At 62.9% G+C, this 55589-nt stretch carries 54 protein-coding genes and 1 pseudogene (1 of these 55 only partly in view); 33 read left to right on the top strand and 22 right to left on the bottom strand.

What is annotated here, in order from left to right; translation table 11 throughout:
* Positions 1-43: 43 nt before the first annotated feature.
* A complete protein-coding gene (locus ACSQ3E_RS25435) occupies positions 44-355 on the top strand; it encodes a hypothetical protein (RefSeq protein WP_436124787.1) in 312 nt (103 codons plus the stop codon).
* A gap of 35 nt (positions 356-390) precedes the next feature.
* Here the strand turns inward: ACSQ3E_RS25435 and ACSQ3E_RS25430 are convergent, their stop codons facing one another.
* Positions 391-1233 (bottom strand): LysR family transcriptional regulator, encoded by an 843-nt coding sequence (locus tag ACSQ3E_RS25430; RefSeq protein ID WP_436124786.1) that lies wholly within the window; start codon positions 1231-1233, stop codon positions 391-393.
* 184 nt (positions 1234-1417) lie between these two features.
* Between ACSQ3E_RS25430 and ACSQ3E_RS25425 the strand changes: the two genes are divergently transcribed.
* Both ACSQ3E_RS25425 and ACSQ3E_RS25420 read left to right on the top strand, forming a co-directional pair.
* Positions 1418-2020, top strand: coding sequence for a 5-formyltetrahydrofolate cyclo-ligase (locus ACSQ3E_RS25425; RefSeq protein ID WP_436124785.1), 603 nt, complete (start codon positions 1418-1420; stop codon positions 2018-2020).
* 130 nt (positions 2021-2150) lie between these two features.
* On the top strand, positions 2151-2558 hold the full coding sequence (locus tag ACSQ3E_RS25420; protein WP_436124784.1) for a group II truncated hemoglobin: 408 nt from the start codon (positions 2151-2153) through the stop codon (positions 2556-2558).
* 55 nt (positions 2559-2613) lie between these two features.
* Here the strand turns inward: ACSQ3E_RS25420 and ftsZ are convergent, their stop codons facing one another.
* Positions 2614-3648 (bottom strand): cell division protein FtsZ, encoded by a 1035-nt coding sequence (gene ftsZ / locus ACSQ3E_RS25415; RefSeq protein WP_310323766.1) that lies wholly within the window; start codon positions 3646-3648, stop codon positions 2614-2616.
* Between the two features lie 201 nt (positions 3649-3849).
* Positions 3850-4539, bottom strand: coding sequence for an alpha/beta hydrolase (locus ACSQ3E_RS25410; protein ID WP_310323763.1), 690 nt, complete (start codon positions 4537-4539; stop codon positions 3850-3852).
* Between the two features lie 346 nt (positions 4540-4885).
* On the opposite strand from ACSQ3E_RS25410, the gene ACSQ3E_RS25405 reads away from it, so the two are divergent.
* Positions 4886-6274, top strand: coding sequence for a PLP-dependent aminotransferase family protein (locus ACSQ3E_RS25405; RefSeq protein ID WP_436124783.1), 1389 nt, complete (start codon positions 4886-4888; stop codon positions 6272-6274).
* Position 6275: 1 nt separating this feature from the next.
* Here ACSQ3E_RS25405 and ACSQ3E_RS25400 read toward each other — a convergent pair whose 3' ends face one another.
* From ACSQ3E_RS25400 to ACSQ3E_RS25385, 4 genes are read right to left on the bottom strand one after another with little or no spacing between them, the layout of a single operon-like run.
* Positions 6276-7199 carry a hypothetical protein gene (locus ACSQ3E_RS25400; RefSeq protein ID WP_436124782.1) on the bottom strand — a complete coding sequence of 308 codons (924 nt, stop codon included), beginning with the start codon at positions 7197-7199 and terminating at the stop codon, positions 6276-6278.
* A 16-nt stretch (positions 7200-7215) separates the two neighbouring features.
* Positions 7216-7359, bottom strand: a complete 144-nt coding sequence (locus ACSQ3E_RS25395) for a DUF2474 domain-containing protein (protein ID WP_436124781.1) — start codon at positions 7357-7359, stop codon at positions 7216-7218.
* Positions 7359-8366: a cytochrome d ubiquinol oxidase subunit II gene (gene cydB, locus ACSQ3E_RS25390; RefSeq protein ID WP_436124780.1), complete on the bottom strand. Its 1008-nt coding sequence runs from the start codon at positions 8364-8366 to the stop codon at positions 7359-7361. The genes ACSQ3E_RS25395 and cydB overlap by 1 nt, the downstream gene beginning before the upstream one ends.
* Before the next feature lie 4 nt (positions 8367-8370).
* On the bottom strand, positions 8371-9801 hold the full coding sequence (locus ACSQ3E_RS25385) for a cytochrome ubiquinol oxidase subunit I (RefSeq protein ID WP_436124779.1): 1431 nt from the start codon (positions 9799-9801) through the stop codon (positions 8371-8373).
* A gap of 348 nt (positions 9802-10149) precedes the next feature.
* Here ACSQ3E_RS25385 and ACSQ3E_RS25380 point away from each other — a divergent pair, with 348 nt between their 5' ends.
* Entirely contained in the window at positions 10150-10596 is a 447-nt protein-coding gene (locus ACSQ3E_RS25380; RefSeq protein ID WP_310323746.1) for a DUF983 domain-containing protein, read from the top strand.
* A gap of 126 nt (positions 10597-10722) precedes the next feature.
* Here ACSQ3E_RS25380 and ACSQ3E_RS25375 read toward each other — a convergent pair whose 3' ends face one another.
* The 5 genes and pseudogenes from ACSQ3E_RS25375 to ACSQ3E_RS25355 form a co-directional block, all read right to left on the bottom strand.
* Positions 10723-10959, bottom strand: a complete 237-nt coding sequence (locus tag ACSQ3E_RS25375) for a DUF1344 domain-containing protein (RefSeq protein ID WP_436124778.1) — start codon at positions 10957-10959, stop codon at positions 10723-10725.
* Positions 10960-11425: 466 nt separating this feature from the next.
* On the bottom strand, positions 11426-12319 hold the full coding sequence (locus ACSQ3E_RS25370) for an alpha/beta fold hydrolase (protein ID WP_436124777.1): 894 nt from the start codon (positions 12317-12319) through the stop codon (positions 11426-11428).
* 31 nt (positions 12320-12350) lie between these two features.
* Positions 12351-12539: pseudogene (locus ACSQ3E_RS25365) on the bottom strand (DUF1127 domain-containing protein); the annotation flags it as partial.
* Positions 12540-12653: 114 nt separating this feature from the next.
* On the bottom strand, positions 12654-13001 hold the full coding sequence (locus tag ACSQ3E_RS25360) for a hypothetical protein (protein ID WP_436124776.1): 348 nt from the start codon (positions 12999-13001) through the stop codon (positions 12654-12656).
* Between the two features lie 392 nt (positions 13002-13393).
* Positions 13394-13726 (bottom strand): hypothetical protein, encoded by a 333-nt coding sequence (locus tag ACSQ3E_RS25355; protein ID WP_436124775.1) that lies wholly within the window; start codon positions 13724-13726, stop codon positions 13394-13396.
* On the opposite strand from ACSQ3E_RS25355, the gene ACSQ3E_RS25350 reads away from it, so the two are divergent.
* From ACSQ3E_RS25350 to secD, 4 genes are all read left to right on the top strand, one after another.
* The gene (locus ACSQ3E_RS25350; protein WP_436124774.1) at positions 13703-16306 is read left to right on the top strand and encodes an ATP-binding protein; all 2604 of its coding nucleotides are present in this window, start codon (positions 13703-13705) and stop codon (positions 16304-16306) included. The genes ACSQ3E_RS25355 and ACSQ3E_RS25350 overlap by 24 nt on opposite strands.
* 61 nt (positions 16307-16367) lie before the next feature.
* Positions 16368-17072: a response regulator gene (locus ACSQ3E_RS25345; RefSeq protein WP_436124773.1), complete on the top strand. Its 705-nt coding sequence runs from the start codon at positions 16368-16370 to the stop codon at positions 17070-17072.
* A 139-nt stretch (positions 17073-17211) separates the two neighbouring features.
* On the top strand, positions 17212-17601 hold the full coding sequence (locus ACSQ3E_RS25340) for a hypothetical protein (protein ID WP_436124772.1): 390 nt from the start codon (positions 17212-17214) through the stop codon (positions 17599-17601).
* 99 nt (positions 17602-17700) lie between these two features.
* Complete coding sequence (secD, locus tag ACSQ3E_RS25335; RefSeq protein WP_436124771.1) at positions 17701-20235, top strand: protein translocase subunit SecD; 2535 nt, start codon at positions 17701-17703, stop codon at positions 20233-20235.
* A 57-nt stretch (positions 20236-20292) separates the two neighbouring features.
* On the opposite strand, the gene ACSQ3E_RS25330 is transcribed toward secD, so the two are convergent.
* Together ACSQ3E_RS25330 and ACSQ3E_RS25325 are read right to left on the bottom strand one after the other, a co-directional pair.
* Complete coding sequence (locus tag ACSQ3E_RS25330) at positions 20293-20556, bottom strand: DUF1488 domain-containing protein (RefSeq protein ID WP_310323729.1); 264 nt, start codon at positions 20554-20556, stop codon at positions 20293-20295.
* A 186-nt stretch (positions 20557-20742) separates the two neighbouring features.
* Complete coding sequence (locus tag ACSQ3E_RS25325; protein WP_436124770.1) at positions 20743-20922, bottom strand: hypothetical protein; 180 nt, start codon at positions 20920-20922, stop codon at positions 20743-20745.
* Between the two features lie 638 nt (positions 20923-21560).
* Between ACSQ3E_RS25325 and ACSQ3E_RS25320 the strand changes: the two genes are divergently transcribed.
* From ACSQ3E_RS25320 to ACSQ3E_RS25310, 3 genes are all read left to right on the top strand, one after another.
* Positions 21561-21938 (top strand): COG4315 family predicted lipoprotein, encoded by a 378-nt coding sequence (locus ACSQ3E_RS25320; RefSeq protein WP_436124769.1) that lies wholly within the window; start codon positions 21561-21563, stop codon positions 21936-21938.
* Positions 21939-22013: 75 nt separating this feature from the next.
* Complete coding sequence (locus tag ACSQ3E_RS25315) at positions 22014-22475, top strand: pyridoxamine 5'-phosphate oxidase family protein (protein ID WP_436124768.1); 462 nt, start codon at positions 22014-22016, stop codon at positions 22473-22475.
* Between the two features lie 49 nt (positions 22476-22524).
* Complete coding sequence (locus tag ACSQ3E_RS25310; RefSeq protein ID WP_436124767.1) at positions 22525-23883, top strand: glucoamylase family protein; 1359 nt, start codon at positions 22525-22527, stop codon at positions 23881-23883.
* On the opposite strand, the gene ACSQ3E_RS25305 is transcribed toward ACSQ3E_RS25310, so the two are convergent.
* The 3 genes from ACSQ3E_RS25305 to ACSQ3E_RS25295 are packed head-to-tail and all read right to left on the bottom strand — an operon-like array spanning position 23880 to position 26551.
* Positions 23880-24977 carry a pyridoxal phosphate-dependent aminotransferase gene (locus tag ACSQ3E_RS25305; RefSeq protein ID WP_436124766.1) on the bottom strand — a complete coding sequence of 366 codons (1098 nt, stop codon included), beginning with the start codon at positions 24975-24977 and terminating at the stop codon, positions 23880-23882. The two genes, ACSQ3E_RS25310 and ACSQ3E_RS25305, sit on opposite strands and share 4 nt — an antisense overlap.
* Before the next feature lie 24 nt (positions 24978-25001).
* Positions 25002-25598 (bottom strand): TetR/AcrR family transcriptional regulator, encoded by a 597-nt coding sequence (locus ACSQ3E_RS25300; RefSeq protein WP_436124765.1) that lies wholly within the window; start codon positions 25596-25598, stop codon positions 25002-25004.
* Positions 25599-25609: 11 nt separating this feature from the next.
* The gene (locus ACSQ3E_RS25295) at positions 25610-26551 is read right to left on the bottom strand and encodes a nucleoside hydrolase (RefSeq protein WP_436124764.1); all 942 of its coding nucleotides are present in this window, start codon (positions 26549-26551) and stop codon (positions 25610-25612) included.
* A 133-nt stretch (positions 26552-26684) separates the two neighbouring features.
* Between ACSQ3E_RS25295 and ACSQ3E_RS25290 the strand changes: the two genes are divergently transcribed.
* Positions 26685-28010 carry an NAD(P)/FAD-dependent oxidoreductase gene (locus tag ACSQ3E_RS25290; protein WP_436124763.1) on the top strand — a complete coding sequence of 442 codons (1326 nt, stop codon included), beginning with the start codon at positions 26685-26687 and terminating at the stop codon, positions 28008-28010.
* Between the two features lie 6 nt (positions 28011-28016).
* Here the strand turns inward: ACSQ3E_RS25290 and ACSQ3E_RS25285 are convergent, their stop codons facing one another.
* Complete coding sequence (locus tag ACSQ3E_RS25285) at positions 28017-29267, bottom strand: S41 family peptidase (protein WP_436124762.1); 1251 nt, start codon at positions 29265-29267, stop codon at positions 28017-28019.
* A 284-nt stretch (positions 29268-29551) separates the two neighbouring features.
* Here ACSQ3E_RS25285 and ACSQ3E_RS25280 point away from each other — a divergent pair, with 284 nt between their 5' ends.
* The 7 genes from ACSQ3E_RS25280 (at position 29552) to ACSQ3E_RS25250 (ending at position 37163) form a co-directional block, all read left to right on the top strand.
* The gene (locus tag ACSQ3E_RS25280; RefSeq protein WP_436124761.1) at positions 29552-30742 is read left to right on the top strand and encodes an aminotransferase class V-fold PLP-dependent enzyme; all 1191 of its coding nucleotides are present in this window, start codon (positions 29552-29554) and stop codon (positions 30740-30742) included.
* Positions 30743-30753: 11 nt separating this feature from the next.
* Positions 30754-31719, top strand: coding sequence for an HpcH/HpaI aldolase/citrate lyase family protein (locus tag ACSQ3E_RS25275; RefSeq protein ID WP_184770562.1), 966 nt, complete (start codon positions 30754-30756; stop codon positions 31717-31719).
* A gap of 13 nt (positions 31720-31732) precedes the next feature.
* Positions 31733-32917 carry a malate--CoA ligase subunit beta gene (locus ACSQ3E_RS25270; RefSeq protein ID WP_310323700.1) on the top strand — a complete coding sequence of 395 codons (1185 nt, stop codon included), beginning with the start codon at positions 31733-31735 and terminating at the stop codon, positions 32915-32917.
* Positions 32918-32928: 11 nt separating this feature from the next.
* Complete coding sequence (gene sucD, locus ACSQ3E_RS25265) at positions 32929-33828, top strand: succinate--CoA ligase subunit alpha (RefSeq protein WP_067967870.1); 900 nt, start codon at positions 32929-32931, stop codon at positions 33826-33828.
* A gap of 158 nt (positions 33829-33986) precedes the next feature.
* The gene (locus ACSQ3E_RS25260) at positions 33987-34961 is read left to right on the top strand and encodes a 2-hydroxyacid dehydrogenase (RefSeq protein WP_436124760.1); all 975 of its coding nucleotides are present in this window, start codon (positions 33987-33989) and stop codon (positions 34959-34961) included.
* Positions 34961-36262, top strand: coding sequence for a glycerate kinase type-2 family protein (locus ACSQ3E_RS25255; protein WP_436124759.1), 1302 nt, complete (start codon positions 34961-34963; stop codon positions 36260-36262). Before ACSQ3E_RS25260 ends, ACSQ3E_RS25255 begins: the two co-directional genes overlap by 1 nt.
* A gap of 160 nt (positions 36263-36422) precedes the next feature.
* Positions 36423-37163 (top strand): helix-turn-helix domain-containing protein, encoded by a 741-nt coding sequence (locus ACSQ3E_RS25250; protein ID WP_436124758.1) that lies wholly within the window; start codon positions 36423-36425, stop codon positions 37161-37163.
* 475 nt (positions 37164-37638) lie between these two features.
* Here ACSQ3E_RS25250 and trpA read toward each other — a convergent pair whose 3' ends face one another.
* Positions 37639-38469, bottom strand: a complete 831-nt coding sequence (gene trpA / locus ACSQ3E_RS25245) for a tryptophan synthase subunit alpha (protein ID WP_436124757.1) — start codon at positions 38467-38469, stop codon at positions 37639-37641.
* 2 nt (positions 38470-38471) lie between these two features.
* Positions 38472-39692, bottom strand: coding sequence for a tryptophan synthase subunit beta (gene trpB, locus ACSQ3E_RS25240; RefSeq protein ID WP_310325546.1), 1221 nt, complete (start codon positions 39690-39692; stop codon positions 38472-38474).
* A 128-nt stretch (positions 39693-39820) separates the two neighbouring features.
* Here trpB and ACSQ3E_RS25235 point away from each other — a divergent pair, with 128 nt between their 5' ends.
* The 6 genes from ACSQ3E_RS25235 to ACSQ3E_RS25210 all read left to right on the top strand — a co-directional run bounded on the left by ACSQ3E_RS25235 (position 39821) and on the right by ACSQ3E_RS25210 (position 46558).
* Entirely contained in the window at positions 39821-40876 is a 1056-nt protein-coding gene (locus ACSQ3E_RS25235) for an AraC family transcriptional regulator (RefSeq protein WP_436124756.1), read from the top strand.
* A 119-nt stretch (positions 40877-40995) separates the two neighbouring features.
* Complete coding sequence (locus tag ACSQ3E_RS25230; protein WP_436124755.1) at positions 40996-42441, top strand: xylulokinase; 1446 nt, start codon at positions 40996-40998, stop codon at positions 42439-42441.
* Between the two features lie 43 nt (positions 42442-42484).
* Entirely contained in the window at positions 42485-43396 is a 912-nt protein-coding gene (locus ACSQ3E_RS25225; RefSeq protein ID WP_436124754.1) for a sugar ABC transporter substrate-binding protein, read from the top strand.
* 29 nt (positions 43397-43425) lie between these two features.
* Complete coding sequence (locus ACSQ3E_RS25220; RefSeq protein WP_436124753.1) at positions 43426-44937, top strand: sugar ABC transporter ATP-binding protein; 1512 nt, start codon at positions 43426-43428, stop codon at positions 44935-44937.
* Positions 44934-45863, top strand: a complete 930-nt coding sequence (locus tag ACSQ3E_RS25215) for an ABC transporter permease (RefSeq protein WP_436124752.1) — start codon at positions 44934-44936, stop codon at positions 45861-45863. The genes ACSQ3E_RS25220 and ACSQ3E_RS25215 overlap by 4 nt, the downstream gene beginning before the upstream one ends.
* Positions 45860-46558, top strand: a complete 699-nt coding sequence (locus ACSQ3E_RS25210) for a GntR family transcriptional regulator (RefSeq protein ID WP_436124751.1) — start codon at positions 45860-45862, stop codon at positions 46556-46558. Before ACSQ3E_RS25215 ends, ACSQ3E_RS25210 begins: the two co-directional genes overlap by 4 nt.
* Positions 46559-46609: 51 nt before the next feature.
* On the opposite strand, the gene ACSQ3E_RS25205 is transcribed toward ACSQ3E_RS25210, so the two are convergent.
* Positions 46610-46867, bottom strand: a complete 258-nt coding sequence (locus tag ACSQ3E_RS25205; RefSeq protein WP_436124750.1) for a hypothetical protein — start codon at positions 46865-46867, stop codon at positions 46610-46612.
* A gap of 31 nt (positions 46868-46898) precedes the next feature.
* On the bottom strand, positions 46899-47081 hold the full coding sequence (locus ACSQ3E_RS25200) for a hypothetical protein (protein ID WP_436124749.1): 183 nt from the start codon (positions 47079-47081) through the stop codon (positions 46899-46901).
* A gap of 116 nt (positions 47082-47197) precedes the next feature.
* Here ACSQ3E_RS25200 and ACSQ3E_RS25195 point away from each other — a divergent pair, with 116 nt between their 5' ends.
* From ACSQ3E_RS25195 to ACSQ3E_RS25165, 7 genes are all read left to right on the top strand, one after another.
* Positions 47198-48094, top strand: coding sequence for a class II glutamine amidotransferase (locus ACSQ3E_RS25195; RefSeq protein ID WP_436124748.1), 897 nt, complete (start codon positions 47198-47200; stop codon positions 48092-48094).
* Between the two features lie 4 nt (positions 48095-48098).
* The gene (locus tag ACSQ3E_RS25190) at positions 48099-48836 is read left to right on the top strand and encodes a GXGXG domain-containing protein (RefSeq protein ID WP_115734725.1); all 738 of its coding nucleotides are present in this window, start codon (positions 48099-48101) and stop codon (positions 48834-48836) included.
* Positions 48837-48844: 8 nt separating this feature from the next.
* The gene (locus tag ACSQ3E_RS25185; RefSeq protein ID WP_115734726.1) at positions 48845-50173 is read left to right on the top strand and encodes an FMN-binding glutamate synthase family protein; all 1329 of its coding nucleotides are present in this window, start codon (positions 48845-48847) and stop codon (positions 50171-50173) included.
* Positions 50174-50200: 27 nt separating this feature from the next.
* The gene (gene glnT, locus ACSQ3E_RS25180; protein ID WP_115734727.1) at positions 50201-51544 is read left to right on the top strand and encodes a type III glutamate--ammonia ligase; all 1344 of its coding nucleotides are present in this window, start codon (positions 50201-50203) and stop codon (positions 51542-51544) included.
* A gap of 82 nt (positions 51545-51626) precedes the next feature.
* Positions 51627-52880, top strand: coding sequence for a sarcosine oxidase subunit beta family protein (locus ACSQ3E_RS25175; RefSeq protein WP_192320275.1), 1254 nt, complete (start codon positions 51627-51629; stop codon positions 52878-52880).
* A gap of 16 nt (positions 52881-52896) precedes the next feature.
* Entirely contained in the window at positions 52897-53205 is a 309-nt protein-coding gene (locus ACSQ3E_RS25170; RefSeq protein WP_067967931.1) for a sarcosine oxidase subunit delta, read from the top strand.
* A 2-nt stretch (positions 53206-53207) separates the two neighbouring features.
* Positions 53208-55589, top strand: the 5' portion of a protein-coding gene (locus tag ACSQ3E_RS25165) for a sarcosine oxidase subunit alpha family protein (protein ID WP_436124747.1). 681 nt of this gene lie beyond the right edge of the window; the window shows 2382 of its 3063 coding nt (coding positions 1-2382); its start codon is at positions 53208-53210; its stop codon lies beyond the right edge, outside the window.

The raw sequence follows: 55589 nt of genomic DNA, 5'->3' as shown, positions 1-55589 counted from the left end.
GCCCAGGGAAAACACATCAGCTGGAGACTATCGAGTGACAAAGATGGCCGAGATCGAGCGCCGCAGCGAAGAGGCGTCGGCGCATATCCGCGCAACGATCATGAACGAGTTCTGCGAAGTCATGCACAAGACGGGACTGTCGCCGATTGCGGTGATGCGCCTTGCCGCACAGGCGGTCGGGTCGATCTACCGCGAAGTGGCCGACGTTCACGCTTGCCCCGATGGTTGCCCCTGCGGTTGGCGCCCACATGAAGCGTCCGACATCGAGGTGCTTGGTGCTGCACTTGCTGCTGCGTGCCGGCAACAACGCCGCAGCCAAGATCTGCGCTTGATGCGGGTCATCGGCAGCGCCTGAGCGCGTTGCGGGTGCTCCTGCGTTGGCGTTGTGCCTTACCGGACCGTCTGTCTCAAGCCTGCCAACGCCTCCTGCACGTCGGCCCGCGCTTCGCTGGCTTCGGGCCAGACGGCGTAGACCGGATAGGTAAACTCCGGCGCCCCTTCGACGGTTTCCAACTCGCCCGCGGCGATCAAGGGTGCAACCACGCCCTTGCGGAAGTAGCCCATGCCGCCGGCGCGCAGGATGTAGCTCAGGCCGAGCGGGCCGAGGCCGACGACGAGGCCGGGCTCACCGAACGCCGTCGAACTGGCATCGTGCTGGGCGGCAAACAGTGGTCCCCAATCGACATAGACATAGGTGTCGGCCTCCGGCCTGCCGTTTCCGGGCAAGGTCCTGACCAGCACGAGCTGCTCTTCCTGGAGGATCTCGACCTTGAAGCCGGGCAGCAATTTCGGCGCATAGAGCACGGCAATATCGAGCACGCCGTTCCTGAGCTGATCGAGCAACTGGTCCGGCACGCCGACATGGGCGTGAACGGCGATCTCCGACCTGGTCTTCTTCATCCACACCAGCCAGTCGAGCAGTAGTGGGTTCCACAAGCTGAGCTCGCCGCCCAGCGCAACTACGCTTGTCCGCCCGGAGGGAATGGCCAGCTGGTAGCGGGCGCGTTCCCAGATCTGGACGAAGGACTGGGCGAAGCGCTCGAATTCGCGGCCGGCCGGGGTCAGTTGCGCCCCGTTGCGGTTGCGCACGAACAGCTGACGGCCCAGTTCATCCTCGAGCGTGCGGATGCGGGCACTGACGGTCGTCTGGGTAACATGGAGCCGATCGGCCGCCCTGAGGAAGCTGCCGCAATGAATGATCTCGAGAAACGTGCGGGCGCGGTCGATGTCCATCGGCTCATTAGTGCAAAATAATTGCATCAATGCAGCATTTAATTCCGTTTGCCTTACAGATTAATGGGGCGCACCTTTTCTCTGCCGACGATCTGTTTCGCCGCCAAAACGGGACACGAAGATGATGTCTGACGAAAAAGGCGCTCCTCCCGAAATTCGTGAATACGCTTCGCCACCTTGCTTCATGCATGAGCTTGAGCCGGGCTACCGGGCCGAAACTGCCAGCCTTGATGCATGGGCCGATGTCGCGCGATGGCGCAAGGCGGAGCGGGCGCGCCTGATCGACGAGCGGTTGCTTGCCGATCCCGAGAAGCGCAAGGCTCGATCCGAGCGTATCGCCGCCGAACTCGACCTGGCAATCGGCAAGGTCAGCGGCCGGATCGTCAGTGTCTATTGGCCTTTCCGCGGCGAGCCGGATCTTCGCAACTGGGCTGTGCGTGTGATCGGACGCGGCGGCCGGATCGCCTTGCCTGTCGTCATCAAGAAGGCCTGGCCACTTGAATTCCGCGCCTGGTCACCGGGCGATCCGCTGGAGCGGGGCGTCTGGAACATTCTGGTCCCTGCCAACGGGCCGGCGATCCTGCCCGACATCGTCATCGCGCCCGTCGTCGGCTTCGACGATACAAACTACCGGTTGGGTTATGGTGGCGGCTTTTTCGACCGCACACTCGCCGCCATGCCCAAGCGCCCACTCGTTATCGGCGTCGGCTATGCAGGCAGCCGGATCGCCACGATCTACCCGCAGCCGCACGACATCCCGATGGACATCATCGTCACCGACGAATGAGTGATGGCTAATAGGTCGCAGCATGCCGGCCTTGTCGTGAGAGGCTCCGCTGCTAGGCTTTGACCATGCGATGCCGGATGTCCGGACAGTCAGTGCGACACGCATCGCAACTGGGAGGAGGTCGCCTGTCGTGAATGAAGCTGTGCAGCCAAAGGGGCGTTCGCTCTATCTCGAGCTTGGAGGCGAAGAAGCCGTCCGCCGGCTGGTCGAAATCTTCTATGACATCGTCGAGCAGGACGAGGCTGCCGCCGAGCTGCACCTGTTGCACCGCCGGGGGCATGGCGTCGCCCATTCGCGCGAGGAACAGTTCAATTATCTCTCAGGCTTCTTCGGCGGCCCGAGCTACTATGTGCAGAAGCATGGGCATTCGCGGCTGAAGGAAATCCACGAGCACGTTGCGATCGGCCCGGAACTGCGCGATCTCTGGCTGAGATGCATGCGCCAGGCGGTGGAGAAGGCCGGCCTGCCAGAGCACCTGCAGGCATTGGTGATGCGCCACTTTACCTTTGCCGCCGAGATGACGAGAAACAGGGATTGAGCAAGCCCAGCTGGTCACCCAGCCGCAATAGCGGCTGGGTCCCGGCGCTTCGGCCTCAGTGGTAGGGCTGCATCGAGCCCGGCGCGGGTTCGCCGCGCATGTTGACGACCGGCTCGCCTTGCGAGGTCGGCGCCGCAAGTCCAGTGGCCACAACGGACACCTTGAACTGGCCCTGGAGCGAGTTGTCGAAGATCGCGCCGACGATGATGTCGGCTTCGTCGCCGACCTCCTCGCGGATACGGGTGGCGGCTTCATCGACCTCGAACAGCGTCATGTCCATGCCGCCGGAGATCGAGATCAGCACGCCCCTGGCGCCCTTGATCGAATTTTCGTCGATGAGCGGATTGGCGATCGAGGCTTCGGCCGCCTTGCTGGCGCGGTTTTCGCCGCTGCCGACGCCGGTGCCCATCATGGCGCGGCCCATGTCGCGCATCACCGTCTTCACGTCGGCGAAGTCGAGATTGATCAGGCCCTCCTTGACGATCAGGTTGGTGATGCAGCTGACGCCGGAATAAAGCACCTTGTCGGCGATGCCGAACGCATCCTCGAAGGTCGTCTTGGCGTTGGCGATGCGAAACAGGTTCTGGTTCGGAATGACGATGACCGTGTCGGCAGCCTGACGCAAAAGCTCGATGCCTTGTTCGGCCATCTGCATGCGCCGCTTGCCCTCGAAGGTGAAGGGCTTGGTAACGATGGCGACGGTCAGGATGCCTGCCGCCCGCGCTGCCCGTGCGATGACTGGCGCAGCGCCCGTTCCGGTGCCGCCGCCCATGCCAGCCGTCACGAAGCACATATGCGTGCCGGAAAGCTGGTCCATGATTTCGTGGATCGATTCTTCGGCCGCCGCCTGGCCGACCTCAGGCAGGGAACCGGCACCGAGGCCTTCGGTTACCACAGCGCCGAGCTGAACCAGCTTCGTGGCCTTCGACATGGTCAGCGCCTGGGCGTCGGTGTTGGCAACGATGAACTCAGTGCCCTCGAGACCTTCGGCAATCATGTTGTTGACGGCGTTGCCGCCGCCGCCGCCGACACCGATAACGGTGAGCTTCGGCCTCATTTCCGAGATCTCAGGTTTCTTGGAAGTGTTCATGGTTCCGTTTCCTGCGCAGCGCCCCTGCCCGAATCGGACCGGCTCAGGGAATCAGATTGATCGGGAAGCTGCAAGGAATAGCCTGTCGATTGCGGTTTTAAACCGGCAGATCCAGCCTTTTGCACGTGTAAGTGACGGGGTGGGCGTTCGATCTGACGCCCGGCCGCTGCTGGCGCGACCGGGCGAAAGCGGCTGTCTTGGTCAGAACGATTTTGCCGCCTCTTCGATCAGCGCCACAATCTCATTGGGGTGCGACGCCAGTGAGGCGTGGCTGGCATCGAGCGTGATGGTCTTGCGCGTCTTGATGCGGTCGGCCATCCACTGCTCGGTCTCGGGCGGGATCATGTTGTCGCGGCTCGAGACCTGATACCAGCTCGGCTTGGTGTGCCAGGCTGCCGGGCCGGCTTTGTCCTCGAAACAACGCGCAGCGATCGGCTTTTGCGTCACCGCCATCACCAGTGCTTCGGTTTCATCCAGATCCTGGCTGAAGCTCTGGCGGAACGTATCCTGCGCGAGCCAGAGGAAGCCTTCCTTGTCGGGGCGGATGCTGGCGGCGCCGGAAGGCGGTTCACGACGGGCAAAGATGCTGCCGAGGCTGTCGCCTTCGTCGGGCGCGAAGGCCGCGATGTAGACAAGTCCGACGACATTCGCGGCATGGCCGGCGCCTGATATGACCGCGCCGCCATAGGAGTGGCCGACGAGCAGAGTGGGACCATCCTGTGCCGCGGCAAGTTTCGACGTCCGGTCGATGTCGTCGGCAAGCGAAGTCAGCGGGTTTTGCACCGCAGCTACCTTGTAGCCCTTGGCATGGAGCGGTGGAATGACATGTCGCCAATGCGAGGCATCGCCCCAGGCGCCGTGGACAAGAACGATATTCTTTACCGATGGCATAACCAGTCTCCTTCTGTTGAATTCGAGCCGTTTGCGCGCGGTGCAGGTCGCTTTGAAGAAATGGCCGGGCGGTCTCCACCGGTCGCAAGGTCCGGCGGATTGCGGCTTCAGGGTCTGCAGCAACGGGCAGTCTGCTGTTGCCTTGTGACGACTATGCGACGGGCAGCTTATTCCCGCGCGATCCCGGCGTCGATTCACTGTTGGGTCCGGCACGGCAAACAAAACCGTGATGCGGCTTGCCGCACGTGCTGCTCGCGCGACCCAGGGGGCAGTACTTCACAGGCATTGATGGTGGCATGAGCATACATTATGCCTATATATGGAAAACGGTGATGGAACCTGCGTCATGACAGTCAACATCTGGTCTCCCTCGATCTCGAAGGCCGACGGGCCGCTGTATCTGGCGATTGCCGATGCCCTGTCGGTCGACATTGCGTCGGGCCGGCTGCCGGGTGGCTTTCGGCTGCCGCCGCAGCGGACGCTTGCCGACCAGCTTGGCATCGACTTCACCACTGTGAGCCGTGCCTATGCCGAGGCGCGCAAGCGCGGGCTGGTCGAAGGCCGCGTCGGGCAGGGCACCTATGTCAGGATCCGTCGTCCGGCCGGTTCGTCGACCACGGTGACCGGCGTCGTCGACATGAGCATGAACCTGCCGCCACGCTTCGACGATCCGGAACTGGCCGCGAGGATGTGGGACGGCATCGCCGAACTACAGGCCGGCGACGGTCTCGGCCTGTTGATGCGCTACCAGGAAGCAGGAGGCACGTTGCGCGACCGCACTGCTGGAGCCATGTGGCTGGCACCCCGGCTTGGCGATATCGGCCCCGGCCGGCTGATGGTCTGTCCCGGTGCGCAAGGAGCGTTGCTGGCGCTGCTGGGAGCGTTGGCTGCGCCCGGTGAGACGATCTGCGCCGAGGCGCTGACCTATCCCGGCCTGCTTGCCGTTACCGAGCATCTGCGTATCGGCGTCACTGGCGTCGCGATGGATGCGGAAGGACTGATCCCCGAAGCGTTCGAGGAAGCCTGCCGCAAGCGCGCGCCGAAGCTGCTCTACTGCACGCCGACGCTGCACAACCCGACAACGACAACGCTGTCGCAGGCAAGGCGCGAGCGGATCGTGGCGATCGCGCACCAGCGCAATGTGCTGATCATCGAAGATGATGCCTATGGCGCCTTGCCGGTCAATCCGGTGGCCACCTTTGCGGCACTCGCGCCTGAAATCACTTACCACATTGCCGGCCTGGCCAAATGCGTGGCACCGGCCCTTCGCGTGGCCTATGTGGTAGTTCCGCAGGAGCGCACGGTCGCCCATCTGGCAGGTGCCATCCGCGCGACCGCCGGCATGGCCTCGCCGTTGACGGCCTCGCTTGCCACGCGCTGGATCGAGACTGGGGTTGCCCAATCCGTGCTGGCGGCAATCCGTACCGAAACCAAGCAGCGGCAAGCGATTGCCTCTCAGCTGCTGCCGCCCAACCTTGCGCAGGCAAATGCCGAAGGTTTCCACGTCTGGCTGAAGCTTCCCGAGGATTGGAACCGGAGCGACTTTGCCGCACGCCTGCGTTCGGTCGGCATTGGCGTCGTCACCAGCGACGCGTTCTCGGTTTCCGGCCCTGCTCCAGAGGCGGTGCGCCTCGGTCTGGGTGCCGCGTCCAATCAGGCTTCGCTTGCCGCGAGCCTCGAGACGGTCGCCGACCTGCTTGTCCAGCAGTCGTCGATGTCGTCGATGGTTGTGTAGCCTAGAGCGCGGAGACCGGGTTGGCCGGCATTCGGCCGGCGAAGTGCTCGATCCGGTTCATGCCAAGGATTTCATGTAGCGCGGTCTCATCGCTCACCCGGCGGAACATGCCGGGCGACATCCAGCGCGCAAAGCCGTCGACATTGGGTGCGCCGCGACCCGAGCGAACATCGTCGATCCACAGCGTGCGCGTTTCGAGTGAGATGCGGGTCAGGCCGGTCGAGTTCGGCACCCCGGCATGGGCATGAGCGCTGGAAAAGGCGATGATTTCGCCCGGTGCTATGACCACCGGCGTTGCGTCGGCGACCTCAAGCTCCTCGGTCAGGTGAGGTATCGCCGCGTCGGCATCGACAGCATTGCGCCCACCGGCCTTCGATCGCTCCAGCAGCGCGGCAAGGTCGAAGTCGGCGCTGGTGTTCGCGACCGGCCGGTCCCAGAGCGAGGGGTAGATCGCAAAGGTACGCCCCGCATCGATGTCATAGACCGGCGCCCACCAGTTGGTCTGGGCATAGAGGTTTGAGCCCCAGGTGTCGCGGTGGAAGGCGATTGTTGCGGTGGTGCGGGCACGCGGCACGACGGCACCAGGGTCCTGGTGCGGCTGGAACCTGAGATAGAGTGCGTCGCGGGCCAACCCTTGGGCATTCAGGCCGCAGGCTTCGAAGACATCGCGCCATAGCTGCCTGACCTCCGGCGACCGAGCGAAATCGCGTTGGCGCTGGGCGAAGCTCTCCGTCTGCGCGTCATGCGACAGGTGGCGATGAATCTCCACCGGCGCGAAGGGCGCGAAGGCATCTTCCAGGAATGCCTGGGTGAAGCTTACGAGCTCTCGCATCGGCGCAAGTGCCTCGAAACGAAGGACATCGCCGGCGTAAATCCGGTCATGAAGCACACGCGGGCCGAGCGCCTGGGTGACGTCGCTGTACATCAGATTGTTCCTCAGTTCACACGGTGAGGCCCGCAAAATTCATCATCAAGCGGAAGAGGTAAGCCACGGCACCGAGCCCCAGGACGCTGGCTGCCCAGATGAGGACCAGCCAGCCGATCCGCTTCGGCCACGATACCGGTGCCTGGGAGGGAGCCGCCATCAGTGGTAACCCTCGCCGGCCTTCACCTTGCCGCGGAACACGTAATAGGACCATGCGGTGTAGCCGAGGATGAACGGGATGATGAACAGCGCGCCGACCAGCGCGAAGCCCATGCTCTGCGGCGGAGAGGCGGCCTCGCGGATGGTGATGTCAGGCGGGATGATGTTCGGCCACAGGCTGATGCCGAGCCCGCTGTAGCCAAGGAACAGTACGAACAGCGCCAGGATGAACGGCCCAGCGTGCGGTGCGCCCTGCAGGCTGCGCAGGATCAGCCAGGTGGCGACGAGCACGAGGATGGGCACCGGCGAGAAGAAGACGATGTTGGGGAAGCTGAACCAGCGTTCGGCGATGTCGGGATGGGCGAACGGTGTCCACAGGCTGACGATGCCAATGACCGCCAGCAATGCAAGCGTTATCGGGCGCGCCAGTGCGACCATGCGGTCATACAGCACGTCTTCGGTCTTGATGATCAGCCAGGTGCTGCCGAGCAGCGCATAAGCGACGATCAGCCCGAATCCGGTGAACAGGCTGAAGGGCGTGATCCAGTCTAGCGCACCCCCGACATAGGCGTTGTTTTCGACCTTGAAGCCGTCGAGGAAGGCACCGAGTGACACGCCCTGGAAGAAGGTGGCGACATAGGAGCCGCCGGCAAAGGCCTTGTCCCAGAAGGCCCGGTGATGCTGGTCGGCCTTGAAGCGGAACTCGAAGGCAACCCCGCGCCAGATCAGCCCGAGCAGCATCAGCACCAGCGGCAAATAGAGCGCGCTGAGGATGACGGCATAGGCAAGCGGGAACGCTGCCATCAGGGCAGCCCCTCCGAGCACCAGCCAGGTCTCGTTGCCGTCCCAGACCGGGGCGACGGTGTTGACCATGGTGTCGCGCTGCTCGCGATCGCGAACGAAGGGGAACAGGATGCCGATGCCGAGATCGAACCCGTCCATGATGACATACATCATCAGGCCAAAAGCGATGATGACGGCCCAGACTACTGGAAGATCGATGCCCATCGGTTCAGCCTTTCCTGTCGGCGTGGGTCGGCGCGAACATGTCGATTTGTTCGTGGGCGGCGGATAGCGGACGCGCCGGCCGGCCGCTCATGTCGTCCTCGCCCGGATCGTGCTCGTCCACTTCGGGGCCCTTGCCGACCAGCTTGAGCATGTAGCTCGTGCCGATGCCGAAGACGATGAAATAGACGACGATGAAGACAATGAGGGTGGTGCTCATCGCCAGCACGGAATGGTTCGACACGGCGTCCTTGGTGCGCATAACACCGTAGACGATCCATGGCTGGCGGCCGATCTCGGTGGTGTACCAGCCGGCGAGGATGGCGATCAGGCCCGCCGGGCCCATCCATGTGGCGAAGCGCAGGAACAGCTTCTTTTCATAGAGTTGCTTGCGCCAGCGCAGCCAAAGCCCCCAGGCGCCGAGCAGCAGCATCAGCATGCCGAGCCCGACCATGACCCGGAAGCTCCAGAACACCACGGTCGAGTTCGGACGGTCCTCCTTGGCGTATTCCTTGAGGCCGGGGAACTGGCCCTCCCAGGTGTGGGTCAGGATCAGGCTGCCCAGGTTCGGGACCTTGATCGCGTAGAGCGTCTCTTCCTTCTCCATGTCGGGCCAGCCGAATAGGGTCAGCGGCACGGCTTCGCCGGGCTTGTTTTCCCAATGGCCTTCGAGTGCCGCGATCTTGGCGGGCTGGTGCTTCAGCGTGTTGAGGCCGTGCAGGTCGCCGATCAGGATCTGCACCGGCGCGGAAATCAGCACCATCCACATCGCCATCGACATCATGGTGCGGACGTGGCGGTTGTCGTTGCCGCGCAGCAGATGCCAGGCGCCCGACGCACCAACGAACAGGGCGGTCGCCAGATAGGCGGCAACCGTCATGTGCGCCAGCCGGTAGGGGAATGACGGGTTGAAGATGATCTCGAACCAGTTCACCGGGATGACGATGCCGTTGACGATTTCGAAGCCTTGCGGGGTCTGCATCCAGCTGTTGGAGGCGAGGATCCAGGTCGCCGAAATCAGCGTGCCGACCGCAACCATGATGGTCGAGAAGAAGTGCAGGCCAGGACCGACGCGATTCCAGCCGAACAGCATGACGCCGAGGAAGCCGGCCTCGAGAAAGAAGGCGGTGAGCACTTCATAGGCGAGCAACGGCCCGGTGACCGAGCCCGCGAAGGAGGAGAAATAACTCCAGTTGGTGCCGAACTGATAAGCCATGACAAGGCCGGAGACGACGCCCATGGCGAAGTTGACGGCGAAGATCTTCGACCAGAAATGATAGAGGTCGCGATAGACCGTATCGCGCTTCCACAGCCACAGGCCTTCCAGCACTGCGAGGTAACTTGCGAGACCGATGGTGATGGCGGGAAAGATGATGTGGAAGGAGATGGTAAAGCCGAACTGTATGCGGGCCAGTTCGAGTGCGGTTAGGCCGAACATCAAGGACCTCTCTTGCATGTACAATCGGCCTGCGCGCGATTGCTGGTCGAAGCGGAATACTCGTCGAGTGTCGTCAGGTATTGCTCACGCCTTGCAATAGACCCCCATCTTGATCTGCGCAGCGCGGAAAGTCGACGCACCCCGGGGGACATTTTGCCCCATGTGGCGGACGCGCACAGGTCTCGTTCGGCGTGGCTACTTTCCATACATTCGTAGATTGATCGGAATGTATGTGAATTATATGCATATTGACCCTTGCCGACAAGTGGGAAGCGCCCTATGTGTTGGGACGTAGGGGCGCGCAGTGGCGTTGCCCGCGTGTTTGCGACCCGCAAAGAGGAGACGCACATGTCTCGGTCCAGGTATTCAGCGGAGGGGTTCACCCCCACCGACAACCCGATGAAGACAGGCATCAAGGGGCTCTGCCCGCGCTGCCAGATGGGGCATCTGTTTCAGGGCTTCCTGAAGCTTGCGCCGCGCTGCGAGGTCTGCGGGCTCGACTATTCCTTTGCCGATCCCGCCGATGGCCCCGCCTTCTTCGCCATGACCATCGCGGCGGTGCCGGCACTGGCCTTCGGCGCCTGGTTCCAGACGGCCTTCGGCCTGCCGCTGTGGGTGCACCTGTTCATCACTTTGCCACTGACCGTCCTGAGCTGCATGGCGCTGTTGCGGCCGCTCAAGGGCTGGCTGGTGTGTTCGCAGTTCTTCCACAAGGCGGAAGAGGGCTCGATTGATTTCGATTGGCATGCCAAGGCCAAGGGACAGCAGAAGAACGGCCAGACGCCCGCCGCCTGAACAGGCGCGGTTATTGCACGCGGCCTAGTCCGCGCATGCCGGCAAACGGCAAAAAGCCATGGGCAGGGGCGGCCCATGGCTTTGCGGCAGCCGTCAAGCTGCTCTGTGGCGGTGCGGAGGCGTCGATCAGCGCAGGACGCTGGTAACCTTGTCTCCTTCATCGTTGAGCTGGATCGAGACCTTTTCGCCGATCTGGAAAGCTGGAAGGGCGACGTCACGCGGCACGGTGAAGCTGTGGCCGTTCTCGAGGGTGATGACGCGAGATGCCGGGCTGAACTTCATGACCACGCCGTTGTTCGACGATGCCAGGGTGGCGCCCGACATGAAGGCGAGGGATGCGGCAGCCAGGATGATCTTCTTCATTTGGTAGTTCCTTTCTTGGGAGGTGACGCCAACATCGGCGACGTCCCATTTCTAGTCGCGCCCCGTTTCGAGCTGTTTTCAGAAGCTGGCGATAAGTGTTTCGTTTGTTTCAGCCGCGGGCAGGAAGCGAAACGTTGCGATGCTTTCCGGCCGGAAAGGGCAGGCTCCGTGTGCTGCTGGAGTAGCCGCGGTGCCGTTGCAGCCACCTAGGCGCGATGGTTTGTGACCAGGCACAGGCGCGCAAGACGATTAGGCTTAGCGTGGGTTGATTGGGTGCGGTGACAGTCGTGATGGCTGCAGCCAAGCGCGAGGGGGCAATCTTGGCTCTGTCGAACCAGCTGCAACGCGACGGGATGGGGAAGTGCGGGCGAGAGCGGAAAGATCTGCTCGTATCCCGCAAGCGCGGGATAGACCCGCCGAATGGCTGGGCAAACGCGAACGCACCGACCGGCAAAGTGCCGGTCGGTCAAAACGAATGGGAGAATGCCGTCGTTGGACGCCGCGACTTGCGGGCCGTGCGCGCTCCGTCGGTAGCGCGCAAATGCGCTGCGATCATCGGGTTGACGATGTGGGGGTCGGTGAGAAGCGCCATGTGTCCGGCTTCGGGAACCATGGCAAGCCTTGCGCCTGGAATAGCCTCGGCCACCATTTCGGTGACGCGCAAGCTGGCGATCGGGCTGTCGAGTGCCATCACCACAAGCGTCGGGCAGCTGAGTTCGCGACAACGGCTCGCCGGCCAGGTCGCGGCAAGTGCAGCGGCGAGATCGCTGCCCACTTGCTCCTCGTGGCGCGTGAGCTCTTGCCGGAGGCCTTCGCTTGTCCGGCGCCAGGCTCCCGCGCCATGCCAGAAGTCGACATAGGTGCGCATGCCGGCGGTTGGGCTGACGGCACTTGCTGCTGTCGCCAGTTTCTCGGCCATGCTGGCAAGCTCGGCGAACAAGGCGAGATCGGACTGAGCCCCGTCGCGCAGCAGATGGAACAATGCGGGCTCGATCAGCGTCAGGCTTTTGGCCAGTTCCGGCCACAACAGTGCAATTTCCAATGCCACCGCCGCACCGTGCCCATGGCCGACAAGATGCATCGGCTCGGTCATCGTTCCGAGAACGACACCCACGATATCGGGGATATCGCGGGCGGTCTGCCTGTTGCCATGACAGGATAAATTCGGCGCGATCAGCCGGTGGCGTCCGCGGAGGTAGTCTGCGGTGCCTTGCCATAGCTCGCCCGTACTCGCGGAGCCATGCAGCGCGAGTACGGGCGAGGCTGGCACAGTCTTGCTGGGCACAGGCTGTCCGAGCGCCGTCTGGCATATGTGGCCCGGATCGGCCTGCCAGCTGGCGCTATTCCACATCGTGTTCATGGCCGCGCTTCCGATCGCCGGATGGATCGCTGACAAGCGACTGGATTTCGGAACGTGCCACGCCGATGTCCTTGAGCAGGTAGTCGTCAAGTTCCCCGAGATTCCACACCGCGCGGCGATGGGCGCGACGCAGCCAGAATGCCCGATGGGCAGCAGCGATCCGCGAAGCCAGCGACAAGACGTGGCCGGCAGCGGGTGATCGAATGGTCAATGCAGTCATGTCGAACTCCTTTGAGCTGTGCCGAAGTCGGCGACGCTCCTGATCTAGACCCCTCCTGTTTCGGGCATGTTCCCGGCATCGGGGAGAAGTGTTTCGTTTGTTTCAATGCGATGTTCAGTCGATCTGCGGGGTGCCGCAGGGTGCATGGTGACTGCCTGGACGAGCAGGGCCGCCAATCGCCATCGAGGCAGCTGACGAAAGCCCGATCGAGCCGTGCCCGCTGCCGGCCGTTGCAGACAGAGGCAGGATCCCGAACAGTCGGCGCGACGTGAGCCGCCCTGGAGTCGCGCCCAATGAAACGCGCTGCTTCTTCACAATCCGCGAGGATGTCGTGTTCGACGGCTCGTGCCGTGACGACATCATCCCGGCGGGCGGGAATTGAAAGGTGGAAGCGAAGTCGAAAGCGTGCGCCACGCCGAAGGTCGGCAGAACAGCGCAAAAAGCCAAAATGGTCGATCGCATCTCATGTCTCCTTGAGGACGTTTATGTTCTCGACTTAGTGGGCTCCTCGCCTGCGGGCCGCCTATCAACATCCCGTGGGATTTTGATAGACTGGCTGCTTCCGCATGCCGGGAGCCGACCCAGTGAAGTCGACATGGCGGAAGTTAGCTCAGGCCTGTTTCGGCGCTTTTTCTGAGCTGAGGGAAAAGGTTTCGTTAGTTCGCGTGATTGCGCGAAAATGGCTCTCAGGCCGAAACAATTGAAACAAAGTGAGTGAGTTTCGACCTCATACCGAAACAGAGCGCTTGTAATCATCCGCCGCGCTCACGCCGCCGTGATGTGGCCGCGCAAGGATTGAGGAGACGATCATGCGAGCTGGTGATCCGGCCGTGAATGTTCGGACGGGCTACGCGCTATTCGACAGCAACGACATTCTCGTCGACGCCAACGCCGAGATTTTCGGCGGCATTGTCCAGCCGCGCGGTGAGCAGCCGCCGATGAATGTCATCGCAGCCGTTGCCCTGGTACTTCGTCAATTCGCCAGCTTCGACAGTCTTGTTGTAGAACAGACCGATGATTTCGTGCGCCGCGCCGCGCTGCGCTGGCGGCAGCCGAACGTGCCGCCAATCGAGGCGCAAACCGTCGATGGCGGCTGGAAACTGCTGACAAGCCATCCCCGCCTCGACGCCGGCATCGCGCTGATCAGCACCGACATCACTGAAATGAAGCTGGCCCAGATCGCGCATATCGATAGCGCCGAAATCTTCCGTTGCATCACCGACAGCCATCCGCTGCCGGTCTGGGTCGTCGACGAAGAAAGCAAGCAGATCCTCTACGAGAGCCTCGACGGGTCGCACCTGCTTGGCCGCAAATGGCAACCGCAACTGCAACAGCGCCTCACCGACCACTTTGTGAACCCGGACGAATTCGATCAGGCCTGCCGCTGTGTCCACGGCAATGACATTCTGCGCGACTGCGAGATCCAGATGCAGCGCGAAGACGGGTCACACGTCTGGTGCTCGACGAACTGGCGGCGAAGCGTCTTCCGCTCACGCCCCTCGTTGGTCATTGGCGTGCTCGACATCACCGAGCGCAAGAAGGCCGAGGCGGCCGAGCGCGAAGCGACGTCGCTGATGCAGCGGGTGCTGGACGCTTGCCCATCGCCGACACGCATGTCGACGATCGAAGGCGAGACTCTCTATGCCAATCCCGCCAGCCGGGAACTCTACGGCGACCGCCCTCACATTGCGGACTACTATGTCGACCCTGGCGACAGGAAAATTCTGGTCAGTACCCTTCTGGACAAGGGCAGCATCGACGACTTCCGCGTGCGGCAATATTGTTCCGACGACACCATTTTCTGGGGCTCGCTCTCGGCGCGGCTGATCGACTTCCAGGGCAAGAAGGTGATCGTTTCCAACGCGACGAACATCAACGGCATGATCATGGCGCAGCAACAGACGCGCCAGGCAAACAACCGTCTCACCGACGCGATCGAGTCACTGGCCGAAGGGTTCGCGCTATACGACAAAGACGATTGCCTGGTGCTGGCCAACAGCCAGTATCGGAAGATGCATGCCATCTGCGCGGATGTGCTGGTCCCGGGAGTGAACTGGTTCGATTTCCTGCGTGTAACCGCCGAACGCAGCCAGTTCCGCGTTCCCGGCGACAAGATCGACGAGTGGCTGGCCGAGCGGGCGAGGGATCGGCGCGAGTACCGGCAGCAAGAATTCCAGCATGCCGACGGTGGTTGGTTTTTCGTTTCGAACAGCCCGACCCGCGAGGGCGGCTTCGTCGTCACCCGGCTCGACATCACCGAGCGCAAGCGAGCTGAACTGGCGGCCAAGGAGGCGGACGATCTGGTACGCAGGGTCCTGGAGGCCAGCCCTGTCAGCATCCAGATGACGCGCGCGCATGACGGCAAGCAGCTGTATAGCAGCCCGGCGACGACGAAGCTGCTGGGCGACGTCGCCGGCGCGCTCGACCACTTCGCCACTCCGGCGCATCGCGACGAATATGTCGAACGGCTGCTGCGCGATGGCGCGGTCGACGAATTCGAAACCCAGCTCAAGCGCAGCGACGGCCAGGCATTCTGGTGTTCTATCTCGTCGCGGCTGATCGATTTCCATGGCGAGCAGGTCATTGTTTCCCATACCTACGATCTGAGCGACCGCATCGAGTTGCAGAAGCAGCTCGAACACCAGCGCGAGAAGCTGCACCAGAACGAGAAGCTGTCGGCGCTCGGCGGGTTGCTTGCCGGCGTTGCTCATGAGCTGAACAATCCGCTGTCGGTGGTGCTCGGCATGTCGCTGACGCTGAAAGAGACATCGGTCGACCCCAAGACGGTCGAGCGAGCTGACAAGATCAGCAAGGCGGCGGAACGCTGCGCCCGTATCGTCAAGACCTTCCTGGCCATGGCCAGGCAACAGCCGACGCGGGCGACAAATGTCGCGATAGACGAGGTTGTTTCGGCTGCGCTCGAAGTGGTCAACTATTCGATCCGCTCTTCCGACATCCAGCTCATGTTCGATCTCGAGCCGGATCTGCCGGCGATCTGGGGCGATCCCGATCAACTCAGCCAGGTGCTGATCAACCTGTTGGTCAATGCCGAGCACGCGCTTCACCATTGGGAGGGCCCGAGGAAGATTTTGGTTGCCACGGGGCGTCACCCGGAATGCGGCAACATCACCCTCAGCGTCACCGACACCGGCCCCGGGATCCCGGAGGAAATCCTGCCCCGCATCTTCGAGCCGTTCTTCACCACCAAGGAGGTCGGCGCCGGCACCGGCATCGGTCTGTCCTTCTGCCATCGCATCATCCAGGCGCACCAGGGAACGATCGAGGTTGAAACCATGCCCGGCGGTGGCTCGACCTTCGTCGTCTCGCTGCCTGCTTCCGATCGCCTCGTCGAAGTATCCGGGCCGGCCGACGAAGAGCCATCTAGCTCGGCGGGCCTTTCGTGCCTGGTGGTGGATGATGAGAGGGAGGTTGCCGACCTGATCGCCGAAGTCCTAATGCGCGACGGATTCACTGTCGTCGTCGCGAGGTCGGGCGAAGAAGCGTTGACGCAGCTCAGGAAACGCACGTTTGCCGTCATCCTGAGCGACCTGAAGATGCCGAGCATGGATGGTCGGCGGCTCTATAACTACATCGCCGATTACCACCCGGCGGAGGTCGACAGGCTTGCTTTCCTGACAGGCGACACGATCAGCCCCGATGCGCAGGTCTTCCTGCGTGCCACCAAGCGGCCCTTTCTGGAAAAGCCGGTGAAGCCGATCGAATTGCGCCGGTTTGTTTCAGGGCTGTCGTCAGGCAGGCGTGAATGAAGCCGTTTGATTTGCCGCCCTCGGCGAAGAGGGGTACTTTTCCAATTGAGGTGAGGACCCGGTGACTGCCAGTTCGCAGATCGTCGTTTGCGATGACGAGCCCGATGTCCGCGACATGGTCGCGGAGTATCTGGAACGCCATGGCTATGCCGTGACGACAGCCGATGCCGGGCCGGCTTTGCGCCAGATCGTCGAGAGCCAGCCCGTCGATGTCGTGATCCTCGATATCCGCATGCCGGGCGAGGACGGCCTCTCCCTGGCGCGCTACCTGCGTGAGCATTCCGAGGTTGCGATCATCATGCTGACGGGCTCGGCGGAGATCATCGACCGCGTTGTCGGCCTCGAGATCGGTGCCGACGACTACATCGGCAAGCCGGTTGACCTGCGCGAATTGCTGGCGCGGGTTAAGGCAGTGCTGCGCAGGACGACGGGCAGGGACCGTATTTCAGAAAATGCTCTTGGGCCCCAGAGCGCCCAATTTGGCAGCTGTCGGCTGGATTTGGAAACGCGCAAGCTGTTCGATGCCGAAGGCGGGGACATAGCAATCACCCCGATGGAGTTCCGGCTGCTCAAGGTGTTCGCCGAGAACAAGGGGCGCATACTCAATCGTGACCAGTTGCTCGAGCTTGCGCATGACCGGGGCTGGGATCCGTTTGACCGCAGCATCGACATTCGCATTTCGCGACTGCGCAAGAAAATCGAGACTGATCCGACAAAGCCGGAGGTGATCAAGACCATTCGTGGGGTCGGATACCTCTACGCCTGATCGAGTATAAGGCACTTGCGTTTGCACCGATAGCAACTGTGCGAGCGGCGAGACTTGCTTGGCGTATCCATCAAAATGCCTTACTGGGAGGCTCCTTGGGCAAATCAGCCCCAGAGATCACGGACCGCGCCACCGCCTGATGCAGCAGACCAAGGCATATAGATCGCTTGCGACCGGCATGTTGCCGGCCATGCTGCTATGCCTTTCGGTGATGTTTGCCATGGTTGGCGGGTCGCTGGTCGACAGCATGCCTCTGGCATCTGTGGCCACTGAACCCGCTCCAGGCCAGATGGACGTGCGCGGACGTCATACCGGCCCCGCCATTCCCGAGCGAACATTCGTCGTCGTCGATTGGCGCAGCGCCAAGGCGATGCCGCAGCACGACGACGGCAAGTCGGCAATTATCCCTTCCAGGATCGAAACGCTTGCGATGGCCATTGCCCGTCCGCGGGCCGATCTCGTCTTGCGGACGGATGTCTCGCCCTCTGGGCCGACCTATGGCGCGCGCGCGCCGCCAGCCATCTCCTGAACATTTGTGATGGTGCGGCCCCGACGCCGCGCCGCTGAACTAACAGCCGTTGTCCGCGTGCCCTGACGCCGCGGCGATGGCTTTTACAGGATAGATCATATGCGGACCTCCCGATGGGTGGTGGTGACATACACCATCATCATTTTGGCCGGCATCATTGCCGCGCTTCCCAACGTCCTCACGGCCAAGCAACTGGCAGCATTGCCCGACTGGTTTCCAAAACAGCAAGTCACGCTCGGCCTTGACCTCCAGGGCGGCTCGCACCTGGTGCTTGAAGTCGATGCGGCGGCACTCAAGACCGACCGTCTGCGCTCGCTGCTCGACGATGTGCGTGGCGCTTTGCGCAAGGAGCGCATCAACGCATCCTCGGCGCGGCTCGCCGGCGATGCCATCGTCGTCAACATTGCCGACGACGCGCAGCGCGCGACAGCCCTCGCCACGCTGCAGGCGCTGGCCGTTCCCGTCAGCGGCGGCCTCGGTCTTGGTGGGGGCAAGCCCGACATCGAGGTCACCACTGCCGACAAGCAGATCAAGGTCGTACTGACCGAGGCTGGCCAGCGCGACAAGCTCGACGCCGCACTCCAGCAGAGCCTCGAGATCGTGCGCCAGCGCGTCGACCAGGTCGGTGTCGCCGAGCCGACGATCCAGCGTGTCGGCAGCGACCGCATGCTTGTCCAGTTGCCGGGTCTGCAGGATCCGACACGTTTGCGCGAGCTTCTCGGCAGCACCGCCAAGATGACCTTCCACATGGTGGCCAACGTCGCCAATGGCGAGCCGCTGCCGCGTGGCGTGTCGATGCTGCCAGACGCAAAGTCCGGCGCGCAGTATCCGGTCGAGGACCGCGTCGCGCTCGATGGCGCACGCCTCACCGACGCCCGCGCCGGCTTCGACCAGCGCACCCAGGAACCGCTGGTTTCGTTCCGCTTCGACAGTGTCGGCGCGCGCCAGTTCGCCGAGATCACCGCTGCCAATGTTGGCAAGCCGTTCGCCATCGTGCTCGACGGCAAGGTGCTGTCTGCGCCGAATATCCGCGAACCGATCACCGGAGGCTCGGGCCAGATCAGCGGCAGCTTCAGCGTTGAAGAGACGGTGACGCTGTCGGCGCTTCTGCGCGCCGGCGCGCTGCCGGCACCGCTGACCGTCATCGAAGAGCGCACCGTCGGTCCCGACCTCGGCGGCGACGTCATCAAGATGGGCATCTACACCGGCGTCGCCGGCTTCGTGGCGGTCGTGCTGTTCATGGTCGCGCTCTACGGCACCTGGGGCATGATCGCGAATTTCGCGCTGTTGCTGCACCTGATCTTGACCTTCGGTGTCCTGACCCTGATCGGCGGCACGCTGACGCTGCCTGGCATCGCCGGTATCATCCTGGGCATCGGCTTCGGCGTCGACGCCAACATCCTGATCAACGAACGCATCAGGGAAGAGTCGAAGAAGGGGCTCAGTGCGTTTGCTGCCTTGGACAATGGCTTCAAGCGCGCCTATTCGACCATTGTCGATGCCAACGTGACGTCGCTTATCGCCACCGGCCTGCTGTTCATGTTCGGCTCCGGTCCGGTGCGCGGCTTCGCCATCACCATGTTCCTCGGCACCTGCCTGTCGATGTTCACCGCCGTTTCGGTGACGCGCATCCTCATGGCCGCCGTGGTCCGTCGCAAGCGCTTGAAGACGATCACCATCGAACCGCTCGTCCGCTTCTTCCCGGAGAAGACCTCGATCTCGTTCATGAAGGCTCGCTATCTAGGCATCGGCATGTCGATCTTCCTGTCGCTGGCCTCCATCGGCCTGTTCTTCAAGCCGGGCCTCAACTACGGCATCGACTTCAAGGGCGGCATCCAGGTCGAGATCGCGACGTCGACCCCGGCCGACCTGGCACAGCTGCGCAGCACGCTCGGTGGCCTGAACATCGGCGAGGTGGCGTTGCAACAGATTGGCAGCGACGGCAACGTGCTGATCCGCGTGCAGCGCCAGGAGGGTGGCGAGGCAGCACAGACCGCTGCCGTCGACACCATCAAGTCAGCGGTGCAGAAGCTCGATCCAAGCGTGAAGTTCGAACGCACCGAAGTGGTGGGTCCGAAGGTCAGCGGCGAGCTGGCGCAGTCCGGCATCCTGGCCGTGGTGTTGGCCGCGCTTGCAATGCTGGTCTACATCTGGTGGCGCTTCGAGTGGAACTTCGCCATCGGCGCCATCGCCACGCTGGTGCTCGATACCACCAAGATGGTCGGTTTCTTCGCGTTGTTCGGGCTGGACTTCAACCTGACGGCGATCGCAGCACTTTTGACCATCATCGGCTATTCGGTCAACGACAAGGTCGTGGTCTACGACCGCATGCGTGAGAACCTGCGTCTCTACAAGAAGATGCCGCTGCGCGAGATCATCGACATGAGCATCAATCAGGTGTTCGCGCGCTGTATCTACACCTCCGTCGCCATCCTGCTGTCGATGCTGCCGATGGCGATCTGGGGCGGTAGTGCCGTCGAGAACTTCGCCGTTCCGATGGTCTTCGGCGTGTTCATCGCAACGACCTCGTCGATCTTCATCGCAGCGCCGATTCTGCTGCTTCTCGGCGATTGGTGGCAGCACCGCAGTGCAGGCCGCGAGCCATCGACTGGAGCCGTGACGACCAAGGCCTAGCTGTCCCTGTCGGAGCCGTCCTGGTGGCGGCTCCGACAAAGGCCGGCCGGCAGCGCGTCATCTAAAGTCGTGTGCGGTCAGCACATACAAGCGCTTGCGTCCGTGGGAATAGACTTCACGAGCGACGTCCTGGATCGAAATTCGAGCCGCATCGAAGGCGGCAAGATATCGTGTTTCATTGTCTGCGGCCGGCTGTGCGGGCTTGAGAGCCTGAACCTCGATGAAAAACGGAACTTCGAACGTGCCATCGTATCCCAAGAAACGTATGGCTTTTCTCGCGGCGTCATAGCTGCGGCTTCTGTTTGGAAAGGCGAGTGTCATCTTTTTGCTCCAGTGCAGGATAGTCGGAAGATCAGATCGCCGAAGTGCCCGGACAACCGGGAGCCACTAATGCGCTGGGTGCCGGACGGGGATTAGGTTTCCCGTCCAGTAGGAACCGCAAACATCCATCGACTTAGATAGGTTTGTCGGCTGACTTGCGCGCGCTGCGATGTTGCGTGCCCAAGGTCATTCCGCCTCATCATGCAGTCGAGAGGTCGGCATGTCCCGCGTCAGTAGGCCGCCGAGAATGCGGGCCGCTTCGCGCAAAAGGGCTTGCATGTCCTGCTGCGTGACCGCATGCGGGTCGTCCGCCACATCGAGAAGCTGACGCACGAGTTTGACGCGGCGCTGATGCAGTTCAGCCATCAGGGGCTCTTCCATTTTTCGCTCGGAGCGTAGATGGCCGCTTGGCTAGCTAAGGCGGTTGCGTTCGTGCAATTCACTTGCGCGCCACCGCTTGCCGGCAGCGTGATTGACACGTCTACGATCAGCCTCACCGTGTGGCGCCCCTGTGCGGCTTTGGTGACGCCGTGGCGATCGCGCCGCCTTCGTCGTCCCACCGATCGATGGCCAAATCCATGGTCTTACGCTGGCGTGCGTAGCTCGCATAACGCCTGCGAAGGCCATCGACGGCTCTTGTTCCGCCTTGGAAGTTGTCACTCAGAAATTGCGCTGTCGCAGCTGTGCTGTCGGGCTGAGAGCTACCTTGACGGATTTTGGCTTGCAAGCGCGCGCTCAGGCTCATGTCTTCGGAAGTCGGATGGTTGGAAGACACTGTGTCCTCCTTTCAGTTGGGGCTAGGGCACGATGGCCGCCCTCAATCAGCCGCGCCCTAAGACGAGCGGCCGACAACCGACCCTGCGCCTTTATCAAGTTCGCGTCTACACTGTTGGTCAGCTATTCCGCACGGCAAATATTTCTGCAAATAGAGGAACGAAGATCAGCAGCCGGACGTTTTGTTTCTGGCGGCATTCGACCGCCCACCAACAATAAGGAAAATCAAAATGAAGCGCATTGCATTTGGACTTGCAGCTGTACTTATGACCGCTGGATCGGGTTTTGCTGCTGAGCCGGCAATGATGGCGAAGACGCCAAAAGGCGAAATATACACGGACATGAAGGGCATGACGCTCTATACGTTCGACAAAGACAAAGCGGGCGCATCCAGCTGCTATGATGCTTGTGCCGAAGCTTGGCCAGCGCTCAAGGCCGATGCAAAGTCAAAGGCCGAGGGCGCGTGGACTGTCGTTGACCGGACTGATGGCACCAAGATGTGGGCGTATGACGGAAAGCCGCTCTACACCTATGCCAAGGACAAGAAGGCAGGTGAAATGAACGGCGAAGGCGTTGGCGGCGTTTGGCATATGGCCAAGGCCAGCTAACCATCACTATGGCGGCGTCTCACGGCGCCGCCGCTATGCCCACAGACGCCGAAGTCGGAGGAGTAGGAGCAGGCAATGATAGTGCAGGAGATGACGCGAGAAGAAAACACGGCCCTCGTGTCGGCGCAACGGCTAGGACGGCTGGCTTGTGTACGAGACAATCGGCCTTACATCGTGCCCTTCTATTACGCATTGTCCGACGATCATCTGTATAGCTTTTCGATGCAGGGTCAGAAGATCGACTGGATGCGCGAGAATGCTGAGGTGTGTGTTCTGGTCGACGAAGTGGGCGCCAATCGAGAGTGGCGAAGCGTTATCGTTTTCGGTCTTTTTGAGGAACTGCCAGAGACGCCACAGTGGCGACGTGATCGCGATCATGCATGGTCCCTGCTTCAGCAACACGCCAACTGGTGGGAGCCAGGAAGTCTGAAGCCTCGCGCTAGAGGAATGGTGGACGCTTCACCATCGGTATTTTATAGGATCAAGATTGAAAGCATGACCGGCAGGCATGCTCGTGCGGCAACGTCGACTGACTAGCTTGTGCGAGCGGCCTCTTCAGTGACGGATTTGGCGGCATACTGGCACCATGATTCTTGCCTTGCCTCCGACGATCGACCTTCCAGAAGATTCGTCCGAACTGTCCGATGACGCCCTGCTTGATATCGTGCAGCGTCATACGATCCGCTACTTCTGGGAGGGCGGCCATCCGGTCAGTGGCCTTGCCCGGGACCGACAGAAGACCGCCGGCGACGCGCCGAACGATCTCGTGGCGATCGGCGGCTCCGGCTTCGGGATCATGGTCATCATCGTTGCGGTCGAGCGCGGCTGGGTCGATCGCGCCGAAGCCCTTCGTCGATTGCATCGGATGCTCGATGTACTTGAGGGCTCGCCGCGGCACCACGGCATGTTCCCGCATTTCGTCAACGGCTCTACGGGCGACACCATTCCGTTCCGACGCAAGGACGATGGCGCCGACATTGTCGAGACGACGTTTCTGTTTCAGGGCCTGATTTGTGCCCGCGAATATCTCGACCAGATTGCAGGCGACGAGCAGCGTTTTCGCGATCGGGTGAACGCGCTGCTGGCGCAGGCCGAGTGGGATTGGTTTGCGCGCAAAGGCAAACTCTACTGGCACTGGAGCCCGAGGCATGGCTGGGCGATGAACAGCCCGATCGAAGGCTGGAACGAGTGCTTGCTTGCATTCGTTCTGGCAGCGGGATCGCAACATCACGCCATAGATCCGGATTGCTACCACGACGGTTTTGCTGGCGGACCAGCGTTCCAAAACGGGCGTGACCATCACGGGATCGTCTTGCCGCTCGGTACGGACTTTGGCGGCCCGCTCTTTTTCGCGCACTATTCCTTCTGCGGGCTCGATCCCCGTGGCTTAAGTGACCGCTATGCCGACTATTGGGAACAAAATGTCGGGCACGCGCGGATTAACCATCGCCATTGCGTGCTCAACCCGCATAACCATCAAGGCTACGGCGCTGATTGCTGGGGGCTCACCGCGTCTCACGGGCCGACGGGTTACATCGCGCATGCTCCCGATAGAGATGTCGGCGTCATCACGCCGAGTGCGGCACTGTCCAGCTTTCCTTATGTTCCTGATCAAGCGATGGCCGCTCTACGTGGTTTCCTGACCAAGCCAAGGAATCGCATCTGGGGCCGTTTCGGCTTCGTCGACGCGTTCTGCGAAAACCGCAACTGGTATGCCCGAACCTATCTGGCCATCAACCAGGGCCCCATCGTCGCAATGATCGAAAATCACCGAACTGGGCTTTTGTGGAAGCTGTTCATGGGCGCACCGGAAGTCCGCCTTGGCCTGGCCAGGCTGGGTTTCACCCGACCTGGAACCAACAGGCAAAAGGACCATCCCGGTGCGGATGCCGCTCATGCCTCGCACTCGGAGCGTGAAGCGGCTGTGTTGCTTGCGGTTTCCTAGCCGTTGGCAGCACGGACTTCGACGCGCAACAGGGTGAGCATCTCATCGAGATCGGCCCGGTCGGCGATCGAAATGCGCAGCCATTCCGGCAAGCCGTAGTCTTCGTTCGAGCGGATGATGAAGCCTTGCCTGGCGAGCCGCGCCACCGTCTCCTGGGCCCAGCCGGCATAGGCGCCGGGCAGGCGAACGAAGGCGAAGTTGGCGGCACTTGGCGAAATCTCGAAACCGAGCTTGCGAAGTTCGCCTTCGAGATATTCGCGCTCCTCGGCCGTGCGGGAGCGCACGTGCTGGACGAAGTCCTGTTCCCCGACCGCGACAGTAGCCGCCACCTGGGCCAGGCCGTTGACGTTGCCGATGCCGCGCACATTGTTCAGCGCGGAGACCACCTCCGGATAGGCATAGGCCCAGCCAGCGCGCGCGGACGCCAGGCCATAGGCCTTGGAGAAGGTGCGGGTGACGATGACATTGGGATGGCGATCGGCGATTTCGAAGGTCGCGACAGCCTCGGCCGGGTCGACATATTCGGCATAGGCCGCATCGAGCACCAGAACGACATGCGATGGCAACTCGCGCGCCAGCCGCGCCACCTCGTCCATCGGAACGACCGAGCCGGTGGGATTGTTGGGATTGGCAAGGAAGACGACGCGCGTTTTGGGCGTGACGGCCGCCAACAGCGCATCGACATCGACGGAAAAATCGGGGCCCAATGAGGCCTCGACTGCCTTGGCGCCGAGGCGATAGGCGACGATGGCGAACTGCAGGAAGGAATAGGCGGGGAACAGGATTTCGTCGCCGGCGCGCGCGTAGACGCGGCCGACGGCATCGAGCAGCTCTTCCGAGCCGTTGCCGCAAACGATGCGGGTCGGGTCGAGGTTGAACTGCTTGCCGATTGCCGCGCGCATCGTACCGCAGTTCGGGTCGGCATAACGAAATACGTTGGGCGCTGCCTCGCGAATTGCCTCGACCACGCCGGGCGCCGATCCGAGCCAGCTCTCGTTGAGCCCGAGATTGACGATGCGTGCCGCGCCCGTGGTATCGATCTTCTTGACGACGGTCAGCGTTCGGGCGGACAGGTAAGGCACGGGCAGGGACATTTCGTTTCCTCGAAGTAACTTGTCTTAGTCGGAGCCGATCAGGATCTTGGTGTAGAGCGAGCGGAAGCGCTTGCGGTCCGCCGGCGGCTCCTTGAAGTGGGTGGCGTAGTAGCCGATCTGCTGGAAATAGGTGATGCGGGCGCGGATCAGGCTTTCGTCCTGGTCGTAGCCCATCGCGGCAAACGCCCTGACGAGCAGCGCCATGCGAAAATCGTCCTGCGCCTGCACCTTGCGGGCAATCACCGCCGAACCGCGCGCCCAGTCGCGGATGGCCTGGTCGAGCCGTGGGCTGAACGGGTCCTCCCTGATCCACACGCCTGTTACCGCGTCGAAGAAAGCCGGGCCGTCGATGCCCTCCTGGTCGATGAGGGCTTCGAACGGCCTGCAATTGCGCTGGCGCCATTCTTCCAGAAGGCTGTCGAGCAAGTCCTTCAGGTTTTTGAAATGAAAGTAGAAGCTGCCGCGCGTGACCTTCAGCTGTTTCGACAGGTGGTCGATCTTGACGTTGGCGATGCCCTTCTTTTCCAACGCAGCGATGGCAGCGGCAATCCACGCCTGGCGAGACAGCGTTTTGCGCGTCTCGGACTTGGCTGATCGCTCGGGAGGTGGGCTGCGCTTCATCTCTTAGTCCCTCAGGGGAGGTTGCCGAAGCGCTCTAGCATCAGCGCGAAGAAGCCGTCGGCGTCGATGCGGCGCAAAACGTTACAGTTCTTGCGCCGGCCGGTGACGTGCCACCAGTCGACTACGGTCATGCCGATGGTCTCAGGCGACATCAGTTCGATGGTTACGTTGCACTGCTTCTGCTCATAAAGATGCGGCGCGAGCAGATAACCGGTCACGCAGGCGTCGTGGATGGGACGGGCCTCGGTCGGGAATTTGTGCGAGCCGTACTGGCGGTAGAAGTCGGCCATGTTGGCGGCTTCGATGGCCGAGCGGGTGCCGAGCGCACGCAGCTGTTGCAACCATTCCGGCGTCATCTGTGCAGTGTAGGTGCAGTCGATGCCGGCCATGGTGACCGGCACGCCGGAATCGAACACGACTGCCGCCGCATGAGGGTCGACCCAGATGTTGAACTCGGCCGCAGGCGTGGCATTGCCGCCCTCGAAGAAACCGCCGCCCATCAGCACCACTTCGCGGATGCGCGGGATGATGCGCGGCTCCATCACCATCGCCATGCCGAGATTGGTCATCGGCCCGAGCGTGCAGACGGTGATCTCGCCTTCGGGCGCTGCCATCAGCGTGTCGACGAGGAAGTTGACGGCATGCTTGTCCTGTAGCGGCTTAGTCGGTTCGGGCAGGACGCAGCCGTCGATGCCGGTCGGACCGTGGACATATTCGGCGGTCTTGAGCGCCTTGACCATCGGGCGCGAGCAGCCGGCATAGACCGGTAGGTCGGAGCGAGCGGCGAGCTCGGCGATCTGCAGGGCGTTGCGCGAGGTCAGCGCCAGCGGCACGTTGCCGCCGACGGTGGTCAGCGCCAGCACCTCGAGCTCGGGCGAGCCGAGCGCGAACAGGATGGCAAAGGCATCGTCCTGGCCGGGGTCGGTATCGATGATGATCTTTCGCGGCGACATGGCTCTTCCCCCCGGTTCGATCGCCGGTTAGCTTCGGCGGCATTGCAAGAATTGGGCGCCAATGCATACAGTACTGTATGTTATTTTCAAGACGGGTTGGCACGCCTCCCGTTGGCACATCGAGGAGAAATGAATGGGGCCTCCAGTCGATCCGGTTCCCGCTGGCGACATCCAGCCGAAGAGTGCCGACGTCGTCATCGTTGGTGGCGGCATCATTGGCGCCAGCGCGGCGTTGTTCCTGGCGCGCAAGGGCATTTCGGTCGTCGTCTGCGAGAAGGGGCACGTGGCCGGCGAGCAGTCGAGCCGCAACTGGGGTTGGTGCCGCCGCATGGGCCGCGATCCGCGCGAGCTGCCGCTGATTGTCGAAGCGCTGAAGATGTGGGGCGGCCTCGAGGAGCTTATCGGCGAAGACGTGGGCTTTCGCCGCACGGGCATCCTCTATCTCTGCCAGGACGACAGCGACGTCGAACATCATGCCGAATGGGTGAAAAACGCCGGCGACTATGCGCTCGATAGCAAGATGATCGAGGGCAGGGCGCTGGCCGAACTCATGCCGGGTGCTCAGAAGATGTTCCGGGCTGCACTGCACACGCCGAGCGACGGTAGGGCCGAACCGCAGAAGGCAGCGCCGGCGATCGCCCGTGCCGCCCAGCGTGCCGGCGCGCGCATCCTGCTCCGTTGCGCCGTGCGCGAGATCGAGACAGAGGGTGGTCGCGTCTCGGGCGTGGTGACCGAGAACGGCCCGATCCGTACCAGCACCGTTGTCGTCGCCGGCGGCGCGTGGTCGAGCCAGCTCTGCCGATCGGTCGGCATCCGCCTGCCGCAACTTGCCGTGCGCTCGTCGGTGATGCGTACCGGTCCTGTTCAAGGCGGTCCCGATGGTGCCGCTTGGACGGAAGGCTTTGCCTATCGCAAGCGCCTTGACGGCGGCTACACCATCGCCAACGGCACCATCAGCTATCATCATGTGAACCCCGACAGCTTTCGCTACTTCACCGATTTCCTGCCGATCCTGTCGCGGGAATGGCGCTCCATTGGCCTGCGCTTTGGTGATTTTGTCGGTGGTCCCTTCGGGCTTTCACCCAGGCTGGAAGGCGAGGGTAGTGTCTATGAGCGGCACCGCACGCTTGATCCGGAACCGGCGGTTGCTCCGCTCGAAGCTGCCCGCTCCAATATGGAGAAGGTATTTCCGGTGCTGAAAGGCGTGCCAACGCTGCAACGCTGGGCCGGCTTCATCGATGCCACGCCAGATGCGGTGCCGGTGATTTCGCCGGTCAAGTCGCTGCCCGGGCTGGTCATCGCCACTGGCTTTTCCGGCCATGGCTTCGGCATCGGCCCGGCCGCTGGGCGGCTCACGGCTGATATCGTCACCAGCGATAAGCCTTTGGTGGACCCGACGGCCTTTCGTTACGAGCGCTTCATCGACGGCACCAAGCATCGTCCGACGACGGGGGTGTGATAGTGCTCAGCCGCCGGCGAGGATGCGCTGCATCTCTTGCAGGGCGGCTTCGCGCTGCGGGTCCCGGCCCGCGGCGTAGGGCAGGCTGAAGTCAACCGGGATGTCGGGCGCGACGCCGATGCCCTCCAGCCGCACGTCGTCGCCGATGACAGCGTCGGAGACCGCCACTTCAAGCAGGCTGTCGTCCGGTAGGAGATAGGCACGTCCGGCCAGCAACGCACCGGCGGTGCGGGAGCCGACGAGCGGAATGCCGTTGCTCTTCAGCGCATAGGCAAACAGCTCAAGCCCGCTTCGCGCGCCTTCGTCGATGATGGCAACGACCGGTTTTTGCCAACGCACATTGGCAAGCGTTGCCTCGCCGTCCCGCGGGATGAGCCGGAATGTCGGGGTGTCGCCGACGAACAGCTCGGCCGCATCGGAAGGGCCGCCGCCCCATCGTCCGCGCAGGTCGACGACCATGCCGTCGACGTCCTTGAGGCGACCATCCGCCATTTCGCGGGCAACGATGTCTAGGCCGTCAGGTGCCGAAAGCGTCCACAGCCTGACATAGCCGGCCCGCTTCCCCTCACGCTGAGTGATGCCGATGCTTGTCTCGATCGCTCGCTCGAAAGTCCTGAGCGGGCGCAGCCGCTCCACCCCAACCTTGACGGAGATAGGTTCGGCACCGGCGTTCCGGCGCAGCCTGATCTCGACGTCGCGGCCGACCTTGTCGGTGAACGATGCAATCTCATGATAGGGAGCGCCGTCGACCGAAAGGATTTCGTCGCCGGTCAGTATGCCTGCCCGCGCCGCCGACGAACCGTCATAGACGTCGCTGACGAACAGCGAGCCTGCCAGTGGTTCGGCGATCATGCCGATGCCGGGGTAGCTGACCTGGCCGTCGGGCGGAAACAGCCGCCGCATGTTATTGCGGATGGCAAAGCGGAAGATGTCGGCGAGCTCGAAATAGGCGATCGTGTCTGGCTCGAAACGGCCGGTGTGTGAGGCCTGAAGACTGGCAAGCACGCTGTCGATCGCCTTGTCGACCCGTGTCTCCGAACTGTTCGCGTTGAGCGGTTCTTTGCCGATTTCCTGCCTGACCGTAGTGCCGAAACGCGGAAGCGCCGAGGCGTCGTGGAAATTGTCGACGACGAGTTCGACGGCGCGGTCAAAAACGGAATTGCCCGATTTCGGCGGCGCGTCATCCGCCACAACAGGCAAAGGCTGCAGCAGATAGAGGGCTGTCGCCGCGAGGAAGCCAAAGGTCTTGATGTCCATGGGCGGTTCCTTCTCCGACCCATTATCGGCCCAAGTCGCGGCAGAACGAGCCCCCTCGCTGACAAGTTTGCGTGAGCGGAACTGACACAATGCGCGTGGTTGCCGGGTAGGCTTCGCCCTATCCGACAGGGGGTCGGCACATCTGAAAGAGTAGGCCCGGCCCAACGCCCAAAGGTCCGCGAATCTATCCCGGCAGGTGTTGTGAGCCGGCAGTGCAAAACCGATCATCCTCCCGAAAGCCACAGACAGGCACTACGCCGCAACAGTTTTCGGGAGGACTTTTCATGGCCGGCTTCAATCAGCTTTTCGTTCCAGGACCGACCAACGTTCCGGAGAGTGTCCGACAGGCGATGAACATGCCGATGGAAGACATGCGTGCGCCGGATTATCCTTCGTTCACGCGCGGCCTGTTCACCGACCTGATGAAGGTGTTCCGCAACGAGACCGGCCGTGCCTTCATCTTCCCGTCCTCGGGCACCGGTGCCTGGGAATCGGCGATCACCAACACGCTTAGCCCCGGCGACCGCGTGCTAATGTCGCGTTTCGGCCAGTTCTCGCATCTGTGGGTCGACATGGCCGAACGCTTCGGCCTCGACGTCGATGTCGTCGATGTGGAGTGGGGCACGGGCGTTCCGGTCGAGATCTATGCCGAGCGTCTCGCAGCCGACAAGGAACACCGCATCAAGGCGGTCTTCGTCACCCACAATGAAACCGCAACCGGCGTCACCAGCGATGTCGGCGCGGTGCGTGCCGCGCTCAATGCCGCCAAGCACCCGGCACTTCTCTTCGTCGACGGCGTGTCGTCGGTCGGCTCGATCGACTTCCGCCAGGAAGAGTGGGGCGTCGACTGCGCTGTGTCGGGTTCGCAGAAGGGCTTCATGCTGCCGCCCGGCCTCGGTTTCCTGTCGGTCAGCCAGAAGGCTCTCAACGCTGCCAAGTCGGCAAAGTTCAGCCGCTGCTACTTCTCATTCGAAGACCAGATCCGCGCCAACGATACTGGCTACTTCCCCTACACGCCGGCCGTCCAGCTGCTGCGCGGCCTGCGCGCTGCCCTCGACCTGATCCAGGAAGAAGGCCTCGACAACATCTTCGAACGCCACCACCGGCTGGCGACCGGCGTGCGCAAGGCAGTCGACGCATGGGGCCTGCGTGTCTGCGCCAAGGAAGCAAAGTGGAACTCAGACACGGTTAGCGCGATCGTGGTTCCGGAGGGCATCGACAGTGCAGACATCGTCCGCCGCGCCTACAACGGTTACCAGACCTCGCTCGGCGTCGGCCTCAACAAGGTCGCCGGCAAGGTGTTCCGCATCGGCCATCTCGGTTGGGTCAATGAAGTGATGATGTGCGGTGCGATCTCGGCGGCTGAAATGTCGCTGCGTGACTGCGGCGTCAAGGTTCAGCCGGGTTCCGGCGTCGGTGCCGCGCTCGAGCACTACCGTCTGTCGGCCCAGCCGGCCGTCGCCAAGGCAGCCTGAGGGAGGATCGCATGAGCCATACACTCCACCACCTCCGCAAGCTGCGCCTGCAGCGCTCGGAACTCGCCGTACCGGGCTCCAATCCGGAGATGATCCGCAAGGCCGCCGACGGTGAAGCCGACTACATCTTCCTCGATATCGAGGATGCGGTGGCACCGCCAGACAAGGAACGCGCCCGCAAGAACATCATCCAGGCGCTGAACGAGATCGACTGGCGCGCCAAGGGCAAGACCATTTCGGTCCGTATCAACGGCCTCGACACCCATTACATGTACCGCGACGTGGTCGATGTAATGGAACAGGCCGGCGACAAACTCGACACCATCCTGGTGCCGAAGGTCGGCGTTCCCGCCGATCTCTATACGGTCGACGCCATGGTCAGCCAGATCGAGATGGCAAAGGGCTTCAAGACCCGCGTCGGTCTGGAAGCGCTGATCGAAACGGCACTTGGCATGGCCAATGTCGAGGCAATCGCTGCTTATGGCGGTCGGCTCGAGGCGATGCATTTCGGTGTCGCCGACTATGCCGCGAGCTGCAAGGCACGTACCGTCAGCATCGGTGGTCTCAACCCCGATTATCCTGGTGATCAGTGGCACGCCGCCCTGTCGCGCATGACCGTCGCCTGCCGCGCCTACGGCCTGCGTCCCATCGACGGACCGTTCGGCGACTTCTCCGATCCTGAGGGTTACATCGCCGGCGCAAAGCGTGCCGCGGCGCTCGGCATCGAAGGCAAGTGGGCGATCCACCCCTCGCAGATCGAGCTGGCCAATGCGGTGTTCTCGCCGCCGGAAAAGGAAGTCACCCGCGCCCGCCGCATCATCGAAGTGCTCAAGGAAGCCGAGGAGCAGGGCAAGGGTGCCGCAGCTCTCGACGGCAAGATGATCGACGCCGCATCCGAACGCATGGCCCGCAACGTCCTGGTCATGCATGACGCAATCGAGCAGTCGGCGCGGTCGCGCAACGGCCTGCCAAACTGAGGAGGAGTTCGACATGGATATTCATGAATACCAGGCCAAGGAACTGCTCGCCCGCTACTCGGTGCAGATCCCGCGCGGCGGCCTTGCCTACAGCCCGGAGCAGGCAACCTATCGCGCAAGCGAAATCGGCGGCGGCAAATGGGTAGTCAAGGCACAGATCCATTCAGGCGCCCGCGGCAAGGCTGGTGGCATCCGCATCTGCTCTACTGACAATGAGGTCTCCGAGGCTGCCGAATCCATGCTCGGCCGCAAGCTGGTGACGCACCAGACCGGCCCCAAGGGCAAGCTGGTGTCGCGGCTTTATGTCGAAGAAACCGTCGACATCCGCCAGGAGCTCTATCTCGGCATCGTGCTCGACCGTAAGTCCGAGCGCGTCATGATCGTGGCGTCGGCTTCTGGCGGCATGGAGATCGAGGAGATCGCCGAAAAGCAGCCCGACTCGATCATCCGCGCCATCGTCGATCCGGGTGCCGGCATGCAGCAGTTCCAGGCCCGCGAGATCGCCTTCGGCCTCGGCCTCGACAACAGCCTGATCGGCAAGGCCGTCGACACGCTGCTCGGCTGCTACCGCGTCTTCCGCGACTTCGACGCCTCGATGCTGGAGATCAACCCGCTCGTCATCACCAAGGACGGCAACCTGATCGCGCTCGATGCCAAGATGTCGTTCGACGAAAACGCCCTGTTCCGCCGCGCCGAGATTTCGGAGCTGCGCGACAAGTCGCAGGAAGATCCGCGCGAAACCTTCGCCAGCGACCGTGGACTGTCCTATGTCGGTCTCGAAGGCAACATCGGCTGCATCATCAACGGTGCCGGTCTCGCCATGGCCACGATGGACATGATCAAGATCGCCGGCGGCGAGCCGGCGAACTTCCTCGATATCGGTGGCGGTGCGTCGCCTGAACGCGTGGCCAAGGCATTCCGCGCTGTCCTGGCCGACAAGAACATCGAGACCATCCTCGTCAACATCTTCGCCGGCATCAACCGCTGCGACTGGGTGGCCGAGGGCGTGATCAAGGCAATCCGCGAGGTCGGCGTCAACGTGCCGCTGGTGGTGCGTCTCGCCGGAACGAATGTCGAAGAGGGCCGGCGCATTCTCGCCGAGTCGGGCGAAAAGGTGATCGTCGCCGATACGCTCGCCGAGGCGGCCGAGAAATCGGTCGAAGCGATGCGCGCCTACTCGAAATCAAAAAAGAACTAAGGGAGGTCGAAATGGCAGTTCTCTTGAATCGCCGGACGCGTGTCATCGTCCAGGGTCTGACCGGCAAGATCGGCAGTTTCCATGCCGACGACATGAAGCGCTACGGCACCAACGTGGTCGGCGGCGTCACACCCGGCAAGGGTGGGCAGGTCCATCAGGGCATTCCGGTGTTCAACACCGTCCGCGGCGCTGTGCGCGAGACCGGTGCCGAGGCCTCCATCGTCTTCGTGCCGCCGCCCTTTGCGGCAGACTCGATCATGGAAGCGGCGGAAGCCGGCCTGAAGCTCTGCGTCTGCATCACCGACGGCATCCCCTCGCAGGACATGATGCGGGTCAAGCGCTACATGCGCCGCTTCCGCTATGAAGACCGCATGCGCCTTGTCGGCCCGAACTGCGCCGGCGTCATCACGCCCGGACAGGCGCTGATGGGCATCATGCCCGGCAATATCTACCTGCCGGGCCGTGTCGGCATCGTTGGCCGTTCGGGCACCCTCGGCTATGAGGCGGCCTCGCAGATGAAGGCGCTCGGCATCGGTGTTTCGACCTCGGTCGGCATCGGCGGTGACCCGATCAACGGCTCGTCCTTCAAGGACATCCTCAAGCTGTTCGAGGACGATCCGGACACGGATGCAGTGGTCATGATCGGCGAGATCGGCGGTCCTCAGGAAGCCGAGGCTGCAGAATGGGCCAGGCACAACATGCGCAAGCCGCTTATCGCCTACATCGCCGGCCTTTCGGCGCCGAAGGGCAAGCGCATGGGCCATGCCGGCGCCATCATCTCGGCCTTCGGCGAATCCGCCCAGGAGAAGGTCGAGATCCTGCGCGAAGCCGGCGTGACCATCGTGCCGACCCCGGCCGCCTTCGGCCCGACCGTCGCCAGCGTGCTCGAGCAGCAGAAGAAGGCCGCCTGACCCGGCCTTCGGGGAGCTGGCGCCGACCGGCTCCCCTCTGTCCGGCTGATGCACTGGCCGATTATCGATGATCCATCGCATGATGTGTCGTTTCGAACTGCTAAAGTGCGCCTTGCGCGTCCGACCGGGATGCGTGGCGCTCCAAGCATGACCAAGGAATGGAAATGAAACCTCGCGTTATCGTCACCCGCCGCTGGCCCGCGGCAGTCGAGCAGATCCTGGCGGAGCGCTTCGACACGACCTTCAATCAGGGCGATGCGCCGCTCGGCCCGACCGAGCTCAAGGCGGCGTTCCTGAACTTTGACGCGATCCTGCCGACTGTCAGCGACAAGCTGCCGGCGTCGGTTTTTCCCGATGCCGACATTCGTACCAAGATCCTTGCCAATTTCGGCGTCGGCTTCAGCCATATCGACACGGATGCCGCACGTGCCCGTGGCATCGCCGTGACCAACACGCCTGGTGTGTTGACCGACTGCACCGCCGACATCGGCATGAGCCTGCTGCTTTCCGTGGCCCGCCGTGCAGGCGAGGGCGAGCGTCAGGTTCGCGCCGGCCAGTGGGCGGGCTGGTGCCCGACCCACATGATCGGCACCAAGGTCACCGGCAAGACGATCGGCATCATCGGCATGGGCCGCATCGGCAAGGCCATGGCCAAGCGCGCGCATTTCGGCTTTGACATGGATGTCGTCTTCTACAACCGCTCGAAGGTCGACGATGAGGAAACCCGCGCCATGGGCGCGCGCCAGCTGGCAAACATCGAAGAAGTGCTGGCCGCCTCCGACTTCGTGTCGCTGCATTGCCCAGGTGGTGCCGAGAACCGGCATCTGATCAACGCCGAACGCCTCGCCGCGATGAAGCGCGGCGCGTTCCTGATCAACACGGCGCGTGGCGACGTGGTCGATCAGAAGGCGCTGGTCGCAGCACTCGACAGCGGCACCATCGCAGGTGCCGGCCTCGACGTCTATGACGGCGAGCCTGATGTGCCGGGCGCCCTGATGCGCATGGAAAATGTGGTGCTATTGCCGCATCTGGGCAGCGCCACCGAAGAAACCCGCGTGGCCATGGGTATGAAGGCGGTGGACAATCTGACCGCCTTCTTCGAAGGCCGCGCCTTACCCGACAAGGTGGTGTGATGTATTTCGACTGCTCGGTCTCGGCACTGGTCAAGCTTCGCGCGCAGGCAACGGCCCTGTTTCGCGAAGGTATTGCGGCTTCCGATCCCGAGCAGGCGGTCATTTCCACGCTTGAGACGAAAACGGATGAGATCGTCGCCGCAAGGCGTATCATCCTGATCGCCTTCGGCAAGGCGGCATGCCCGATGACGCGCGCGGCTTTGCCTTTCATCGGCGACAAGCTTGTTACCGCCGTTGCGGTGACCAATTTCGAGAATCTGGCCGACATCGAAGGCGTTGAAGTGATCGCTGGTGGCCATCCGCTGCCGGATGAAGGCAGCATCAGGGGCGCCGAGATCATCGAGCGGGCAGCCCTTTCGGCCGAGCCGGGCGATCTTGTGCTGGTGCTGGTCAGCGGCGGCGGTTCGGCACTTACCTGCGCTCCCGCGGCGGGCATCGCGCTCGCCGACAAGATCGCGCTCAACGACACGCTGATCCGTTGCGGCGCCGACATTAGCGAAATCAACGCCGTCAGGCAGCTGTTCTCGCGGCTCAAGGGCGGACGTCTCGCCCAACTCGCTTCGCGGGCCAAAGTTCTGTCGCTCATCCTGTCGGACGTACCTGGCGACGATGTCGGCACCGTCGCCAGCGGTCCGACCGCCCGTCCTTCGGCGACGCAGGCTGAGGCAATCGCCATTCTCGACCGCTATGGCCTGGTCAAGACGCTGTCGCCGGCACTCAAGGCGCATCTCGACCTGCTCGTCGAACGTAATGAGGTGGCACCCAGCTTCGACCATGTTGAAAACATCGTCATCGGCAGCAATGGCATCAGCCTGCAAAGGGTGATGCACAGTGCCGAAGCCAACTATCCAGTCGTCGTCAAGGCCGACGACTGGCTGAGCGGCGATGTCTCAGATGTCGCCAAGACCTTGCACCGCATGGCAGTGTTCGCAGCCAGCCAGCGCGGTCCCGTTGCGATCGTTGCCGGTGGTGAGCCGACGGTACGCGTCGCTGGCAACGGCAAGGGCGGGCGCAATCAAGAGCTGGCGCTGCGTTTTGCGCTGCTCAACGAGTGGACATCGATCAAGCGTCCCTGGGTCTTCCTGAGCGGCGGAACAGACGGCCGTGATGGCCCAACCGATGCGGCGGGTGCCATCGTCGATGCCGGCTCGACTACCTGGATGCGCAAGCTGGGCTGTAACCCGGTGGCTCTGCTACAGAACAACGACTCGTACCATGCGCTGGCATCGTCGGGCGATCTGCTGATGACCGGTGCCACCGGCACCAATGTTGCGGACCTGCAAATACTGCTGATGCAGTAGCCGGGTTCACCCCGTCGAAGTTTCCAATCGAATGCTTGGCCAGCCAGCGTTTTGCTGGCCGTCGCCGCTCTGCTGCGTTTGTCAGAATCTGTTGAACCCGACACTGAAAATGTTTACTGTCGGTGAAATAGATTCAGCGAGCAGAGGCAGGCGGCGACGTATGAGCAAGGCTAAGGCGGCAGAAAAGAACGGACATTCCAAGAAGAATGGCAAGGCGCTGTCGGCTGCGGTTTCGGCCGGCGCCGCAAAGTCCACTCTGGCTCACGTTTCGCCACCGCTGCACCAGGATCCGCACGCCGTCCGCGATACGCGCGAGAAAGTGCTGGAAGTGGCGATCGGCCACGAGGTACGTGCCTTCCGCAAGAAGCTCGGCATCACCGTCGCCGACCTCGCTTCGGCCACCGACATCTCGCTCGGCATGCTGTCCAAGATCGAAAACGGCATCACCTCGCCGTCGCTGACGACGCTGCAGGCGCTGTCGCGGGCGCTTGGCGTGCCGGTCACAGCCTTCTTCCGCCGCTTTGAAGAGGAGCGCAACGCCGTTTTCGTCAAGTCGGGCGAGGGCGTCGACGTCGAGCGTCGTGGCACCCGCGCCGGACACCAGTATACGCTGCTGGGCCATATAGGCTCCGACACGTCGGGCGTGACGGTCGAGCCATATCTCATCACCCTGTCGGAAGATTCCGATGTCTTCCCGACCTTCCAGCATGACGGCATGGAGTTCCTCTACATGCTCGAAGGCGAGGTCGTTTATCGGCACAGCAACAATCTCTACCGCATGACACCGGGCGACAGCCTGTTCTTCGATGCCGATGCGCCGCACGGTCCGGAGGAGCTGACCCATCTTCCGATCAAATATCTGTCGATCATCTCCTATCCGCGTGGCCGCGGCAGCGACTGAGGGCGGCGAGGCGAGATTGCAGCTTTTTCTCCCTCGCCCAGCCTGATCACTTTGCATCTATAGTTTTGTCGACCTGCGCCTTGAAGGCAGAGGTCACAGGTCCGAATCCTGTATCCCGACAGGAATCGAATCTGTGCCTGCAGATTAGGAATTAGGTTCAAAGTGGAATTGCTCCATCCGAGATTGGCTGCGAGAGCACTCAGCCTAGCCAAGGCAAGCTTCGGGATAGGGCGCTCAACCAGTCGCCATTAGTGTTGGTTGCGTGTCCCCGCAACCAACCTCCTCATAACTTGGTAATTTTCAGAGGGCGCCGCGTTGCGGCCGGTCAGTTTCGTCGACAGTTTATACCTGGTTGTGGTGCGATGTCCTTGGTCCTAGGACAGAGGACAAGGCATCAACGGGATGAAAAGTGAGGATATCGTGGTGCTTCTTCCCGCCCGCACCGTCGAGAGCCGAGCTATGCGTGTTGAAGCTATCATTCGATCCGGAGAGCTAGAGGTACCAAGCGCACGGCATTGCCAAGATCGCTCACGAATGCGCTTACGCATGTGGAGGCCGAACCCATCGCAATTCCTCGCGCGATCGCGTGCACGATTTCACTGCCGACGACGACACCGTCAGCGATGGCTCCAAACGTTTGCACGTCATCCGGGGACTTAATGCCGAACCCGACACAGACGGGCAATGCGGTAAAGGCACGGATGCGCCTGACGAGTTGACGTACCTTTTCCGGATCGGGTGTGGCGAGGCCGGTAGTACCATGGGTAGAGACGCAATAGACGAAGCCGCTCGCCTGACCCAGCTGTTGCTTAAGCCGGTCATCGCTCGCATTCGACGATACGAGGCGGATGAAGTTGATGCCGGCCTTCAGCGCTGGGATGCACAGCTCGGCGTCCATTTCCGGCGGCAGGTCGACGACGATCAGGCCATCGATGCCGGAGGCGACTGCCTCCTCAAGGAAGCGGTCGACGCCATAGATGTAGATCGGGTTGTAGTAGCCCATCATCACGATCGGCGTGTCGTTGTCGTCCTTGCGGAACTCGCGCGCCATCTGAAGCGTCTTGGCCAGCGTCTGGCCCGCCTTCAGCGCGCGCAGGCCGGCGGCCTGGATCGCCGGGCCGTCGGCCATCGGATCGGAAAATGGCATGCCGAGCTCGATGATGTCGCTACCCGCCTTGGGCAGCGCCTTCATGATCGACAGCGACGTCTCGTAGTCGGGGTCGCCGCCCATGAAATAGGTCACCAGCGCCGGGCGTCCCTCGGCCTTCAGCTTCGCCATGCGGCGGTCGATGCGGGTGGTCGTCATGATCAGATCTCCATGCCCAGCATCTTGGCCACCGTATGCACGTCCTTGTCGCCGCGGCCGGACAGGTTGACGATCATCACCTTGTCCTTGCCCATCGTTGGCGCGACCTTGACCGCATGCGCGATCGCATGGGCGGATTCGAGGGCCGGGATGATGCCTTCGACCTTGGTGGTCAGCTGGAAGGCGTCGAGCGCCTCGTCGTCGAGGATCGGCACATAGTCGACGCGGCCGCTGTCGCGCAGCCATGAATGCTCAGGGCCGACGCCGGGATAGTCGAGACCGGCCGAGATCGAGTGGCCGTCGAGGATCTGGCCGTCGTCGTTCTGCAAAAGATAGGTGCGGTTGCCATGCAGCACGCCCGGCTTGCCGGCGCTCATCGAGGCGCAGTGCTCGATGCCGTCGAGACCACGGCCGCCGGCTTCGATGCCGACGATCTTGACGCTGCGGTCGTCGAGGAACGGATGGAACAGGCCGATCGCATTCGAGCCGCCGCCGACAGCGGCGACGATCATGTCGGGCAGGCGGCCTTCCTGTTCGAGGATCTGGGCGCGGGCTTCAGTGCCGATCACCGACTGGAAGTCGCGCACCAGTTCCGGATAGGGATGCGGGCCGGCAGCCGTGCCGATCAGGTAATAGGTGTCATGCACGTTGGTGACCCAATCGCGCAGCGCCTCGTTCATGGCGTCCTTCAGCGTGCCGTGGCCGGCGCTGACCGGGCGCACTTCGGCACCCAGAAGCTTCATGCGGAAGACGTTGGGCTTCTGCCGTTCGACGTCGGTGGCGCCCATGTAAACGAAGCAGGGGAAGCCGAAACGCGCGGCAACGGTGGCCGATGCTACGCCGTGCTGGCCCGCACCCGTCTCGGCGATGATGCGGGTCTTGCCCATGCGCTTGGCGAGCAGGATCTGGCCGAGGCAGTTGTTGATCTTGTGCGAGCCCGTGTGGTTCAGGTCCTCGCGCTTGAAATAGATCTTGGCGCCGCCGAGATGCCTGGTCAGGCCTTCGGCGTAATAGAGCTTGGACGGCCGGCCGGCATAATAGGTCGACAGCTCGTTGAGTTCCGCCTTGAAGGCCGGGTCGTTCTTGGCCTCGTCCCAGTGGCGCTGCAGCTCAAGGATCAGCGGCATCAGCGTTTCGGCGACGAAGCGGCCACCGAAAATGCCGAACATGCCCTGTTCGTCGGGACCGGTACGGAAGGAATTGGGCTCTGCCGGTTGGTTCATGGGTATTCCCTGGTTTCGCAGCACATTGTCACCTTGCCGCAAGGGAACAGGTCAAACCGTATCGGTGTCCTTGCCGGACCCTGAGAGGTCAATGATTACAATTGGTTATGGTTAAATGCGCGGATCATGTGCTGCCGCACCTGTCCCCTCGGTGCAGATGGACAACCAGTACCGCCACGCCTATCTTCTTCTCCAGGATGGTGCCCGACCTGACCGACGCTTCAAATCGGCTCGCCAGCGTGCCGGGCCTTTGGTTCGGCAGCGCGCCCGAAGCTGTGGCCGCCCTGTCCACGCGCTACCGCCCGCATCGGCTCTTGCTTGCCGACAACAAGGCAGGCCTTGATTTCCGTCATCACGCAATCGTATGCGAGGGCGCTTCCCTCAACCTTCTCCGTTATGGTCCAGAACTTGTTGTCGATGCCGGTACCTTCGACACCTTCTATATGATGGAGTTTCCGCTCAGCGGTGGCGTCGACATCCAGTATGGCGACCGACGCGTATCCTCGCGTCTGGGCAGCGGTCTCGTTCTGTCGCCGGGCAGTCATATCAGGTCGACCTGGCGCGCCGACACCACGCAGGTCATGCTGCGGCTGGAGCGGAACTTCGTCGAGCAGGCCTGGCAGCGTCACACAGGCGAGGCCAGGCGGCGCACGCCGATCTTCCAGGCCGAGCTCGACCTTGAGGCTTCGGCCGGCCGGCGTATCGCGCGGCTGATCGGAATGATGGTCGAAGAAAAGATGGAGGCCGGTTGTGCAGCGGCGCTCTCGCCAATGCCGCTGGTGAATGCGGTACTCGAGACCTTGTTCGAACATGTTCCAGCGAAAGCGGTCGCCACCGTCGAATCCGTGGCCGCTGGGCCGGTACCGACCTATGTCAGGGACTTTCGCAGGTTGCTGGACGCGTCTTCAAACCTGCCGTTGACGGTTGCGGAACTGGCAGCAGAACTGGACGTCTCCACGCGCACGCTGACCACCGGCATGCGGCGCTTCACGGGCTACTCTCCGCATGACTATCTGACGATGCGGCGCATGGAACATGCCCGCAAGTTGCTGGATCAGGGCGGCATTTCAATCATGCAGGTCGCAGAGCGGGTTGGTTATGCCAATGCCGGACGGTTTGCGGCATCCTTCCGCGCCTATTGCGGCGTCAATCCATCGCGGTTGTCCGAACACGACACCCGTTGATCCGTACATTTGCGGAAGCACCTGTCCGTTCCGGGAAGCAAAACGCTCCGGGACCTCAGGACCTCGTTGACAAGACGCCTGCCTAAGCCTGGACCTGACGCAAGGAATGGAGGTGCAGATTGGGCGACAATACCCTTCTGGTGGTGGACGTGGGTTCGTCGGCGTTGAAGGCCGTGCTGTTCGGCGCGCGCGGGCAGATGATCGCATCGGCTGCCCAGCCGATCGCGACGCGCTCTACCCCCGAAGGATTGCATGAGCAGGACCCCGACGATTGGTGGTCTGCGCTGCGTGCCGCAATAAGGCATCTTCCCGACAGCCATTCGATTTCTGCCATCGCATTTTCCGGCTCGATGCAGAATCTCATCGCCTTGCGGAGCGACGGCAGTCCGACGGGCCCGGCTGTGCTTTATTCCGACCGTCGCTTCGAAGGAAGCGAGATCGATCGGCTCGGCGCGCGGCTGCCTGCGGACTATGCGCAACGAACTGGGAACCGGCTCGACCCCGCCCATACGATCCTCAAGCTGATGGCGCGCCAGCGCTTTGCGCCACATGCGGCCAACCAGCCCGTGTTGTGGACCTTCGGCGCCAAGGATGCACTGACGTTCCGGCTGACAGGCAAGGCCGTCATCGATCCGACGACGGCATCGACCACCGGGCTGATGAACATCGCGCAGCGCTGTTGGGATGCCGATCTGCTTGCCGTGGCGGGTGTCAACGAAATCGCGCTGCCGCGCATCCAACCGGCAGACGCCGTCGTCGGCTACGTGACTCCGGCCGAGGCCGGGCAGATGGGTCTGCCGGTCGGCATCCCGGTCTTCAACGGATCGGGCGATGCCGGTGCAGCGACATGGGGCGCCTCGGCCGATACTCCAGGCATGGCATATTGCTACCTCGGCACAACCGGATGGGTCGCAACCACACTCGACCATGCGGAAGCGGCACCGCCGCGCGAAACTTATTCGCTGGCGGACGCGATGCGGCCGGACCGCGTGATCGTCATCTCGCCGTTCCTGACCGCGGGATCCGCGCTGGACTGGCTGGCAAGGACGACAGGCAGACCGATCGAGGAACTGCTCGACGCTGCAGCGCTCGCCACCCCCGGTGCTGCCCTGTTTCTGCCCTATCTCGGAGGCGAGCGCGCCCCGTTTGAGGACAGCCAGGTGCGCGGCGCTTTGCTCGGGCTTAGCCACACGAGCAGTGCGGGTGAGCTTGCTCTTGCAGTGATGGAGGGCGTTGCGTTTGCCGTGCGGCACAATCTGGAGGCTGCCGGTTTGCCGCGCACGACCTTGACGGTGATCGGCGGCGCGGCCCGTCACGCCCAGCAGCGGCAAATTCTCGCGGATGCCCTTGGTCGCAACATCGCCATACCAGGTGACAGCGAAACGATGACCGCAACGGGTGTCCTGAAGATGGTCGCCGCTTCCACCGGCATCACACTTTGCCCTGCCGCGCCGGCAGCCGTCATAGAACCGAGACCCGAACGCGCGGCCTGCCACGACCGACGATACGCCGCCTATCTCGCCGCGTCTTCATTCGCGCGGGAACTGTCGCACTCTCTGGGCTGAACCCGACACATCTTTACAGCGCTCAATCGACAAGGAGGAAGTCATGAGAACGCTTACGACACTGCTGGCCGCCGGCATCATTCAGTTCGCAGCGTCCGCGCATGCGGAAGACATAGCGGTGCTGACGCCATATCTCAGCTCGGTCGCCACCAACGAAATGATCGAGACCTTCAAGACCGAGTCCGCGGCGAAGGGTTGGAGCGTCAATGTCGTCGACACGCGCGGCGACTTCCAGCAATTGGCAAGCCGTGTCGAGGATGTCGCCAATGCCGGGGTGAAGGCCATCGTCCTTGTCAGCGTCGATCCCAACCAGATCGGCGACCAGGTTGCTGCTGCCGCCGACCAAGGCATCCCGGTTGTCGTTTTGGACGGCGCGCTGGCAAAGGGCGTGGCAATCAACATCACGACCGACAATTTCGCGCTTGGCAGCCTGCTCTCGGATTATCTGTTCAAGGCGATGGGCGATAAGGGCAACATCGTGAAGTTCTTCCACTCGGCGCATCCCGGCGTGCGCCAGCGTGAGCTCGCGCTCGACAAGGCACTCGGCGAACATCCCGGCATCAAGGTGATAGCCGAACATTATGTGCAGGTTCCCGGCCCGATCGACAACGCTCGTCAGGCCATGGAGACCTTCGTCCGCCAGTATGGCGACGAGATCAACGGGGTGTGGGCTGCCTGGGACGAGCCGGCGATCGGTGCCTTGCTGGCCATCCAGAGCGACAAGCCCGATTCCAAGGCCCTGATCGCCGGCATCGACGGCAACCCGCAGGCAATCGACCTGATCAAGCAATGCAGCAATCTGGTGGCGACGGTCCGGCAGGATTTCCCCGGCATTGCCAAGACGGCGGTGAAGGAGATCGCAGCCGTGATCGAAGGCAAGAAGCCGGAGAAATCCGAAATCTTCGTCAGCGCCAATGTGATTGACCGTGCCAGCCTCGGTGTGAGCTGCAACTAGCAGGCGCCGTCATGCTGGAGGTCGAGGGGGTGACAAAACGGTTCGGCGGGGTGGTGGCGCTCGACGGTGTCTCGCTGCGCGCTGACGCAGGTCGGGTCCATGCCCTGCTCGGCGAAAATGGTGCTGGAAAGTCGACGCTGCTCAAATGTCTTTCGGGCGTCCATCGGCCGGATAACGGCCGCATGGTGCTCTCAGGCCAGGGCTTTGCCCCGGCGAACCCGACCGAGTCCGAAAAGGTGGGGCTCCGCTTCGTGCACCAGGAGCTGAACCTGGTGCCGGGCTTTACCGCTTACGAGAACGCTTTTGTCGGCCGGCGTTATCCGCGCCGCGGTGGCGTGATTGACTGGGCGACGATGCGGTCCCGCTTCAAGGCTGTGCGGGATCGGCATGGCCTCGACCTCGATATTGACGTTCCGGTGGCGCGTCTGTCCGTCGCCAAGTGCCAGATTGTCGAAATCCTGCGTGCCCTGATGGACGATGCCCGGGTGCTCGTCCTCGACGAGCCGACCGCATCGCTGAGTGAAAGGGAAGCCGCGACCCTGCACGGCATCATCCGGCAGCTGGCGAGCCACGGCTGTGCGGTGATCCTTGTATCGCACCGCCTCGACGAGGTGTTTGCCATTGCCGACGACTACACCGTTCTGCGCAATGGCCGCACGGTCGGCTCCGGCCAGCTGTGCGACATCGACCGCACTGGTGTCGTTGCATTGATGGCCGGCGGCAAATTTGACCAGGAGCGTGTCGCTGCGCCGGCGGCGGCCGGCGCGCCGTTGCTACACGCGCCCTTGCTGCACCCGCCCTTGCTGCAATTGTCCGGCTTCAGCCCGTCCCCGGCGCGCGACGGGCTCGACCTGACCGTCCACTCCGGCGAGATCGTCGGTCTCTACGGCGTGGTCGGCAGCGGCCGTTCCAGCCTGCTGAAGTCGATCTGGGGCGCAAATCCGCTTGCACGAGGCGGGCTGACGCTCGACGGCAAGCTGCTGCCCCCCATCGGCATCTCCAGGCGCATCCGGGAAGGTGTCGCTTATGTTCCGGAAGACCGCCGCAGCAGCGGGCTGGTCATGCAGCACTCCATCCTAGACAATGTGCTTGTGCCCCGCCTACCGCTTTACCGCGTGATGCGACGCTTGCCCATCGTCTCTTGGCAACTGGCGCGCCGTGGCGTGCGAAAGCTCCTGGGCGACCGCAGCGTCAAATACGGCCGGCTTGGCGATCGCATCTCGACCCTTTCCGGCGGCAATCAGCAGAAGATCATGATCGGACGTTGGGTCGGGCCGTCCTGCCGCCTCTTCCTGCTCGACGAGCCCACCCGTGGTGTCGACGTGCGATCCAAGGCCGAGATCCACGCGCTATGCCGTTCCCTTGCCGGCGAGGGAACGGCAGTGCTGTTCGTCACCAGCGACATCGAGGAACTCGTCATGCTGGCGCAGCGCATCCTGGTGATGGCGCATGGACGCATCACGCTCGACGCGGCCAATCGCGATCTGTCCCGCAAGGATATCGTCCATGCCGCTTTCGAAACGACAAAGGAGCTGACATGACCCTGGTTTCGCGCTTCGGCACGCTTCTGGGTCTTGGCGTCATCGTCGCCGTGTTCTCGGTGCTGTCCCCACACGGCTTTGCGCAGGGCTCGAACCTGATCAACATCACCCAGCAGATGTCCTTGCTGGCAATTGTCGCCCTGGGCGCTGCGCTCGTGATGTCGCTGTCGGAATTCGACCTTTCGATCGGAGCGGTCGTGTCCATGGCTGGTATTGTTTCCGTCACCCTGTTCGGATCGGGATGGGGCATCCTTGCTACCGTCATCGTAACGCTCGCCGCTGGCTTTGCGGTGGGGTGCATAAGCGGCTTGTTCGTTGCGATCTGGCGCGTTCCGAGCTTCATCATGACGCTTGCCATGGGGACGATCGTCGGGGGCATGACGTTCTGGGTGAGCGGCGGCGCCACGCTGTTCAGCAACATACCCGTTGCCTTCCGCGACATCGGGCGCGGCTATGTCGGGGGCATTCCAGTGCTGACACTGTGGGCGGTGGCAGGCACGCTGCTTGTCGCTTTCATCCTCGATTGGACCGAGATCGGCAGGCGCATCCTTGCCATTGGCGGCAACCGCGAGGCCGCACGCCTCGCCGGCGTCGGCGTGGTCCCGGCGACGGTCTGGGCTTTTGGTCTTTGCACGTTCATGGCCGCGCTGGCGGGCCTGCTGCTGACGGCCAGGCTTGGCAGCGCCCACCCGACGGGCGGAAACGGCTTTCTGCTTCAGGCCTATGCCGCCGCCTATCTCGGCATGACGGCGTTTCGTGACGGGCAGCCAAACGCAGCCGGCACGCTTCTAGGCGCGGCGATCATCGCGGTTGTCGCCAACGGCCTGACCATTCTCGGCGTGCCCAATTACCTGCAGGACATTTTCACCGGCCTCATCATCATTGCCTCGGTGATGGTCCGCAATTTTGGGAGAGCAGCGGATTGAGCGCCACGCATTTCGCGTATGATCGCGTCGCGCAGTCACTCGCAACCGAGCTTTCGAACAGCCTGTGGCGCGCCGGCGACGAGCTGCCGTCGGAGATGGACCTCGCTGCCCATTTCAATGTCACCCGCCGCACTGTCCGCAAGGCGCTGGCCATCGTCGAAAAAGACGGCCTGATCACAAAAGGCAAGGGGCGGCGAACTCGTTTCCGGGGCAAGACCATCGACTGGTCACACGACATGGTGACAGGCCTTCCGGCAGCTGCGCGACGCGCCGGGCTCAGATTGTCGACACGGGTCCTGGAGATCGGCGAGGTGCCGGCCGGGCTCAGCGATGCGCGCGCCCTCGGTCTGCCGCTTGGTGCCCCCGTCACCGAACTCTGGCGGCTGAGGCTTCTCGACGGCAAGGCGATGGTCCAGCAGCGGTCGGTGCTCCCAGTCGACATACTGGCGTCGATCGCGCCGGCTGACCTCGTCAGGCATTCGCTCTACGATCTGGTTCGTCGCGTCAGCGATGTAGCTCAGCTGTTCGTCACCGAGGAGCATTTTTCGCCGTCGCAGGCGAGCGCAAGAGAAGCCAGCTTCGCGATCGTCGAGGAGAGCCGGCCGGTGATGCGTGTGACGCGCATCGTGGCATGTGCGAAAAGACCGGCCGAATACTCCAATTCGATCCTGCTTGGACCGCTCTTTCGCTTTTGACGCCTGCCAAGCGAAAGGGCGCGCCAAGCTTCGAGATGGCGTTCGACGTCCCTAGCTTTGATCATGCTGCAGCCTTCGTTCCAGAGACCGACTGCAGCGCGAAATGAAGAAACAGAACGCGACATAGATCAGGGCGACGAAGATGTCGCCCTCGAGCGCGATGCTGCGCCATAGTGGTTCGCCCGGCGCTTGCTTGGTAGCAAGCAGCAGGTCGGTGAGACCGACGATGCCGACAAGCGAAGTGTCCTTGAACTGGCCGATGAACAAGTTGGCGATTGCCGGGATGGCATGGCGCAGCGCCTGCGGCACGACGACGAAGAGCGATGTCTGCCAGAGCAGGTCAGGCCGGGCACTTCGGGTGCCTGTTCCTGGCCTTCGGGAACAGCCTGGAGGCACCGCGAATCGCTTCTGCGAGATAGGCGGCGCTGAACAGCGTGATTGCGGCCAGCGCGCACGACAGGGCGGCGACCTGGACCTTGGTTGAAGCGGAGTTCCGCACCTGGGTGAGCCAGCGTGGCTGCAATGCCGTTTGTTAGCCGCTTTGTTTTTCTACAGGAATAAAAAATTCATCACAGTTGAATTGGTGTGCGGAACCTGCTAGCTTTTGTCACAGGCAGCCAATCAGGTGAGGAAACCGGGATGTGCGGAATTGTAGGACTCTTTTTGAAGGACAAGTCGCTGGAGCCCCAATTGGGCGCATTGCTGTCCGAAATGCTCGTAACCATGACCGATCGTGGCCCCGATAGCGCGGGCATCGCCATCTACGGCGGCGGCACCAAGGGTCATGCCAAGGTCACCATCCAGTCGGCCAATCCGGACGTGGACTTCAAGGGTCTCGACGCCGAGCTCGGAAAGAAGATCGGTGCCAAGGTTTCGTCGACTGTAAAGTCGACCCACGCTGTGCTCGACGTGCCGACCGAAAAGGTCGCTGAAGCTCGCGCGGCACTTTCCGAACTGCGCCCCAACGTCCGTGTCATGGGCGCCGGCGAAGCCATCGAAATCTACAAGGAAGTCGGCCTGCCGGTCGAAGTCGTGAAGCGCTTCGACGTCACCAAGATGAGCGGCAGCCACGGCATCGGCCACACCCGCATGGCCACCGAATCCGCCGTCACCACGCTCGGCGCGCATCCCTTCTCGACCGGCCCCGACCAGTGCCTGGTGCACAACGGTTCGCTGTCGAACCACAACAACCTGCGCCGCGAACTGATCCGCGACGGCATGCGCTTCGAGACCGAAAACGACACCGAAGTTGCCGCAGCGTATCTGTCCTCGAAGATCGCGCATGGCCAGAACCTCGGTGAGGCGCTGGAAAGCAGCCTGAACGACCTCGACGGCTTCTTCACCTTCGTCGTCGGCACCAAGAACGGCTTCGGCGTCGTCCGCGACCCGATCTCCTGCAAGCCCGCCGTCATGGCCGAGACCGACCAGTACGTCGCCTTCGGCTCCGAGTATCGCGCCCTCGCCAATCTGCCAGGCATCGAAGACGCCAAGGTCTGGGAGCCTGAGCCGTCCACCGTCTATTTCTGGGAGCACTGAGATTATGCATTCAACAAATCTTGCGACCGCGCCTCTGCACCAGGCCAACTACACGCCGAAGACCTTCGATCTGTCCAAGATCACTTTGCGCGAGTTCAACCAGGCTCTTCACAATGTGAAGGATGCCGCCGGTGAATCGAACTGGGAGGTTCTCAACCCCAAGGGCAGCCACGCCGTTGCTGTCGGCGCCGAGCACGCGATCTCGATCGATGTGCAGGGCTCCGTTGGCTACTATTGCGGCGGCATGAACCAGAACAGCACGATCACCGTGCACGGTTCGGCCGGCCCCGGCGTTGGTGAAAACATGATGTCGGGCACGATCATCGTGAAGGGCGACGCCAGCCAATACGCCGGCGCCACCGGCCGCGGCGGCCTGCTTGTTATCGAAGGCAACGCCTCGTCGCGCTGCGGCATCTCGATGAAGGGCATCAACATCGTTGTCCGTGGCAATATCGGCCACATGTCGGCCTTCATGGCCCAGTCGGGCAACCTCGTTGTCCTCGGCGATGCCGGCGATGCGCTGGGCGACTCGATCTACGAAGCCCGCCTGTTCGTGCGCGGCTCGGTGAAGAGCCTCGGTGCCGACTGCATCAAGAAGGAAATGCGCCCCGAGCACATCGCCATCCTGAAGGACCTGCTTGATCGCGCCGGCATCACCGACGTCAAGCCGGAAGAGTTCTCGCGCTACGGTTCTGCGCGCACGCTCTACAACTTCAACATCGACAACGCCGACGCTTACTGAGGAACATTATGAGCTATCACAATCCTCCGACGACGCCACGCAAGTCGGCCACGTTCGATGAATACGCGATGTCTGAAATCCGTCGCGCCGCAGCGACGGGCATCTACGACATCCGCGGCTCTGGCGCCAAGCGCAAGGTCCCGCATTTCGACGACCTGCTGTTCCTCGGCGCTTCGATCTCGCGCTATCCGCTCGAAGGCTACCGTGAAAAGTGCGACACGTCTGTCGTCCTGGGTACACGTTTCGCCAAGAAGCCGATCGAGCTGAAGATCCCGATCACCGTCGCCGGCATGAGCTTCGGCTCGCTGTCGGGCCCGGCCAAGGAAGCGCTTGGCCGCGGCGCAACGCTCTCCGGCACCTCAACCACCACCGGCGACGGCGGCATGACCGAGGAAGAGCGCGGCCACTCCAAGCAACTCGTCTACCAATACCTGCCGTCGCGCTACGGCATGAACCCGCGTGACCTGCGTCGCGCCGACGCCATCGAAATCGTTGTCGGCCAGGGCGCAAAGCCAGGCGGCGGCGGCATGCTTCTGGGCCAGAAGATTTCTGACCGCGTCGCCGAGATGCGCACGCTGCCCAAGGGCATCGACCAGCGCTCGGCCTGCCGTCACCCCGACTGGACCGGTCCGGACGATCTCGAGATCAAGATCCTCGAAATCCGCGAGATCACCGACTGGGAAAAGCCGATCTACGTCAAGGTTGGTGGCGCGCGCCCCTACTATGACACCGCGCTTGCAGTGAAGGCCGGTGCCGACGTCGTCGTGCTCGACGGCATGCAGGGCGGCACGGCTGCGACCCAAGAAGTGTTCATCGAGCATGTCGGCCAGCCGACGCTTGCTTGCATCCGTCCGGCAGTGAAGGCGCTGCAGGATCTCGGCATGCACCGCAAGGTTCAGCTCATCGTTTCCGGTGGCATACGCAATGGTGCCGATGTGGCCAAAGCGCTGGCGCTCGGGGCCGATGCAGTATCTGTCGGTACCGCGGCACTTATCGCACTCGGCGACAACGACCCGCGTTGGGAGGAAGAATACCAGAAGCTTGGCACCACTGCCGGTGCCTACGACGATTGGCACGAGGGCAAGGACCCGGCCGGCATCACCACGCAGGACGTCGAGCTGATGAAGCGCGTCGATCCGATCGCGGCTGGTCGCCGTCTGGCGAATTATCTGAAGGTCATGACGCTTGAGGCACAGACGATCGCCCGTGCCTGCGGCAAAAATCACCTGCACAATCTCGAGCCTGAGGATCTCTGTGCTCTTTCGATCGAAGCTGCCGCCATGGCTGGCGTGCCGCTTGCGGGGACAAGCTGGGTACCTGGTAAGGGTCCCTTTTAAAACCACAAAGATTGGGAGGAGCAATTCATGGGTACGGCCTTCGAAGCCAAAATCGATCAGTCAGAGGTGACCGATCTCAAAGAGTTCGCAAGGGCTCGCAACATCAGATACTTCATGGTCTCGTATACGGACCTGTTCGGCGGCCAGCGCGCCAAGCTGGTACCCGCCCAGGCCATTTCGGACATGCAGAAGGACGGAGCCGGCTTTGCCGGCTTCGCGACTTGGCTGGACCTCACGCCGGCGCACCCCGACATGCTTGCCGTGCCGGATCCGCTCTCGGTCATCCAGCTGCCCTGGCGGCCGGAAGTTGCCTGGCTCGCATCGGACTGCCTGATGGAAGGCAAGGGTGTTGCCCAGGCACCACGCAACACGCTGAAGCGCCTTGTCGCCGAAGCCGCCAAGGAAGGCATGCGCGTCAAGACCGGTGTCGAGCCGGAATTCTTCCTGACGACGCCGGATGGCAACCAGATCGCCGACGAGTACGATACGGCTGCAAAATCCTGCTACGATCAGCAGGCGGTGATGCGCCGCTTCGACGTCATCGCCGAAATCTGCGATGCCATGCTCGACCTTGGCTGGAAGCCCTACCAGAACGACCATGAGGACGCGAACGGCCAGTTCGAGATGAACTGGGAGTATGACGACGTTCTCCAGACCGCCGACAAGCACTCCTTCTTCAAGTTCATGGTTCGCTCGATCGCCGAAAAGCACGGCCTGCGCGCAACCTTCATGCCGAAGCCGTTCCAGGGTCTGACCGGCTCGGGCTGCCACGCCCACATCTCGGTGTGGGACCTTGCCGGCAAGTCCAATGCGTTCGCCGACAAGAACATGGAACTGGGCCTGTCGGAAAAGGGCCGCTACTTCCTCGGCGGCATCATGAAGCACGCCTCGGCGCTTGCCGCGATCTGCAACCCGACCGTCAATTCTTACAAGCGCATCAACGCACCGCGCACCGTCTCGGGTGCTACCTGGGCGCCGAACACGGTGACCTGGACCGGCAACAACCGCACCCACATGGTGCGTGTGCCCGGCCCCGGCCGCTTCGAACTGCGTCTGCCCGACGGCGCGGCCAACCCGTACCTGATGCAGGCGATCATCATCGCCGCCGGCCTCAGCGGCATTCGCTCCAAGGCCGATCCCGGTCCGCGCAGCGACGTCGACATGTACCGCGAGGGCCACACCGTCACCCACGGTGCCAAGCTGCCGCTCAACCTGCTCGACGCGCTCCGCGCCTATGACGAAGACAGCGAGCTCAAGGCTGCGATGGGCGAGGAGTTCTCCGCCGCCTACATCAAGCTCAAGCACCAGGAGTGGAACTCCTACGCGTCGCACTTCACCCAGTGGGAACGCGACCACACGCTGGACGTCTGAGGCACCAAACAGGCATTGCGCCCGGTCATCCAGATCGGGCGCAATCCTCGGACACACCTCACATTTCGCCGGAACACATGCGATGAAATATTCGATCTTCTCACTCGCTAAGGCTGCTCTGTCAGGCCACAAGGGCTGGACCCGGGCGTGGCGCGATCCGGCACCCAAGAGCCACTATGACGTGATCATCATCGGCGGTGGCGGCCACGGTCTGGCCACGGCGTATTTCCTCGCCAACGAATATGGCATCCGCAACGTTGCGGTGCTTGAGAAGGGCTGGATCGGTTCGGGCAATGCCGGCCGAAACACCACCATCATCCGCTCCAACTACGGCCTTCCCGGCAATACCGGCTTCTACGAAATGTCGATGAAGCTGTGGGAGCGCATGGAGCAGGATCTCAATTACAACGCGATGGTTTCCCAGCGCGGCATCATCAACCTGTATCACTCCGATGCCCAGCGCGATGCTTTCGCCCGCCGCGGCAACACCATGCGCATCAACGGCATCGACGCCGAATTGCTCGACGCCGTGCAGATCCGCAAGGAGCTGCCGTTCCTCAACTATGACAGCCCGCGCTTCCCGATCATGGGCGGCCTGATGCAGCGCCGCGGCGGCACAGCCCGCCATGACGCGGTCGTCTGGGGTTATGCCCGCGCAGCCGACCAGCGTGGCGTCGACATCATCCAGAACTGCGAAGTCACCGGCTTCGTGCGCGACCACAATGGCAAGATCACCGGCGTCGAGACGTCGCGCGGCAAGATCAGCGCCGGCAAGGTCGGCATGGCGGTCGCCGGCAACACTTCGCGCGTTGCCGCGATGGCCGGCATGAAGCTGCCGATCGAGAGCCATGTGCTGCAGGCCTTCGTCTCCGAAGCGATCAAGCCGCTGATCCCTGGCGTCATCACTTTCGGTGCCGGCCACTTCTACATCAGCCAGTCCGACAAGGGCGGCCTTGTCTTCGGCGGCGACCTCGACGGCTACAATTCCTACGCCCAGCGCGGCAACATGCCCGTGATCGAGGACGTCTGCGAAGGTGGCATGGCGGTGATGCCGATGATCGGCCGCGTCCGCATGCTGCGCCAGTGGGGCGGCATCATGGACATGTCGATGGACGGCACGCCGATCATCGACAAGACGCCGATCGACGGCCTCTATCTCAACGCCGGCTGGTGCTACGGCGGCTTTAAGGCGACGCCGGCTTCGGGCCTCGTCTTCGCCCACCTCTTGGCGCGCGACGAACCGCATCCGGAAGCCGCGCGCTTCCGGCTCGACCGGTTCCGCCGCGGCGCGATGATCGATGAAAAGGGCCAGGGCGCCCAACCCAACCTGCACTGAAAGCGAGACTGGCGGAATGCGTATTGCATGTCCTTTCTGCGGCGAACGCGAGAACGGCGAGTTCACCTATCTCGGCGACGCTTCGCCCAAGCGGCCCAACTTCGCAGTCGATAGCGGCGAAAGCCCTGAGGGCGTCGAGGACGCCTTCTACGACTACGTCTATCTGCGCGACAACGTCGCCGGCTACATGCGCGAGTACTGGTACCACGGCGGCGGTTGCCGCTCGTGGCTGATCGCCGAGCGCAACACGGTGACGCATGAATTCAGGTCGGTGACCGCAGCCCCAGGCGTTGGCGCGGCCAAGCCGGTGCAGGCAGGAGAATAAAGATGTCGGGCTATTCCGGATCCGAACCGCTCGGCAGGACGGCCGCACTCGAGGGGACGCCGACCAGCGCGCGCAGCCAGGCAGCTTCGGCCAGCCAGTCGCACCGCCTGCGCAGTGGTGGCCTGATCGACCGCCAGCAGCCTTTGCAGTTTTCGTTCGATGGCAAGGTCATGTCGGGCTTTGCCGGCGACACGCTGGCCTCGGCGCTGGTCGCCAATGGCGTCAAGCTGGTCGCGCGTTCTTTCAAGTATCATCGCCCGCGCGGCATCATCACCGCAGGCTCCGAAGAGCCGAGCGCGCTGGTCGAGATGCGCAGCGGTGCCCGCAAGGAGCCGAACACCCGCGCCACCACGCAGGAACTCTATGACGGCTTGGTTGCCCAGAGCCAGAACCGCTGGCCTTCGCTGCGCCGCGACTTCATGTCGATCAACCAGCTGGCCGCACCGATCTTCGTTGCCGGTTTCTACTACAAGACATTCATGTGGCCGGCGAAGTTCTGGGAGAAGGTCTACGAGCCGCTGATCCGCCGTGCAGCGGGTCTCGGCAAGAGCGCCGAGCTGCCCGATCCAGATCACTACGACAAGGCCTGGGCGCATTGTGACGTGCTCGTTATCGGCGGCGGTGCGGCTGGTCTTTCGGCCGCTCTCGCGGCTGGCCGTGCCGGCTCGCGCGTCATCCTCGTCGAGGAAGACAGCCGCCTCGGTGGCCGCCTGCTCAGCGACGGTGGCGAGATCGACGGCATGCTTGCCGAGGAGTGGGTGCGTCGTACGACCGACGAACTCACAGCACTTCCGAATGTCCGCTTCATGGTCCGCACCGCGCTGTTCGGTGTCTATGACGGCGGCGTCTATGCCGCGCTCGAGCGCGTCAACGACCACGTTCCGGTGCCGGGTCCGCATCAGGTCCGCCAGCGCGTCTGGCGCATCGTCGCCAAGCGCTCGGTCGTGACGGCCGGCGCCATCGAGCGGCCGATCGTCTTCCCGGGCAATGACCGTCCGGGCGTGATGATGGCGTCCGCCGTGCGCACCTATGTCCATCGCTTCGCGGCGATGCCGGGCCGCAAGGTCGCGCTGTTCACCAACAATGACGACGGCTGGCGCACGGTCGAGGCGATCCAGCAGGCCGGCGGTGATATCGCAGCCGTCATCGATCCGCGCGGCAAGGTGCCGGCGGAATACCAGGCGCTGGCAGAGCTTTCCGACCTGCGCGTGCTTTCGGGCGGCGTCTCCGACGTCAAGGGTGGCGTCGACGGCGTGCGCGGTGTTGTCGTCACCGACAACAATGGCCGCACGCAGCAAATCGACGCCGACTGCCTCGCCGTCTCTGGCGGCTGGAACCCGAATGTCGGGTTGTCCTGCTTCCATCGCGGGCGCCCTGTCTGGCGCGACGACATCGCCGCCTTTGTTCCGGGGGATTCGCCGAAGGGCATGACGACCGCCGGTGCTGCCAATGGCGAGTTCTCGCTCGGCGCCTGCCTGCGCGATGGTCATGCTGCGGGCGCGGCCGCTGCCGCCGAATGCGGTGCATCAGGCAATGCCGGCGAAGCGTCGGAAGCCGGCGACGAGGTCTATGCGATCTCGCCGCTCTGGCAGGTCAAGGCCAAGGGCAAGGCTTTCGTCGACTTCCAGCACGATGTTACCGCGTCCGACGTGACGCTGGCGCAGCGCGAAGGTTTCGAGAGCGTCGAGCATCTCAAGCGCTACACCACGCTTGGCATGGCGACCGACCAGGGCAAGACGTCGAATATCACCGGCCTCGCCATCATGGCCGAAGCCACCGGCCGCACCATCCCGCAGACAGGCACGACGATCTACCGTCCGCCCTATGCGCCAGTGGCGATCGGCGCGCTGGCCGGTCATCATCGTGACGAGAACTTCCACGCTTGGCGCCTGACGCCGTCGCATCACTGGGCCGCTGCCCGGGGCGCTGTCTTCGTCGACACCGGCCTGTGGAAGCGTGCGCAGTGGTATCCGCAGCCGGGCGAAAAGGACTGGCTGGAGTCAGTGACCCGCGAAGTGCTTGCCGTGCGCAACGGCGTCGGCTTTTGCGACGTCTCCACCCTCGGCAAAGTCGACGTTCGCGGCGCCGACGCCGGCACCTTCCTCGACCGCGTCTACATCAATGCCTTCTCGTCGCTTGCCGTTGGCAAAGCGCGTTACGGCCTGATGCTGCGCGAAGACGGCATCGTCATGGACGACGGTACGACCTCGCGTATTGCCGAAGACCACTACTTCCTGACCACGACGACCGCCAAGGCCGGCCCTGTCATGGCGCATCTCGAGTTCTGCCGCCAGGTTCTGTGGCCCGAACTCGACGTGCAGCTGTCGTCGGCTTCGGATCAGTGGGCTCAGTTCTCGATCGCCGGGCCCAACACCCGCAAGCTG

The sequence above is a fragment of the Aminobacter sp. LjRoot7 genome (genome assembly GCF_964252895.1).
GTDB lineage: Bacteria > Pseudomonadota > Alphaproteobacteria > Rhizobiales > Rhizobiaceae > Aminobacter > Aminobacter aminovorans_B.
The sequence above is the reverse complement of the archived record's forward strand: the minus strand, read 5'-3'. Positions and strand labels throughout refer to the sequence as shown.

What these genes read in the sequence shown, in the direction of transcription:
- sucD (WP_067967870.1), top strand. Translation starts at nt 32,929, where the DNA reads ATGGCAGTTCTCTTGAATCGCCGGACGCGTGTCATCGTCCAGGGTCTG.
- ACSQ3E_RS25375 (WP_436124778.1), bottom strand. Translation starts at nt 10,959, where the DNA reads ATGAAGAAGATCATCCTGGCTGCCGCATCCCTCGCCTTCATGTCGGGC.
- ACSQ3E_RS25285 (WP_436124762.1), bottom strand. Translation starts at nt 29,267, where the DNA reads ATGGACATCAAGACCTTTGGCTTCCTCGCGGCGACAGCCCTCTATCTG.
- ACSQ3E_RS25225 (WP_436124754.1), top strand. Translation starts at nt 42,485, where the DNA reads ATGAGAACGCTTACGACACTGCTGGCCGCCGGCATCATTCAGTTCGCA.
- ACSQ3E_RS25195 (WP_436124748.1), top strand. Translation starts at nt 47,198, where the DNA reads ATGTGCGGAATTGTAGGACTCTTTTTGAAGGACAAGTCGCTGGAGCCC.
- ACSQ3E_RS25250 (WP_436124758.1), top strand. Translation starts at nt 36,423, where the DNA reads ATGAGCAAGGCTAAGGCGGCAGAAAAGAACGGACATTCCAAGAAGAAT.
- ACSQ3E_RS25410 (WP_310323763.1), bottom strand. Translation starts at nt 4,539, where the DNA reads ATGCCATCGGTAAAGAATATCGTTCTTGTCCACGGCGCCTGGGGCGAT.
- ACSQ3E_RS25280 (WP_436124761.1), top strand. Translation starts at nt 29,552, where the DNA reads ATGGCCGGCTTCAATCAGCTTTTCGTTCCAGGACCGACCAACGTTCCG.
- ACSQ3E_RS25185 (WP_115734726.1), top strand. Translation starts at nt 48,845, where the DNA reads ATGAGCTATCACAATCCTCCGACGACGCCACGCAAGTCGGCCACGTTC.
- glnT (WP_115734727.1), top strand. Translation starts at nt 50,201, where the DNA reads ATGGGTACGGCCTTCGAAGCCAAAATCGATCAGTCAGAGGTGACCGAT.
- ACSQ3E_RS25355 (WP_436124775.1), bottom strand. Translation starts at nt 13,726, where the DNA reads ATGCGCGATCTGGGCCAGCTTCATTTCAGTGATGTCGGTGCTGATCAG.
- ACSQ3E_RS25175 (WP_192320275.1), top strand. Translation starts at nt 51,627, where the DNA reads ATGAAATATTCGATCTTCTCACTCGCTAAGGCTGCTCTGTCAGGCCAC.
- ACSQ3E_RS25395 (WP_436124781.1), bottom strand. Translation starts at nt 7,359, where the DNA reads ATGGCGGCTCCCTCCCAGGCACCGGTATCGTGGCCGAAGCGGATCGGC.
- ACSQ3E_RS25400 (WP_436124782.1), bottom strand. Translation starts at nt 7,199, where the DNA reads ATGTACAGCGACGTCACCCAGGCGCTCGGCCCGCGTGTGCTTCATGAC.
- ACSQ3E_RS25435 (WP_436124787.1), top strand. Translation starts at nt 44, where the DNA reads ATGGCCGAGATCGAGCGCCGCAGCGAAGAGGCGTCGGCGCATATCCGC.
- ACSQ3E_RS25170 (WP_067967931.1), top strand. Translation starts at nt 52,897, where the DNA reads ATGCGTATTGCATGTCCTTTCTGCGGCGAACGCGAGAACGGCGAGTTC.
- ACSQ3E_RS25360 (WP_436124776.1), bottom strand. Translation starts at nt 13,001, where the DNA reads ATGCGATCGACCATTTTGGCTTTTTGCGCTGTTCTGCCGACCTTCGGC.
- trpB (WP_310325546.1), bottom strand. Translation starts at nt 39,692, where the DNA reads ATGAACCAACCGGCAGAGCCCAATTCCTTCCGTACCGGTCCCGACGAA.
- ACSQ3E_RS25190 (WP_115734725.1), top strand. Translation starts at nt 48,099, where the DNA reads ATGCATTCAACAAATCTTGCGACCGCGCCTCTGCACCAGGCCAACTAC.
- ACSQ3E_RS25405 (WP_436124783.1), top strand. Translation starts at nt 4,886, where the DNA reads ATGACAGTCAACATCTGGTCTCCCTCGATCTCGAAGGCCGACGGGCCG.
- ftsZ (WP_310323766.1), bottom strand. Translation starts at nt 3,648, where the DNA reads ATGAACACTTCCAAGAAACCTGAGATCTCGGAAATGAGGCCGAAGCTC.
- ACSQ3E_RS25270 (WP_310323700.1), top strand. Translation starts at nt 31,733, where the DNA reads ATGGATATTCATGAATACCAGGCCAAGGAACTGCTCGCCCGCTACTCG.
- cydB (WP_436124780.1), bottom strand. Translation starts at nt 8,366, where the DNA reads ATGGGCATCGATCTTCCAGTAGTCTGGGCCGTCATCATCGCTTTTGGC.
- ACSQ3E_RS25340 (WP_436124772.1), top strand. Translation starts at nt 17,212, where the DNA reads ATGCAGCAGACCAAGGCATATAGATCGCTTGCGACCGGCATGTTGCCG.
- ACSQ3E_RS25350 (WP_436124774.1), top strand. Translation starts at nt 13,703, where the DNA reads ATGAAGCTGGCCCAGATCGCGCATATCGATAGCGCCGAAATCTTCCGT.
- ACSQ3E_RS25325 (WP_436124770.1), bottom strand. Translation starts at nt 20,922, where the DNA reads ATGGCTGAACTGCATCAGCGCCGCGTCAAACTCGTGCGTCAGCTTCTC.
- ACSQ3E_RS25320 (WP_436124769.1), top strand. Translation starts at nt 21,561, where the DNA reads ATGAAGCGCATTGCATTTGGACTTGCAGCTGTACTTATGACCGCTGGA.
- ACSQ3E_RS25380 (WP_310323746.1), top strand. Translation starts at nt 10,150, where the DNA reads ATGTCTCGGTCCAGGTATTCAGCGGAGGGGTTCACCCCCACCGACAAC.
- secD (WP_436124771.1), top strand. Translation starts at nt 17,701, where the DNA reads ATGCGGACCTCCCGATGGGTGGTGGTGACATACACCATCATCATTTTG.
- ACSQ3E_RS25370 (WP_436124777.1), bottom strand. Translation starts at nt 12,319, where the DNA reads ATGAACACGATGTGGAATAGCGCCAGCTGGCAGGCCGATCCGGGCCAC.
- ACSQ3E_RS25330 (WP_310323729.1), bottom strand. Translation starts at nt 20,556, where the DNA reads ATGACACTCGCCTTTCCAAACAGAAGCCGCAGCTATGACGCCGCGAGA.
- ACSQ3E_RS25215 (WP_436124752.1), top strand. Translation starts at nt 44,934, where the DNA reads ATGACCCTGGTTTCGCGCTTCGGCACGCTTCTGGGTCTTGGCGTCATC.
- ACSQ3E_RS25310 (WP_436124767.1), top strand. Translation starts at nt 22,525, where the DNA reads ATGATTCTTGCCTTGCCTCCGACGATCGACCTTCCAGAAGATTCGTCC.
- trpA (WP_436124757.1), bottom strand. Translation starts at nt 38,469, where the DNA reads ATGACGACCACCCGCATCGACCGCCGCATGGCGAAGCTGAAGGCCGAG.
- ACSQ3E_RS25295 (WP_436124764.1), bottom strand. Translation starts at nt 26,551, where the DNA reads ATGTCGCCGCGAAAGATCATCATCGATACCGACCCCGGCCAGGACGAT.
- ACSQ3E_RS25300 (WP_436124765.1), bottom strand. Translation starts at nt 25,598, where the DNA reads ATGAAGCGCAGCCCACCTCCCGAGCGATCAGCCAAGTCCGAGACGCGC.
- ACSQ3E_RS25385 (WP_436124779.1), bottom strand. Translation starts at nt 9,801, where the DNA reads ATGTTCGGCCTAACCGCACTCGAACTGGCCCGCATACAGTTCGGCTTT.
- ACSQ3E_RS25315 (WP_436124768.1), top strand. Translation starts at nt 22,014, where the DNA reads ATGATAGTGCAGGAGATGACGCGAGAAGAAAACACGGCCCTCGTGTCG.
- ACSQ3E_RS25425 (WP_436124785.1), top strand. Translation starts at nt 1,418, where the DNA reads ATGCATGAGCTTGAGCCGGGCTACCGGGCCGAAACTGCCAGCCTTGAT.
- ACSQ3E_RS25305 (WP_436124766.1), bottom strand. Translation starts at nt 24,977, where the DNA reads ATGTCCCTGCCCGTGCCTTACCTGTCCGCCCGAACGCTGACCGTCGTC.
- ACSQ3E_RS25255 (WP_436124759.1), top strand. Translation starts at nt 34,961, where the DNA reads ATGTATTTCGACTGCTCGGTCTCGGCACTGGTCAAGCTTCGCGCGCAG.
- ACSQ3E_RS25290 (WP_436124763.1), top strand. Translation starts at nt 26,685, where the DNA reads ATGGGGCCTCCAGTCGATCCGGTTCCCGCTGGCGACATCCAGCCGAAG.
- ACSQ3E_RS25430 (WP_436124786.1), bottom strand. Translation starts at nt 1,233, where the DNA reads ATGGACATCGACCGCGCCCGCACGTTTCTCGAGATCATTCATTGCGGC.
- ACSQ3E_RS25275 (WP_184770562.1), top strand. Translation starts at nt 30,754, where the DNA reads ATGAGCCATACACTCCACCACCTCCGCAAGCTGCGCCTGCAGCGCTCG.
- ACSQ3E_RS25260 (WP_436124760.1), top strand. Translation starts at nt 33,987, where the DNA reads ATGGAAATGAAACCTCGCGTTATCGTCACCCGCCGCTGGCCCGCGGCA.